Raw genomic sequence first — 57,671 nt, forward strand, 5'->3', positions numbered from 1 at the left:
GTATTCCTGTGCAAGTGGGAGGAGGAATTCGTTCACTTGTAACGGTGGAGAAGTTATTGTCAGTAGGTGTAGAAAAAGTGATTTTAGGAACAGCAGCTCTTTATGATAAGTCATTTTTAGAGGAAGCAGTTCGTCTATATAAAGAGAAAATCATTGTTGGAATTGATGCGAAAAATGGTTTCGTAGCAACGAGAGGTTGGCTTGATCTGTCTGAAATTTCTTACGTTAGTTTAGCGAAACAAATGGAAAGTTTAGGTGTTCAAACGATTGTGTTTACAGACATTTCGAAAGACGGGACGCTTACAGGTCCAAATTTTGAACAATTGGCGTTACTTCAAAAAAGTGTGGGCATTCGTCTCATTGCCTCTGGAGGAGTGGCATCTATTCAAGATGTGAAAAAGTTAAATGATATGAATATATATGGTGTCATAATTGGAAAGGCGCTTTACGAGAAAACGATTGATTTAGAAGAAGTGTTACAGGTAACGAAGTTATGTTAGCGAAACGAATTATTCCATGTCTAGATGTGAAAGAAGGGCGAGTCGTAAAGGGTGTAAATTTTATAGGATTACAAGATGTCGGTGATCCGGTTGAAATAGCTGAAGCATATAACGAGGCAGGGGCAGATGAAATCGTATTTTTAGATATTACAGCGACTCATGAAGGAAGAAAAACGATTATAGATGTTGTAGAAAAAACAGCAGCTAAAGTATTTATTCCTCTTACGGTTGGAGGGGGGATTTCAAGTGTGAAAGATATGTACAATTTACTAAGAGCTGGATCAGACAAAGTTTCAATAAACTCAGCGGCAGTGCGAAACCCGAAGCTAATAGAAGAAGGGGCAGAACACTTTGGATCACAATGTATTGTCGTGGCAATTGATGCTAGAAAAGTAGCAGAAGGTAAATGGAACGTATACGTCAACGGCGGAAGAGTTGACACAGGAATGGATGCCATAGAATGGGCGAAGCGTGTTGTTAAACTTGGGGCAGGTGAAATTTTGTTAACGAGTATGGATGCAGATGGAACGAAAAGCGGATACGACCTTCGTTTAACAGAAGAAATTTCAAAAAGTGTTTCCATTCCAGTCATCGCATCAGGGGGCTGTGGTCATACGGATCATATTATAGAAGTTTTTCAAAAGACAACAGTTGATGCAGCGTTAGCGGCATCCATATTTCATTATGGTGAGGCAACAGTGCAGAGTGTAAAGCGAAAATTAAGAGATGCAAATGTTGAGGTGCGGTTATGAAACCTAATTTTTCAAAAGGATTAATACCGGCAATTGTCATCGAAGAAGGTACGAAAGAAGTTTTAATGCTAGCTTATATGAATGAAGAAGCATATGAAAAAACGTTAGAGACGAAAAGAACATGGTTTTATTCTCGTTCGAGGCAGTCGTTATGGAGTAAGGGGGAAACATCAGGGAATGTTCAATATGTACAATCTTTATATTTAGATTGTGATCAAGATTCAATTGTTGTGAATGTGAAACAAGTAGGACCTGCTTGTCATACAGGAGAGAAGACATGTTTTCACTATCAAATTATATAGGGGGATACATATGGAAAATGCCTTTAAGTTGCTGTATAAAACAATTGAAGAACGAAAAGGAAGCCCACTTCCTGAATCGTATACAAATTATTTATTTTCAAAAGGAGAAGATAAAATTTTAAAGAAGATTGGTGAAGAGTGTGCTGAAGTAATTATCGCATGTAAAAATAATGATAAAGAAGAAGTAGTGAAAGAAATGGTTGATGTATTTTATCACTGTTTCGTTTTATTAGCTGAAAAAAATATTGCATTGGAAGATGTCATGCGAGAGGTGAAAGAACGAAATGGAAAGCTTTCGAGAGTTGGGGATAGAAGGGAAATAGATACATTATAAGGGGGAAGGTATATGAAAGTAGATTATCATCTTCACTTAGAAGAAGGACCGTATTCAATAGGATGGCTTGCTAAAATAAATGAAGCGTTGGAATGTTATGAACCGCTTCAAGAAAGACATTCTATTGATTGGCTTATGAAAACACAAGAGCGTTTGCAAAAGCGTGTGAAGGAAGGGCCATTTACAACAGAATGGATAGATCTATATTTAGAAGAAGCTGTGCGAAAAGGAATAAAAGAAGTGGGAATTGTTGATCATCTATATCGTTTTCATGAAGCAAAAGGATATTATGAAAAATATGTAGATATTAGTGATTCTAAGCTCGGTCGTATACAGAAAGAATGGTTAGATCAAGTAAGGGTAGTTTCACTGTATGATTTTACAAAGGCAATTGAAGAGGCGAAAGAACGATGGGGGAAAAGAGGTGTCACACTTAAACTTGGAATTGAAGCGGATTATTTTATTGGTTGTGAAGGAGAGTTAAAAGAATTATTAGCGCTAGGAGACTTTGATTATGTAATTGGTTCCGTTCATTTTCTAAATGGCTGGGGATTTGATAATCCAGATACGAAAGAATATTTTGAGGTGCATGACCTACGCGCATTATATGATATGTTTTTTAAAACAGTTGAGAGTGCGATTCGTACCGAGTTATTTGATATTATCGCTCATCTTGATAATATAAAGGTATTTAATTATCGATTGGATGAGAATGAACAGCTTTCTTATTATGAGGAAATTGCCTGTGCATTAGTAGAAACGAATACGGCAACAGAAATAAATGCAGGATTATACTATCGTTATCCTGTTCGTGAAATGTGCCCAAGTCCACTATATTTACAAGTATTAGCTAAGTATGGTGTTCCAATTACGATTTCTTCGGATGCTCATTACCCAAATGATTTAGGGAATTATGTACAAGAAAATGTACAAACATTACGAGCTCACGGTGTTACTCAGGTTGCAACATTTACGAAGCGAGCAAGAGTAATGAGGTCGCTTGAAGAAGAAGTAACAAATTCAAAATGAAACGCAATTTTTTGATGAAAACTGTCCTTTTTGTTCAAAATAAGAAAGAATGAAAAGGAGGGTAAGAAATGGCGAAACAACAAAATAAACAAAATGTACAAGGTGCACAGCAACAAGCTTATACTTCTGAAACGAATGCTGCATCTCAATCGGTTATTGAGGAGCAAATTAGCGATACGGTTGCAGAAGGAACTATTGATGTGAAGCTCGGAAAAGAATCGCAGGAAAAAGCGTAAGAAGAGGGGAGAGTTGCATCTCCTCTTTTTTTATGGAAAAGTGTCGATTTTCAAAACTATAATCAAATTCCTTGGTTTTTATATGTGGATTTCTTACAATGAAATATAAGAGATATCTTATTTTCTATAGAAGAGGTGTTAGTAGTGGCAAAAATATTAGTAGCGGGAAAAATTCCGGAAATTGGATTAGAACTATTAAAAGATCATGATGTAGAAATGTATGATAAAGAGGAGTTAATTTCTATAGATGAATTAACAGAGCGTGTAAAAGATAAAGATGCGTTGTTGAGTTTACTTTCGACAAAGGTGCCAAAAGAAGTTATTGATGCAGCGCCTCATTTAAAGATTATTGCAAATTATGGTGCTGGTTACGACAATATTGATTACACGTATGCGGGTGAAAAAGGAATTGCAGTAACGAATACACCGAAAGTATCAACGGAAGCGACTGCAGAATTAACATTTGCACTTCTTTTAGCAGCGGCGCGTAGAATTCCTGAAGGGGATACGTTATGTCGTACGACTGGATTTAACGGATGGGCACCGTTATTTTTCTTAGGACGAGAAGTCCACGGTAAGACAATCGGAATTATTGGTCTTGGAGAAATCGGGAAGGCTGTTGCAAAACGTGCGAAAGCATTTGGAATGGATGTTTTATATACAGGGCCAAATCGTAAGTTTGAAGCTGAAAGTGAACTGGGAGCAACGTATGTGACGTTGGAAAAATTATTACAAACAGCAGATTTTATTACAATTAACTGTGCTTATAATCCGAAATTACATCATATGATTGATGAAGAGCAGTTTAAAATGATGAAGAAAACAGCGTATATTGTAAATGCTTCACGTGGACCAATTATGAATGAAGCAGCACTTGCTCGTGCATTAAAAACGAATGAAATTGAAGGGGCAGCTCTTGATGTGTTTGAATTTGAACCGAATATTACAGAAGAACTAAAAGAATTAAAGAATGTAGTACTTGCTCCACACGTAGGGAATGCAACGTTTGAAACTCGTGATGCGATGGCTGAAATGGCTGTCAGAAATATTTTAGCTGTATTAAACGGCGAAGAGCCAGTAACACCTGTAAATCAAAAGGTATTAGTCACAAAATAAAAAGAAACCTTCCGGACTCGGAAGGTTTTCTTATTTTTCTTTATTCGCTTTTTTAGAAGGTCTTTGTCTAATGAATTGAGATAACATGTACAAAATATATAGTGGAATGGCAATGAATAAGAAAACAGAAAAATTGCCAAATCCTGTTTGATACATTGTAATAATGATTCCAACTAAAAATAGTGTAACAATGATGCTATATCGTGGAATTGGTACATCTTTTAAACTTGGGATACGAATGCGGCTCACCATTAAAAATGCGAACGTTACAAATACGGTAATAAGAACGATTTTTGGAATGGTATGTGAAAATAATGTTAAGAAAGCAACAAGCCCTCCCGCTGCTGTAATCGGTACTCCAGTGAAATATTTCATTGAAGTAGAAGATGGTGTTACATTAAATCGTGCTAAACGATATGCTCCGAAAAGAGGGAATAATCCCGCTATGTATAATCCGATGATTCCGTAGTTTGAGAAAGATGTGTAATACATTAAAACAGCAGGTGCTGCACCAAATGTTACGACATCTGCAAGCGAGTCGAGCTCTTTTCCCATTTGTGAATCAACACGTAATAAACGAGCAACACGACCATCAAGACTATCTAACATCATCCCGATAAGTACTAAAATAGCAGCTGATTTATAATATCCTAAAGATGCATAGCCGATTGATAAAAATCCGCTATATAAATTTCCGAGCGTAAATAAGTTTGGAATAGCTGCTCTATACAAAATCTGATCCCTTGCTTTCTGTAATAAATTCTTAATTAGTGTATGAAAGTTTACTTATTTTATCATACCATAAATTTATTCCTCATACGAAAGAAATTACCAATTTGTGAAAGATTTCATAGAAGGATGATTTAAAAATTAAGTGAAAATAAAAAGAGGAAGCAACTTGTATAAAGTTGCTTCCTTTACTATTCAAATTTCGTTGTCATCGTTCCAGTTTTATATTGATTATTAGGATCGAAACGTAATAAATCTCCATAAATTAATTTATCGGAGAGTTTTAATTCTGTTTTTGCTTTTTCAATATACGGCTGACATAACGTCATGTCAGCTTCTTCACCCGTACTTCTTTTGTAGCACATATTTTTTGTATAAACATACTCTTCAGAAACAAAGCTACCATCACGCATTACCATAAGCGGGTCTTTCTCTTTAATAAATAAGTCAGTTCCAAATTCAACGGATTTATTTGTTTTAATACCAAGTAAATGAAGGAGCGTTGGCTTAATATCAATTTGACCGGATACTTTAGAAACAACTTTTCCTTCTTGGCCAGGCACATGAATAATAAGAGGGACTCGTTGTAATTGCATAGAATCGAATGGTGTAATAGTATCTTTTCCTAGGAACTGTGCCATAGCTGCGTTATGGTTTTCGGAAATACCGTAATGATCACCATAGATGACAATAACGGAATTATCATACAATCCTTCTTCTTTTAATTGTTTAATAAATAATTTAAGAGCTTCATCTGTGTAACGAACAGTTGGGAAGTAGCGGTTTACAACACCACTTTCCGAGTTGAATTCATCAACATATTGGTCTTCCGGATTTAGAAGAAACGGAAAATGATTTGTTAATGTAATAAATTTTGTATAGAACGGTTGCGGTAAAGATTTTAACTTTGGAATAGATTGTTCAAAGAACTCTTTATCTTTTAATCCCCAACCGACAGACATTTGCTCCGTTCCTGCGTAATCATTTAAATTAAAATAACGATCATATCCAAGCGCAGGATACATTACATCCCGATTCCAAAACGTTTTATCGTTTGAATGGAAGACGGCAGAAGAATATCCGTATTTCTTTAATTGTTCTGGTGTCGCTGTGTATTCATTTGTTGCATGAGTAAAAAATACAGAACCACGATCTAGCGGATAAAGTGAGTTTTCAACGATAAATTCAGCATCAGAAGTTTTGCCTTGTCCAGTTTGATGATAGAAGTTATCGAAATAGAAACTATCCTTAATAAATTCATTTAAAAATGGTGTAATTTCTTTTCCATTTATTTTTTTATTAATAACAAAGTTTTGTGTAGATTCCATTGAAATTAAAATTACATTTTTACCTTTTGCAGCTCCAAATAAGTTTTTATCAACTTGCTTGTCTTTTGAGTCTGTATAGTTTTTGATTTCAGAAAATCCATCCCCACTTGCAAATACACGCTCAGCTGAAGACTTGGATTGAAGTGTAATATCAAATAGATGATATGTGTATAAACCTAAATTTTTCACGACAGTTTGACGGTCAAATGAGCGTGAGAACATTTGTGGTTTATAAATAACTGATACAACAATTTGTAGTGCTAATAAAGCTGTTACACCGCTAAAGAAAGTTCGCTTCTCTGAGCGGGAAAGTGGTGTTTTGTCGCCAAATGATGGGAATTTACGCGAAATAAACATTAAAATAATTGCATCTGCAAATAAAAGTAATGTTTTGTACGTAAAGAGTTCTTTTATACTTGTCCCTAAATCAGCCATATTGTTTGTTTGGAATAAAACCGGGAAAGTAACGAAATCGTTATAGAACCCATAAAACATTGCGTTTCCAAATAAAATAAATGACAGTATAAAACTGATTCCAATTATAATTCGGTTTCGGTGCTTAGATGCAAGTAAAGCTAAGCCGAAAAATAAAAGTAACGCAGCTAGTGGATTAATAAAAAGCATGAATTCTTCAAAGAAATTATCAATTTTAATATCAAATGCTAGCTTGTACACAATATATGTTTTAATCCATAGTAAAACGACTGCAACGAGTGCAAATCGCAGTTTTGGAAACAGATGTTGTAGCATAATATACTCCTCTCCTAAAAAGCATGACAGTTCTTGTGAGTCAGTTTGCTTAACGACTCATTTTATATATACGAACAGTCCTTTGTTATTATGATTATTATACTATGAGTATCATTATACGAAAATAAAAGAGAGTTGTGGGCTTTTTTATAATAATCGAGTAGAAAAAGAGTGGTGGGAGACAATAAAACAGAATTTCTATGTATGATAATTATCGTACGCAGAAAGAATCGCGTGATAATACGGAGGTTATAATGCGAAAATTATTATATTTTATAGCATGCAGTAGTGTTATACTTTTTACCTCACCGAGTGTGTCAATAGCTCAATATGATGCACCTCTTATGGAAGATGCACTTTATTCTGTTTTATTTCCAAAAATAAATAAAGCAATTGAAAAACAATATGGAAGTTTGAAACCGTATCAATGTCCTAAAATTATTAGTTTAAAGAAAGTGTATAGCGGTACATATTTATTTCAAGCAAGTATTGAAGTGACAAAGTATGAACGTGTTGCTGGGAAAATTTCTCCCCCATTTGAGAAGGTAACGATTACATTTAATAACGAAGAAGGCGAATGGGAAGTGACAAAGATTTCAGTAAAGCGCTTACCAAATGATACAAAATTAAACTGTAAAAAAACAATATAAAAAATTGTTTGACAAATAAAATGGTCCTTTGGTATTGTTAATAGCAACAATTAGATGTTTGAAAATTAAATAGACTTACCTCATCTACTCTCAAAGGTAGAGGCCGCGATAGGAAAGAGTAAGCTATGGGAGATTTCATGGAATCTGTGATCATAGGCTGAAAGGGACTATTGCCGAAATATAAGAATAACCATCTTATTCATATATTGGGACTACATTGAATAAATGTAGTACTGTCATAAGATTTATTTTATGGAGAGCTATTTGGAGATGTTGATGCGGTTTCTTATTTTGAGGAGATAACAACTCGTTTATTTTTTCAATATATATTTTTCCTAATAAGAAACGCGTGTGAACATTGTTCCGCGCGTTTTTTGTCTATCTAAAAGCGTGCTGCAATGAATAGAAGATTGGGGTTATGAGTTTTAGAGGAAATAAGGGAGGAATTTAAATGTATTTACACGGCACAAGCCGAATTAATGGGCAAGGACACTTAGAAATTGGAGGGTGCGATACGACGCAGCTAGCAAAGCAATACGGAACACCACTTTATGTATACGATGAAGAGTCTATTCGAGGAAAATGCCGAGCATTTCATCGTGCTTTTAAAGAAAGTGGTTTCTCTTATCAAGTAGCATATGCAAGCAAGGCGTTCTTGTGCATGGAGATGTGCCGAGTAGCTCGTGAAGAGAATATGTCATTAGACGTTGTTTCTGGAGGAGAATTATATACTGCGCTCCAAGCAGGATTTCCAGCATCACGTATTCATTTTCATGGAAATAATAAAACGGAAGAAGAGATAGTGATGGCTCTTCAGGCGAATATCGGTTGTTTTGTCGTAGATAATTTCTTTGAATTAGAAGTTTTACACGATTTAGCGATGCAACATGGAAAGTTTGTGAACATATTAATTCGTGTAACGCCTGGAGTAGAGGCGCACACACATGAATATATTACAACAGGCCAAGATGATTCGAAATTTGGATTTGGCGTTTCAAACGGTCAAGCGATGCAGGCAATTGGATTTGCTTTACAAAAATCCAATTATAATGTGCTAGGGATTCATTCGCATATCGGATCGCAAATATTTGAAACAGCTGGCTTTGTTCGAGCGATTGAAGTTCTTCGCCAATTTTTAGAAGAAGTGAGAGAGCAAACAAACTATGTAGTAAAAGTGTTAAATGTAGGCGGGGGATTTGGAATACGCTACACAGAGTCGGATACACCGTTAACTCTTGAGACATATGTGCGAGCTGTAACAAGTGCAGTGAGAGAACAATTTACTGTATGTGAATATCCATTGCCAGAAATATGGATTGAACCAGGCCGTAGCATTGTAGGTGATGCTGGGACAACAATTTATACAGTTGGATCTGTGAAAGATATTCCTGGTATTCGGAAATATGTATCAGTCGATGGTGGAATGACAGATAATTTAAGACCTGCTTTATATAGTGCGCGTTATGAAGCAATGTTAGCGAATCGAGGGAATGATGAGAATGAGGAACTCGTTTCGATTGCGGGGAAATGTTGTGAGAGCGGAGATATGTTGATTTGGGATATTCATTTACCGAAAGTCGCTTCTGCTGATTTACTAGCAGTTTCCTGTACAGGAGCCTACGGGTACTCGATGGCGAATAATTACAATCGGATTCGAAGACCAGCCGTTGTCTTTGCAAAAGGCGGAACATCGCAAGTAGTTGTGGAACGCGAAACATATGAAAATATTATTGGGAACGATCGCATACGTATTAAAGAGCTTGTTTAAATAGAAAAAGGAGTTGTTCGGATGGGCAATTCCTTTTTTGTAAAATAAAATAATTAAAATATATCGGAAAACTAGGATTGAAAAAAATCAGAATTGTGATAAAATACAAATACAAAGCTTATCAAGAGAAGCGGAGGGAACTGGCCCGAAGAAGCTCGGCAACCTGCTTATAGAAAGCAAGGTGCTAAATCCAGCAAAATGGAATCCATTTTGAAAGATAAGGTAAAATATATTACCGAACAGTCTTTTCGAAATGGGAAAGATTTTTTTTATGAATAAAAAGGGGGGCTGTTCGCGTGGGTGTACGGGAACATTTTGATGAAGTATCCGAGAAGATTGAAGCGATGCTTGCTGATATGAAATATGGCTCAATTACAATTGTTGTGCAAGATGGAAAAGTAATTCAGTTAGAGAAAAGTGAAAAAGTACGCTTAAAGTGAAAAGCGCTGACTAGAAAAACTAGAGGCGGTTTTAACCTATTTTCATTAGGTTAAAACCGTCTTTTTGCTTTTACAGGGGGAAAAAACATGTTGACGTATGAAACGTGGGAAGAAAATGTTGTTTCGTTTTCGGAAGAAGATGAAACAAAAGGCGCGTTATCAGTATTAAATTGGGCTTATGAAGAGTATAAAGATGAAATCGTCTACGCATGTAGCTTTGGGGTGGAAGGTATGGTATTGCTGCACCTTATAAACCAAGTAAATCCATCTGCTAAAGTTGTATTTTTGGATACAAATGTTCATTTTCAAGAAACATATGAATTAATTCAAAGAGTGAGGGAACGATTTCCTTCATTGAATATTATAGAAAAGCAGCCAGAACTTACACTTGATGAACAGGCGAAGTTGCATGGTGAAAAACTGTGGGAGAGCAATCCGAATCTTTGTTGTAAGATTAGAAAAATTTTACCTTTAGAAAAATCATTAGTCGTGGAAAAAGCATGGATATCGGGCTTAAGAAGGGAACAATCAGAAACACGTAAGCATACAAAGTTTATAAATCAAGATCATCGTTTTCAATCTATTAAAGTTTGTCCACTCATTCATTGGACGTGGAAAGAAGTTTGGCGATATGTATACAAACATAGCTTGCCGTATAACCCGTTGCATGATGTTGGCTATCCAAGTATTGGGTGTGAGAAATGTACTTTACCTGTAGGGGATGGTGGCGATTCAAGAGATGGTAGATGGGCTGGGAAAGTGAAAACCGAATGTGGTCTTCATTATCAATAAGATGAATCTTGAAATAAAGCTAAGAGGGGATATAGAAAATGAGCACAGTAAACGAATTAGTAAACCGTATAGATGAGACATATGATATATCACAAATTGAAAAAGAAATTAAATTAGACAACATTGCTTTAAGTGATTTAGAACTATTGGCGACAGGTGGATATAGCCCGCTTACTGGTTTTTTGGGGAAGGAAGATTATGATTCAGTCGTAGAAACGCTTCGTTTAGCAAATGGTAGTGTGTGGAGTATACCAATTACATTACCGGTAACAGAAGAAGTCGCAGAAAGCCTGAAGACCGGAGAGGAAGTAAAGCTTGTCAACAATGGAAATATATATGGTGCTATTCAAATAGAAGATATTTTCGTACCAGATAAAGAAAAAGAAGCGTTACTTGTATATAAAACAACGGATGAGGCTCATCCAGGAGTGAAAAAATTATATGAACGACCAAACGTTTACGTTGGAGGAACTATTATTCTAACAAAACGCTTTGAAAATAATCAATTTCCTTCTTATCATTTAGACCCAATTGAAACGAGAGAAGAATTTAAAAAACGTGGGTGGAAAACAGTAGTCGGATTTCAAACGAGAAACCCGGTACATCGTGCCCATGAGTATATTCAAAAATCTGCTCTTGAAATTGTAGATGGTCTCTTTTTAAATCCACTCGTTGGAGAAACGAAATCGGACGATATTCCTGCTGATGTAAGAATGGAAAGCTATGAAGTACTCCTTCAAAACTATTATCCGAAAAATCGTGTCTTTTTAAGTGTATTTCCTGCTGCAATGCGTTACGCAGGACCAAGAGAAGCGATATTTCATGCGTTAGTAAGAAAGAATTTTGGATGTACCCACTTTATTGTAGGACGTGATCATGCCGGAGTAGGAGATTATTACGGAACATACGAAGCGCAAGAAATCTTCACGAATTTTACGATAGAAGAGTTAGGCATTACACCACTATTCTTTGAACATAGTTTTTACTGCACGAAATGTGAAGCGATGGCTTCAACGAAAACATGCCCGCACGGAAAAGAAGATCATGTTATTTTATCAGGTACGAAAGTAAGAGAATTATTAAGAAACGGTGAGATTCCGCCAAGTACATTTAGTCGTAAAGAAGTAGTAGAAGTGCTAATTAAAGGTTTAAAAAAAGAAGTAGTAACAGAATAGGGAGAGAACGAGATGGATACGAATATTACTTGGCATACAGCTTCGGTTTCAAAAGATGAGAGAAGAGTGAAGAATGGACATCACAGTTTTGTAATTTGGTTTACTGGTTTATCAGCTTCGGGTAAATCTACAGTAGCGAATGCGGTCGCTCGTAAATTGTTTGAAAAGAATATTGGAAATTATGTGCTGGATGGGGATAACATTCGCCACGGTTTAAATAAAGACTTAGGATTTTCTGAAAGTGATCGCATGGAAAATATAAGACGTATTGGCGAAGTGGCAAAGTTATTTGTAGATCAAGGAACAGTTGTCCTTACAGCATTTATTTCACCATTTCGAGTAGACCGCAAACAAGTAAGAGATTTATTAGCGGCAGATGAATTTATTGAAATTTTTGTGAAGTGTCCGATTGAAGAGTGTGAGAAACGTGATCCGAAAGGGCTTTATAAAAAGGCAAGAAAAGGTGATATTAAGGATTTCACAGGTATTGATTCGCCTTATGAAGAGCCAGAGCAAGCAGAATTAATTGTAGAAACGCACAAATATTCTATTGAAGAATCTGCAGAACAAATCGTGAAGTACTTACAAGAGCGTAGTTTTATCCCGCTATTTGCCGGGAAGTAAAATTCCTACCTCAAAGTTCGGTTGGGGCAAGGAAGTTAGGTGGGGGTCGGGCTGCCCATAAAGACCCGATTGGTTAAGGCTAATAATCAGCGTGGGATGAATAAAACTCTACTGATTAAAGTTTCACTTTATATAGGGGGATTTAAAAATGAGTTATGAAAAAGTATGGGCTAACAATGAAAAACTAAATCAAACGGAGAAAAATAAATTAGAAAAAGATGGCTTAGAAATTTTTAATGATATTCCTTACTATGCGGAAAATGGATTTGAATCTATTCCGAAAGAAGAGTGGGATGCCTTTAAATGGGCAGGATTGTATTTACAACGTCCAAAAGAAGCTGGTTATTTTATGATGCGGGTAAATATTCCGTCAGGGATTATTACAAATGCGCAGGCAGAAGTACTTGCTTCTATCGCTGAGGATTATGGACGTGATGTAATAGATATTACTACCAGACAGGCGATTCAGTTTCACTGGTTAGAAATTCAGCAAATTCCAGATATTTTTAAAAGATTAGCAAGAGTTGGATTATCTTCAGCGGGGGCTTGTGGTGATATAACGCGGAATATTACAGGTAATCCGCTTGCTGGAATTGATGCAAATGAACTATTTGATACGACACATATTGTGAAAGAGGTATATGACTACTTCCAACATAATGAAGAGTTTTCTAACTTGCCACGTAAATTTAAAATGTCTATTAGTTCTAATATTTATAACTCAGCAAACGCAGAGATTAACTGTGTTGCATTTACACCTGCTATGAAAGAAATAGATGGTGAGAAAAAAGTTGGTTTTCATATAAAAGTAGGCGGAGGGTTATCAGCCCGTCCATATTTAGCTGATGAATTAGATGTGTTCGTTTTACCAGAAGAAGTGAAGGCAGTGGCGATTGCGATTGCTACTATATTCCGTGATTTTGGATATCGTGAGAAACGTCATTTAGCCCGTTTGAAATTTCTTGTTGCGGACTGGGGAGCAGAGAAATTTAAAGAGAAACTAATAGAGTATACAGGGCCTTTACAAAGTAAAGGGGAAAGTGCACTTAAAGGATGGAATGCAGGCTATTTTTATGGTGTTCAAGACCAAAAACAAGAGGGATTAAAATATGTAGGTTTTAATGTACCGGTAGGTCGTTTACATGCAGAAGAAATGTTTGAGATTGCAAGAATCGCAAAGCAATATGGAAATGGACAAATTCGTACATGTAATTCACAAAATTTTATTATTCCGAACGTTCCTCCGGAAAATGTAAAAGGATTACTTAGTGAACCGTTGTTTGAAGCGATATCTGCAAGCCCGAAATCATTTATTGGTCATGCGGTTTCATGTACTGGTATTGAATATTGTAATCTTGCACTAGTAGAAACGAAAGAAAGATTACGAAAAATTGCAGAATACTTAGATACACAAATTGCACTCGATGTTCCAGTTCGAATTCATATGGTAGGCTGCCCGAACTCATGTGGTCAACGGCAAATTGCTGACATTGGGTTACAAGGGGTGAAAATGAAAACGAAGGAAAAGGGAATTGTTGAAGCGTTTGAGATATACGTAGGTGGAACGTTGTTAGATGGAGGTGCCTACAATCAAAAGTTAAAAGGAAAAATAGATGGCGAGGATCTACCTGATGTACTCGCATCATTTATAAGTTATTTCAAAGAGAATAAATTACCAGCCGAAACATTTTATAATTTTGTAGGTCGTGTTGGTGTAGATACATTGCAAATAGCGTTAAATAACGTGTTAGAAGAAGTCATAGCGTCTTAGGGGGGCAATATGGATTTATATCGATTTGAAGCTGTATTAGTGAGTGATATTGTTCCGATTGTTGTTGTTGCTCAAAGTGAAGAACAGGCATTTAAGCTTGCGGAGATTGAGCTTGAAAAACATTTTTTACCGTTGCCAGAGGTAAAAGAGATTTCTTTGTTTGAAAAAAAGAAGATTCGAAAAGGTGCGGCATTTGTTATTCATGAGTAGAGATTAGTAATACGAAAAAATAAAAACTTCCATTCTTATATACGAATGGAAGTTTCATTTTAATAGTAGAAATGAGGAGAGATGATGGGGAAGATTTATATTGTTGGAGCGGGTCCTGGCGATCCAGATTTAATTACTGTTAAAGGGTTGAAATGTATTGAGAAGGCAGATGTTATTTTATACGATCGCCTTGTGAATAAAGAGCTGCTTTCACACGCAAAGCCTGACGCGGATTTAATTTATTGCGGGAAACTCCCGAATTATCACACGATGAAGCAAGAAACAATTAATACATTTCTTATTAAGTATGCGAAAAAAGGGAAAGTTGTAACGAGGCTTAAGGGCGGCGATCCATTTGTATTTGGTAGAGGGGGAGAAGAAGCGGAAGCATTAGCAAAGCAAGGTGTACCATTTGAAATCGTCCCAGGTATTTCGTCTGGAATAGCTGCACCTGCTTATGCTGGTATTCCAGTGACGCACCGTGATGCAAGTGCAAGTTTTGCTATTGTGACTGGGCATAGGAAAGAAGGTGCTGAAGAAGAAGTGAAATGGGAAAGTTTAGCGAAAGGTGTAGAGACTTTAGCGGTATATATGGGGGTTAGTAATTTGCCCTACATATGTGAGCAACTTATGAAGTATGGAAAAGATAAAAGTACGCCAGCTGCTATTATTGAGCAGGGGACGACGTCTATGCAGCGTACAGTTGTTGGGACATTAGGAACAATTGTAGATGTTGCGAAAAAAGAGCAAATTCAAAATCCGAGCATGATTGTAATTGGAGAAGTTGTCCGTTTTAGAGAAAAAATCCATTGGTTCGAGAAGCAAACAGAAAATGCTTATCAAGTAAGTGGAGTGTTGTAAAATGAAAGCCGTCTTATATATATGTCATGGAAGTCGTTTGAAGACAGCGAAAGAAGAGGCGATTCAATTTATTACATCGTGTATGAGTCGTATAGAAGCGAATATTCAAGAAGTTTGTTTTTTAGAGTTAGCGAATCCTTCTATTGAAGATGGTTTTCGTACATGTGTGAAGCGTGGGGCCACGGAGATTATTGCCATCCCTGTTTTTTTATTAGCGGCAGGTCATGTGAAGAAAGATATTCCATTTGAATTGGTAAAGCTCAAGAATCAATATCCGAATGTTAAAGTGACTTATGGTAATCCGTTTGGCGTATCAGAAACACTTATAAAATCAGTCTATAACGGAAGTGGTATTGAACAGGAAGGGAAGGCTGAAGTGACCCTTCTGCTCGTTGCAAGAGGAAGTAGTGATCCTGAAGTATTACAAGATATAAAATGGATCGCTTCTTTATTTCAAGCTGAGGAGAAAATTAAAAAAGTTGAGGTTTGTTATTTAGCGGCTGCAGAGCCGAAATTTGAGAGGAAATTGAAGGAAGTTGTAGAACTGGAAGTGGAGAACATCGTTGTGCTACCTTATTTGTTATTTACAGGTTTACTTATGAAACATATTGAGAAAGAAGTGCGCCAATATGCATTGGAAGAGATAAAAATCAGTCCATATTTAGGGAAGAATGAAGCGTTTCAAGATATGTTAATTCAGAAAACGACGGAGTTATTGAAGGGAGATCAGTATGTATCCACTTACAGTGCGAGTTAATGAGAAACGAGTTGTTGTTATTGGTGGGGGAAAAGTTGCAGGATTTAAAATTATTCCTTTACTCAAACAAGGTGCGGATATAATTGTAATAAGTCCAGAATTAGATGCGAATTTAGTAAAATTTGTGGAAGAAAAGAAAATTCGTTGGTATCAAAGAGAATATGAAAAAAGTGATATTAAAAATGCTTTTTTAGTTGTTGCAGCGAGTAGTGATTCAATATTAAATGAACAAGTTGCTGAAGATGCCGCAGAGAATCAATTAGTAAATGTTATTACAAATCCGGAAAGTGGTAATGTTCACTTTCCAGCAGCGATTCATCGTGGTTTGCTTAATATAGCAGTTTCTACTGGGGGAGCGAGCCCAAAGCTCGCAAAAAAAATTCGAGATGAGATTGCAAATAAATATGATGAGACATATGAATCGTATTTAGATTTTTTATATGAAGTAAGGGTGAAGTTAAAAGATTTACAGTTAGAAAAGAGAGATCGAAATATATTGCTCCAAGAAGTGTTGAAATCAGTATATGTGCAAAACGAGAGGGAAAGAGAAAGTTTTTTGCGAGAATTAGAGGGAAAGGTTTTAAAATAATAAAAGATAAAGTGCGCTTTACAAATATAAAAATATAATTTATAATCACAAGTAACTTCAATAGATGAAATCGATGAGCAAGAAGAGTACGTATATTTGATGCGTTCAGAGAGCTGGGGTTAGGTGGGAGCCCGGTACGATAAATTATACAGAATGGGCTTGCGAGAGGTATGTTGAACATTGTAGTAGGCAACCCGGGTTCCGCCGTTAAAAGGATAGAGTATCGGAATTATTCCTGTACTTGAACAAGTGGGATTTATCAATCCAATTGAGGTGGTACCACGATATTTACATTACATATATCGTCCTCTACATGCATATTTGCGTGTAGGGGACTTTTTTATTTTCTAAAGGAGGTGTGCGAGTATGAAATGAAAGTGTATAATTAACAAAAGTTTAAATATTCAGAAAAGGAGAATTTATGATGAAAGAAACACAGCAATGGACGTCGAAAATAGGCTTTGTACTCGCAGCAGCTGGAGCCGCAGTAGGTCTTGGTGCAATATGGAAATTCCCGTATGTTGCAGGTAATGGCGGGGGAGGCGCATTCTTCCTTGTATTTTTACTATTAACTGTATTTATAGGTATGCCTCTTCTAATAGCGGAGTTTGTTATTGGACGTAGCACGCAAAAAGAGGCGGTCACAGCTTATAAAGTACTAGTGCCAAAGAGCAAATTATATCCTTGGATTGGTCGTATGGGAGTTGTTACTTGTTTTAGTGTACTATCTTTTTATAGTGTTGTAGGTGGATGGATTTTACTTTATTTATATTATAGTGTCACAGGAAGTTTCTGGAATGGAGTAGCTGATTATGGACAATTGTTCGGTGAAACGATTTCAAATCCGTTAAGTGCGATTGGAGCGCAATTCATCTTTATGCTTTGTACGATTTTTGTTGTAAGTAAAGGTGTAGAGAAAGGTATAGAAAAGGCAAGTAAGTACATGATGCCGCTATTATTTATTTTATTTATTGCGATTATTGTTCGTGCGTTAACACTCGATGGTGCTTTTGCTGGAGTAGAGTTCTTCTTAAAACCAGATTTTTCAAAGCTTACAGCAGATACGATTTTATACGCGATGGGACAATCTTTCTTCTCACTAACAGTAGGTGCCTCAGTAATGGTCACGTATAGTTCGTATTTAAAGAAAGAGGAACATTTAGCGAAATCAGCAACATCTATTGTAAGTTTAACTGTTTTTGTTACAGTACTTGCAGGATTAGCAATTTTCCCAGCGATTTTCGCATTAGGAGTTAAACCAACTGAAGGACCAGGATTACTGTTTATCGTCCTTCCAGCAGTATTTGCAAAAATACCATTTGGTCAATTTTTCTTTATTATGTTTTTAATTTTATTCTTCTTTGCGACTTTAACATCAGCAATTTCAATGCTTGAAATTGTAGTAGCATCTGTTGCGAAAGGTAATGAGAAGAAGCGTCCGTCAGCATCACTATTAATCGGTATTCTTATTTTTGCAGTCGGTATTCCATCAGCTTTATCATTTGGGATTATGAGTGATGTGAAAATATTCGGGAAAACATTCTTTGATTTAGTTGACTTCTCGGTAAGTAACGTATTGCTGCCGTTAGGAGTACTAGCTATTTCATTATTTGTACCAAATAAAATGAGTAAAGAGTTATTGATGAAAGAATTAGAAGTGACGGAAACGAAGGGGAAAACGTTATTTAACATTTGGTTCTTCTTACTTCGCTATGTTATTCCGGTAACTGTAATAATTGTATTTTTAAATGCGATAGGTGTATTTAAAATGTTTGCATAAAAAAAGGCGGGGATCTCCCGTCTTTTTTTATGTGGATGTTGATGAGTGTAATAAACGATTATATGCTTTATAGGCTGTAGTGACTGCAAGGAATGAACCGATTAAAAATAATACTGAGCCGCCAAATGTAAATATCCGGCCAATATACGTCTCTCTAGCTTCTTCTATTTTTTGTTGTAATTGCGTATTCATATTGATCACCCCGTCAACTATAGGCATTTAGTTATAGTCTATGTAGAATGCCTATAGTGTGTGAAGTGTAAATAAAAAACCTCGGTAGGTACCGAGGTTTTTTATAATCCAATATAAGGAGATGGGTCGACTGCGTTTGTCTTGCCGACATTCCATTCTCCAAGATGAAGTTCGAAGTGTAAATGTTGTCCATATGATTGGCCCGTGTTCCCCATAAATCCAAGCTGATCGCCTTGTTTTACAGTTTGTCCATTCGATACAGAACGGCTATTCATATGAGCATATACTGTCGTATATGTTTTTCCGTTTATACGGTGAGATAAATACACTACGTTTCCGTAACTAGATGATAATTCTGAGCGAATAACAACGCCATCTGCAGCAGCGATAATTGGAACCGTTCCCGAAGCGGCGATGTCAATTCCTTTATGGTTATCTAAAGAACGTACACCAAATCCGGAAGTTTTTGATCCAGCTGCTGGTTTGATAAAGCCACCGATGTTTGTATCATGTGGTGTTGGAGCTGCTTGAGTTGCTTGAGCAGATTTAGTAGCTTGTTGTTTGCGAGCCTCTTCTGCCTGGCGAGCTTCTTCCGCTTTACGAGCTTCTTCGGCCCGTTTTTCTTCTTCAATTGCTTTTTGCACAGCTTGACGTTGATTTTCTAAAATGCCTTTGGATTCTTCTAATCCTTCAATCTCTGAATCTACTTTTGCTACTTTCGTATGTAGATCGTTAATAAGAGTCTGTTGCTGCTGTTGGTTATTTTGTAATTCTTGTTGTTTTTGTTCTAGTTTTTGCTCAGATTCTTTCAGTTGTTGTTCTTTTTTCTCAACAGCCTCTTTTTCTGTAGTTACAGCATTTTGATCAGATGTTTGTTTTTTTACAATATCTGTATCATTGTTTAATATTAAACTTACGGAGTACATATTATCAACAAGATCGGCAATATTTGAAGAATTTGTTAGTACCTCTGTAATGATATTTGTACGCGGTTTTTCTTGCATAGATTGTAATCGTTGTTTAATAACTTCCTGACGTGTATCTATGTTTGTTTGTAATTGTTCTATATGTTTCTTTTTGTCAGTAATTACTTGTTGTGTTTTGCTAATTTCTTTTTTTGTATCGTTTAATTCAGCCTCGTTTTTATTAATAGAAGTAGTTAATTCATCGATTTTCTTCTGTAATTCTTGAATTTCTTTTTCTATTTGTTCTTTCTCGACTGATTTATTTTGTAAGTCACTTTGTTTGCCTTCTAATTCAGATTGAATGTTAGATAGTTTATCTTGATTTGTTTCAGCGTATACGGGTGAAAGTAACGGGGAAGCAAAAATCGTTCCTGCTGCTAAAACACTAAACGCTGCAAATTTCTTTTTCATAGTTGTCTGACTCCTTTCCCTATGAATGTTATATATCATAAGAAGAAGAGTGTCTATCGTTGTAATCATAATGTAAAGAAAACTTTATAAAATTGCTAAGTTTTGTCGGAATTTATCATTTTTCAACTTTAATTGTCATAGTACTTACATTTTATTTATGTCTGTAATAAAGGTATATTTTGGGGTTTATCTGTAAAATACAGGAGGAAAGTAATAGTTTTTATGGGGTGAAATAGTACTTAGAAAGCTAATAAAACACTAGTAAGGAATCGTTCTCATGTGAGGTTTTCTGACATGGGTTTATTTTTTGTCAAGAAAATTATTTGCATTCGGGCAAAGTTATTTTGTTGTCAGATTTTAAATTTTGATTTATGATTTTTAACAGGGACAAAATGTAGTGAATTGTCGAATAATATGTAATACTCTTAATTTCTTAGTTTTATAGAGATAGAATGAGAGATAGAGTGACACATCGAAGAGGGGGTTACAACAAATATGAAAAGAATAGGACTTGCATGGCAAATATTAATAGGGCTTGCGCTTGGTATTGCGGTTGGGGCGATTTTCTTTGATAATCCAGCTGTTGTGAAGTACTTACAACCAATTGGTGATATTTTCATCCGATTAATTAAAATGATCGTTGTACCGATTGTTGTAGCAAGTATTGTTGTTGGGGTTGCTGGTGTTGGCGATGTTAAAAAACTAGGTCGACTAGGCGGAAAAACAATTCTTTACTTTGAAATTATTACAACAATTGCAATTATTGTTGGTCTATTAATAGCGAATATTTTCCAACCAGGAAAAGGCGTAAATATGGAGCAGTTAACAAAGACAGATATTTCGAAATATACACATACGACAGAGCAAGTACAAAGTCATTCATTTGCAGATACGTTTGTAAATATTGTTCCAACGAACATTATGAAGTCATTGGCTGACGGAGATATGCTTGCTATTATCTTCTTCTCTGTACTATTTGGTTTAGGTGTAGCAGCAATTGGTGAGAGAGGAAGACCAGTTCTTCAATTTTTCCAAGGTGTAGCTGATGCAATGTTTTATGTAACAAACCAAGTTATGAAATTTGCACCATTTGGTGTGTTTGCACTAATTGGTGTTACAGTTTCTACATTTGGTCTTGCTTCATTAATTCCATTAGGGAAATTACTAATTGTCGTATATGGAGCAATGATCTTCTTCGTCGTAGTTGTCTTAGGACTTACAGCGAAAATATTTGGAATTAACATTTTCCAATTCTTTAAGATTTTAAAAGACGAGCTGATCTTAGCGTATTCTACAGCAAGCTCAGAAACAGTTTTACCAAAAATCATGGAGAAAATGGAGAAATTCGGTTGTCCGAAAGCAATTACATCTTTCGTTATTCCGACAGGTTATTCATTTAACTTAGATGGATCAACTTTATATCAAGCAATTGCAGCTATTTTCTTGGCGCAAATGTACGGTATTGATTTATCTATTACACAACAAATTACATTATTACTTGTATTAATGGTTACATCAAAAGGTATCGCAGGTGTACCGGGCGTATCATTCGTTGTATTATTAGCGACACTTGGTACAGTAGGTATTCCACCTGAAGGTTTAGCGTTCATTGCTGGTATTGACCGTATTTTAGATATGGCTCGTACAGCAGTTAACGTTGTAGGAAACTCTTTAGCAGCTGTAGTTATGTCTAAGTGGGAAGGTCAATATGACGCTGAAAAAGGACAAGCTTATTTAAAAGAGATTTCTGAAAAGGGTCAAGCTGCTTAATTATAATATGAACAAGCTCTCACATAATATGTGGGGGCTTTTCTGTATATAGAAGAGGAGTAGACATAATGAAACGTAAATATGGTGACGGTTCTTCGTGGAAAAGACTAATAGAAAAGAGTTATACGGTTAAGCAAGTGGAAGAGGGAATGCTCGGAATACTGGATATAAAAAAGGTGAGAGAGCCTAGTTGTAAAGAATATGATGGTAAAGAAATTTGTATTGCAAGTGATGGGTATACGTGGGTTCAATATTTCATTAATGGAAAGAACTTTGCGATTACAGCTATGTTAGATGATAGGCACAATTTAGTGCAATATTATATTGATGTGACGAAAGAATATGAAATAGACGATCGTGGTTTACCGTATTTTGATGATTTATATTTAGATGTAGTATTATTACCCAGCGGTAAGGTGTATATATTAGATGAAGAAGAGCTAGAGGATGCTTATAAAAGTGGCGATGTCACGAAGGAAGAGTATGAGTTAGCTTGGTACACTACGAAATGGATATTAACAGCAATAAAAAATAGTGAATTTTATTGGATTTCAATATTGGAAGAAGAAATCGAAAAGTTAAAATAATTGTTGTATTCAAATTTTTGTATAATTACCAAAAAAATCTATACAAAAAATAATTGACTTTTGTTTTGTAAGCGAGTAAAGTTAGAGAAGAAATTATTATTAAAAAATAAATATGAAACCTTCTTATAAAGAGAGGCGGAGGGACTGGCCCTACGATGCCTCGGCAGCGGACTCGATTTCAGAGTGCTGTGCCAAATCCAGCAAGCATGTGCTTGGAAGATGAGAAGAGCGTTTCTTATAGATGTATAAGACCTCTTCTCATCGGAAGAGGTCTTTTGTTATTCATTAGAAAAAGGTTGAAACTAGGGAGAGATGGTACTTTGAAAGAAACGAGAGGAAATGGTTTAGCTTTATTACCACTTGGGATATTTTTGGCGCTATTTATTGGTTCTGGAATTATTACAGGTGATTTTTATAAATTGCCGATACTTGTAGCGATTTCAATTGCTGTAGGAGTCGCTTTAGTGATGAATCGTAAAGAAAGTTTTAATGTGAAAGTCGAGCGGTTCGCTAAAGGTGCAGGAAATCCGGATATTATGATTATGGTATTAATTTTTGTGCTTGCAGGTGCATTTTCTGAAACTGCTAAAGGAATGGGCGGAGTAGACTCAACTGTTAATTTAGCGTTAACTATTTTACCGCCAGGATTTATCGTAGCTGGAATCTTTGTTATTGGTGCATTTATTTCATTAGCAATGGGAACTTCAATGGGAACAATTGCAGCATTAGCGCCGATTGCTGTAGGTATTAGTGGTCAAACTGATATCTCAATTGCGCTTGCAATGGCTACTGTTGTTGGCGGAGCGATGTTTGGTGATAATTTATCATTTATTTCAGATACAACAATCGCAGCTGTTCGTTCACAAGGAACAGAAATGAAAGATAAGTTTAAAACGAATTTTTTAATTGTGTTACCAGCGGCTATTATTACAATTGTACTATTAGTAATAGTTACTTCAGGAAGTGACACGCAGATTAAAGCACATAGCTTTGATTGGATAAAGATTTTACCGTACGCAGGAGTACTTATTACAGCGCTACTTGGCTGGAATGTACTTATTGTATTAACTGGTGGAACTGTACTATCTGGTGTTATCGGCCTTATAGATAGAAGTTACACGTTAGAAAGTTTCTTTAAAAGTGTAACGACTGGAATGGGCGGTATGATGGAGTTAGTATTACTTGCTATATTAATTGGCGGTATGGTTGAATTAATCCAATATAATGGTGGTATTCAATATTTAATGAATGTATTAACACGTAATATTCGTTCGAAAAAAGGAGCGGAATTTGGTATTGCTGGTTTAGTGAGTATGACGAATATGTGTACAGCGAATAATACGATTTCAATTATCTTTACAGGCCCGCTTGCAAAAAATATTGCAGATCAATATGAAATAGACCCTCGTAAATCAGCGAGTGTATTAGATCTTTTCTCATGTTGTGTACAAGGATTAATTCCGTACGGTGCCCAAATGTTAACGGCAGCAGGATTTGCAGCGTTATCTCCGGTTGAATTGTTGCCATATGCATTTTATCCAATCTTAGTTGGAGTATGTGGGATTGTTTCTATTTTAATTGGATTTCCAAGATTTTCGAAAGTAGCTGAGAAAAAAGAGTATCATAAAACAGCTTAATTTAATATGAATGTTAGTAATTAAAAAAACGTGCAGAGAATAAACTCTGCACGTTTTTTTGCGTAAAGGGCTGAATATGACTCGGTCTTAAGTCTGAGTTAAAAACGGTTCTTAAGCTCGTTATGGAAAGATGAAAAAATAGTTAAGATAAGAGTATCAAATCGAAGGGAGGCAAGCACAAGATGAAACAATTTCTAGCGTTTATCGCAGCCGGTATTTTGGCCTTAATTGCTCTTGGTAGTCTTGCTGGTATTGTAGGATTCGCAATCGGAGCAGGAGTTGTATATTGGAGCTATAAATCATTTGTGCGAGCTAAATCATTTTTTGGAAAGTTAGCTTGGGGTATTGTTGGTTTAATCGGTTTATCCATTGCACTTTCTCATTCGCCAGCATTAATCGGTATCGCTGCTTTAGTGGTTTTATATTACGGATACCGTGAATGGAAAAAAGAAAAAGATGTAGTTGTTGAATCTGCTCCAGAAAGTTCTAAACCATATAGCAACTTTGAAGATGAGTGGAACAAATTAATGAAAAACTAAAACAATAAATCAAATTATAATTAAAGTAAAAGAGAGGAAGATTTATAATGAAACAATCTTTATTCGGACGTGTACGCGATGCAATTTTAGCTGATTTTCATAACGTGTTAGATGAGAAGGAAAGAAAAAATCCAATTGCGATGTTAAACCAATATTTACGTGATAGTGAGCGCGAAATAACAAAAATTGAGAAGTTAATTGAGCGTCATAAAACATTAAAATCTAACTTTGCTCGTGAGCTTGAGCAAGCACGTTATTTCGTTAATAAAAGATCAAAGCAAGCTATCATTGCTCAAGAAGCAGGTGAATTACAATTGCACGAACGTGCGTTAGAAGAGGTAGCTTATTATGAAGGGCAAGTAACGCGATTAGAAGAAATGTATGCAGGTGTTGTAGAGCAAATTGATGAGTTAGAGCGTCGTCTTTCTGAAATGAAAAATAAATTAAAAGAAATGCACGCAAAGCGTATGGAACTAATGGCACGTGAAAATATGGCACATGCAAATCGTCGTATGAATACTGCGATGCATAAAATGGATGAAAATAATCCGTTCTTACGATTTGAAGAAATTGAAGATCACATTCGTGACTTAGAAACTCGTATGAATGAAGAGCATGAGCGTGACACATTTGATATGAAAATTGCAAAACTTGAGCGTGAAATGAAAGAAAAGAATGATGTATCGTTAACGAAAGAGTTAACAAAATAATAGTAGTATATTATAAAACAGGCTTATGATATAGTGATAGGAGAAAAGGTGTTGGAAAGCAATGCCTTTTCTTCTATGTATATGTGACAAGAAGGGGGGAGCTGAAATGAAGAAACATTTTTCAAAGACACAATTAATGGGGATGCTCCTCATCATATTTGGATTCGGTCTTTTTCTTGATATGATACTTGGACATTTTGAACCAGGTGGTCTCATTTTTGCATTTATTATGCTTATGTTTGGAAGGCATTATCGTAAAAAGAATCGTTATGTACGGGGAAATGTATTTTTATTTGTTGGTGGTATCGTATTTTTATTCTTCTTATTTTCATCAGCAGCATTTGTTCTTGTCGTATTTGCTTGTTTAGCTTTAATTGGTTATCAATTGATTCAACAAGGGCATCAGCAAAAAGCGATGAAGGTTGAAATTAAAGAAAAAGGGATTATAGACGAAGAGAAGCAAATATATCGTACAGAACCATATTTGAAAAATATGTTTGTAGGCAATGTACGAATGATGGATCATATTTATGAACTTGAGGATATTAATGTTCAATACGGTGCTTGTGATGTGGAAATAGATTTAACTACTGCTATGATTCCAGAAGGGGAAACCGTAATTGTTATTCGGGGTGTCGTTGGTAATATTCGTTTATATGTGCCATATGATATTGAACTTTCTTTAAATCATTCTGTTATTGTCGGACGTGTGCTCTTGCCAGGTCATGAAGAGACGGGGTTTAACCGCAATGTTACATTTAGAACAGAGCAGTATAAAGAGGCTCCTCGTCGTATTAAAATTATTTCTTCGCTTGTCGTAGGCGACACGGAAGTGAGGAAAGTATAATGAAGAAACAAAAAAATATTTCGTGGATGTATATTCGTTATTCTATGTTGTCCTCAGTTAGTATCGCACTCATTTGTACAATTGTATATGTATGGAAAAGCGAGCAACAAGTGTATGATTTATTATGGAAGGAATCCATCGCTTCTGTTCCAATTGGCTTGTTTATTATGACTACAAGTTTACTTATCGGGGGAATTGTAGGATATGCAATCGGTTACTATATAGAGCAGCGTATACAAGGATTAAATACGTTTCTATTTGAAGTAGAGCGAGGGAATTTTCCGAGCGATGTTTCGTTTACTGCAGATGATGAATTTCATGAAGTGGAACGAAAAGTAATCGTTCTGGCTCGTCGATTAGAGGAGCAAGCTGGACTCTTTCAAAAAGTAACGAATGAACGAGCTCATTGGAATGAAGAGATGAGACAAGAAGCAATTTCTCAAGAAAGGCATCGTTTAGCAAGGGAGTTGCATGATTCAGTAAGTCAGCAACTTTTCGCAATGTCGATGATGATGTCAGCGATTAATGAACAAATAACTGAATTTCCAGATGTGACAAAAAAACAATTACAACTTGTTGAAAATATGGTTGTAAATGCTCAATCAGAAATGAGAGCATTGCTCCTTCATTTACGTCCTGTACAATTGGAAGGTAAGAAACTGACAGAAGGTATAGAGGAATTATTAACGGAATTATCGCGAAAACAACATATGAAAATTGAATGGCTTATTGAGCCAATAGAATTAAAAAAAGGTGTAGAAGATCATTTATTCCGTATTGTGCAAGAAGCGCTATCAAACACGTTGCGACACGCGAAGGCAAAGAAAACAGAAGTGCGCCTTCGAAAAATTGATCAATATGCGATTTTAAAAATCATTGATGACGGCGTTGGGTTTGAAGTAGGGGTTAATAAGGCAGGTTCATATGGCCTAAGATCGATGCAAGAGCGTGTTCATGAAATTGGTGGGACACTCAAGGTACTTAGTTTCCCGGCCAAAGGTACACAAATAGAAGTAAAAGTACCGATTATGATTGAGAGAGGGGGAGAAGTATGATAAAAGTATTGCTTGTCGATGATCATGAAATGGTTCGTATGGGTGTATCGGCATATTTATCTACACAGCCAGATATTGAAGTAGTAGGGGAAGCTGAGAATGGACGAAAAGGATCAGAATTAGCATTGCAATTAAGACCGGATATTATTTTAATGGACCTTGTTATGGATGAGATGGATGGTGTCGAAGCAACACGTGCTATTATTCAAGAATGGCCAGAAGCAAAAATTGTAGTTGTAACAAGCTTTTTAGATGACGAAAAATTGTACCCTGTTATTGAGGCTGGGGCGACCAGTTACTTATTAAAAACATCAAGAGCAAGTGATATTGCTGATGCTGTACGAGCTACTTATGATGGAGAAACAGTATTAGAGCCGAAAGTTACCGGGAAAATGATGTCCCGTATGCGTCAAAAGAAAGAGCAACCTTTGCATGATGACTTAACGGAAAGAGAGTTTGAGATTTTGTTATTAATTGCAGAGGGAAAAAGTAATCAAGAGATTGCGGACGAGTTATTTATTGCACTGAAAACGGTAAAGACACATGTGAGTAACATATTAAATAAATTGAATGTAAGTGATCGTACTCAGGCAGTTATTTATGCATTTAGGCATCAATTAACGAAGTGATAAAGTGAAGCTTTAATTGGCGGGGAATTCCTCGCTGATTATTGGCTCGCTACAATATAGATATGGCGTTAAAATCATTGAATGTTTTTATTGACGATAAATAATGTAAGCGTTATCATTAAGGTATTAACAGTACATACAAAGGGGAGAATGTATATGTTAGTTCAAACTATATTCGGAATGGATAAGTCTAAAAAATTAGGGGATTATGTGAACGCATTACAAGCGCTTTGTGAACAATATAATGTTGAAACAGATAAAATTGCGATTATTGAGGCAACAGAGGAATACTATTTATTTTTAGTAAAGCAAGAAGACTGCTATGATGTTGTTAAGGTAGAAACAGTTGATACGAATATTGAATATTATACGAAAGTGTATAAAATAAGCAGTTTTAATCATACTGCTTATCAAATGTAAAAAAACTCCCTTTCGGGAGTTTTTTTAGGATGCTTTTGCTTCGGTTATTAAGGGAACTTTTTTAGCACCGCTTAGTTTAGCGATAGTAAATCCGATAAGTGCTCCGGCTAATGCTGGCAATAGCCAGCCTATTCCTTCATTATATAAAGGAATAAATTCAAAGTTGGACGTGATAAACGAGACTGGAATACCGCCTTGTTTTAATCCATCAAATACGCTCACAACTGCTGCTCCGATTAAAGCACCTACATAAACAGAGCGATATCCACCGAAGTATTTATGAAGTAACGATAGTAGTACGAGTACAATCGCAATTGGATATACAACAAGTAGAATTGGAACAGAAATTGCGATAATTTTTGTTAAACCTAAGTTGGCAACTAATAATCCTAATGCGCAAATGATACTCGCGAACGTTTTGTATGAAAATGTAGTCAATAATGTTGAAAAATATTGGCTGCACGCAGATACGAGTCCAACGCATGTCGTTAAACAAGCGAGTGTAACGATAAGAGATAATAGGAGCAAACCGTATGGACCAAATAATTGTTGTACGATAACAGTAAGTAGCTTTCCACCATTCTGTGCGTATCCAAGGGAGACACTAGTTGTACCGAGCCAGCCAAGTGCACCATATACAAGTACGAGACCAGTAGCGGCAATAAGCCCTGCTTTTGCTGTTGCGATGGCAATAGATTTACGATCATTCACACCTTTAGAGCGAATTGCATTTACAACGATAATTCCGAATGCAAGCGCTGAAATGGTATCCATCGTTAAGTATCCTTCCATGAAGCCTTTGAAGATTGGAGAAGTTTGATACTCTTGCATTGCTGGTCCTGATTGCCCAAGTGGTGTAAATACACTTTTAACAAACAATAAGAAAATAGAGAGTAATAAAATAGGTGTTAATATATTTCCGATACGATCAACCAGTTTAGATGGATTCAAACTCAGCCAAAATACGATAGCAAAGAATATGATTGTATATACAAATAGCGCTAGGCTGCTAGAGCGAATTGTTTCTGGTAAGAAAGAACTAACACCCATTTCATAAGCGACATTCGCAACACGTGGGATGCCCATGGATGGACCAATGGCAATGTATACAACTACCGTAAAGAATATTCCGAATAATGGATGAACATGACTTGCAAGCTGCTGCATTCCATTTCCTGATAGAGAAATTGCGATAACAGTTAATAATGGTAAACCGACTCCTGTTAGTAAAAATCCAATCATTGCGGGCCAAAAATTTTCGCCTGCGTTTTGCCCAAGCATGGGAGGGAAAATTAAATTACCTGCCCCAAAAAATAAAGAAAATAGCATAAGACCCGTGAAAAAAATATGTTTTTTTGATACAGTGTTCATTGTTTTTCCTCCTTTTTTAAATGCATTTGTAAGAACACAAAAAACTCGTCCCTAAAGAAAGGGACGAGTTATATTTACCCGCGATACCACCCTAATTTACACATGTAGAAATAAATCTATATGTATACGGCTTTGCAACGTACAACATGATACGTGTTCCCTGTAACGGGGGACAGCCGGTAAGAACTTACTGTAACATTCGGTTCTACTTCTCAGAGATGATTTTCGGTTACGCACTGAACGTTGGCTTTCAGCAAATCGCCAACTCTCTGGGGAACAGTTCTATAACGTACTCGTTCTCGTCAATGAATTTTTATTCAAGTATTCTGACAGTATTGTTGCATTTTTTTTTTAGAAAGTCAATATATTTTTTGGAAGATATATTTATATACGGAAATATCGAAAGTGATATTCGTTGTTGCAAAGGGAATGATGAATTGTAAAACGGGAGTAAAAATTTGCGGAGAATTGTAAAATTTATAGAGAAAGTTGATATTTATAGGAGTAAAGAAGGGATTGTTTGAATTTACAGAGAATAATACAACAATCCACTTGCTGGAAAGAACAAACCAAAAGAGGTGACTGAAATGCTTGCGATGGGAGTATTATTTGGCATTATTGCTATAATTGGTTTTATGTGGTTATATTATTCGCGTTCATTTAAACAAGCAGAAGTTTTACTCTTTCAAAAAGGTAGTTTGTTGACAAATCAGTCTAGATATTTAGTATGTCCGAAGTGTGGAAGTGCACAGGCCAGAAGTGGAGGATATCAAGAGTGTTGCAAAATTAGATTATGAAAGAAAGGGAGCCTCACATTATTTTGTGAGGCTTCCTTCCTTACAATTTCATGGCGCTCCAAATTGTCCACCGATCTCTTTCAATAATAGGAGAGACGTTTTGTAATGCGGTCTGGATATGTTGTAGAAGTTGAGAAAGTTCATCATCTGTTAACTCGTATAGAATGGATCGACCTGTTCGAGGAGATAAATCTTGTAGCAGTGCTTCTACAGAATCATGTATTTTTCGTACTTCCCATTGTGTTTGTGTTGGAAGTACGTGAAGAGAATGTTGTTGTAATTCTTTCTGTATCGTGTTGGTTTTTGGTCGTCTTTTTGACTCTATTTCAATGAGTTTTGGAAATATAGAGAAAAAATATCCACGAATGTGTTCGGGACTTCCTGGAATTGTACAATCTTCAATCGTTCGATCTTGTAAAATAAGTACACCGTTTTTCTTTAATATACGAGAAGCTTCACGTAAAAATGTAGGAATGTCTTGTAAATGATGAATAACTGCGCGTGAAATAACTATGTCGAATGTTTCATTAGAACATGGGATATTATGTGCATCACCGTGGATGAATGAAATGTTTGGAAAGCCGTTACAATTTTCTTTTGCAGCTTGTAATATTTCTTTTGAAAAATCAAGCCCAACAACATTTTTGGCTCCCATAAGAGCAAGTTCTTTCGTATAAATCCCGCCACCGCAGCCAATATCAATTATTTGCTTGTTTTGTATGTCTGTAATGTTTTTTACCATTTCAGCCCAAGAAATATGAGCGTTTCTTGTTGCATATGTGTACTTATTATTTGCATCATGAAAATTAATGGACATGATAAAGACCTCCTTTCAATGATTAGTATAGCGTATTTAATAGGATGTCACGTTTTTGTTTTATGTATGAAGATTATAAGGATTTCTTATTGCAAAAGGAGGATTCATTTGAAAGGGAAATATGTATTATTGTTATTTGTTATGCTACTCGTATCTTGTGGTCAAACAGAACCAAAACAAGAACCAAAACAAGAACCAAAACAAGTAGAGGAGACGGTGAATGAAGTGAAAGAAACAATAGGGGTAATCGTTATACAAAAAAAACATAAAGAGAAAAAGTTGCAGGAATCAGAAGCGAAGTTAGTAATAGACATTTTGGATAAAGCTGAGAAACAAGAAATAACCGGAAGCTTCGGTGAACCTGAATATGAAATACAAATTAGTAGAGATGGGAAAAAAGAAACTTATTATGCATGGTTAAGGGGAGAAGATAGACGAGGATGGGTGCAATATAAGAAAGCTATGTATATGCTGAATGAAAAAGATACGGAAAAGCTTTTGGCTATATTTCCAAATGTTTCAGAACAAAAAGAAGATGAGGTGCAGGTAGGTCCTTTAACGGAAGTAACAAAAAAAGATTTGCAGATTACCGCGTTTCATATTAAAGCAGGCGATCAAAACGTGAATTATATGGTACGGTATACGATTTCACAATCACTATACAACAAGTTAGTGAAGGAACAAGAATATTATTTGCAACTTACTTTCCCAGAAAAAGTTCAAAAATTAATTGGAGCAAAAGAGAGTGAAATGATTTTAGGTGAAAAAGTAAAGGAAGGGTATAAGCAATATGAATTGCATGCTACTGTTCCGATAAAAGGTGCTTCAGAATCACAATTAAAATCATTAGAAACATATTACGAAAATTATAATTTGAAAATATTAAACAGTGAAAAAGAAAAAATAGGTGTGTTTCAAAATATAATTCAAATCGTTAAAGAGTATGGTGAAAAAATGAATTTACAAAGATAAAGTGAGATTTTAATTAGTGGGGGATACTCATTTCTCGTTGATTCCCACTTAACTTCGTTGTTCCAATTGAATTTTGAGGTAAGAGTCTTATTGGCTGTAACTGAATTGTAAATTCTATATAGCCTTTCCTAGGAAATGATAATAGAGAGGGGAGAAGAACCCCCTCTCTATTATTTTGCTTTTGCAGATGGCTCATTTATTGATTTTCGTGTAATAAGAAATGAAATCATAAGAGCGGAAAGAATGATAAGAGTGATAAGTAAGTGATTTGGCAACCAATCTAATAATAATACATAGCTCACTGTATAAAAAATAAGAGTTGAAGCTAAAAATGATAAAACACCTATTATGAGAGATTGTAAATTCATTCGTATGCACCTCCTTTATTTATATTTTTGGCTAAAAATGGATTAAATAAACATTATTTCTAACAATAGAAAAAAATATGTCATAATAGAAGAAAGAATAATTTTTAGTGGGTTTTTATGACTCGTTAAAGGGAGTTAAAGGAGAGGAAAATGAAAAATAATAAAAAAGGATTATGGGGAATTATTGTTGCAATAGGATTATTTTTACTGTCTAAGTTAAAGTGGGTATTTGCAATTTTTAAATTAGCAAAGTTTTCAACGGTATTTAGTATGTTTCTATCGCTTGGCGCATACGCAGTTCTATATGGTTGGAAATTTGGAGTGGCGCTTATTTATTTGTTGTTTGTTCATGAAATGGGCCATTTATGGGCTGCGAAAAGAAAGGGAATCCCAACATCGCCAGCAATCTTTATTCCGTTTATGGGGGCCCTTATTGGAATGAAAGAGATGCCGAAAAATGCGAAAGATGAAGCTTACATCGCCTATATGGGGCCGCTTTTCGGGCTTCTGTCATTTTTACCAGCGATTCCACTTTATATAATGACGCAAGAGCCGTTTTGGGCGCTTGTTATTTTGCTTGGAAGTATGATTAATTTCTTTAATTTAATTCCTGTTTCGCCGCTAGATGGTGGGCGAATTATTTCAGTTGTCAGTACTAAAATTTGGGGAGCAGGCCTTATTTTATTACTTGGCTATTCAATTTACTTTAAAAGTATTTTGGGAGGATTTATTGTTATTATCGGTTGTATGGAATTATACAGAGTGATAAAGAGAGATGAGCCGATTAAGGAATTAGGGCATAAAATTGATGGAATGAAAGAATATGTTGCTAGGCTTGAAGAGGAATTAAAAGAAACTCGAGCTGTACATCGGACTATATACATGATGCATCATGAGATGAATGCATTAAGACAAAGAGAACGGGAAAAAGAGTTACAAATAGGTGAACTTCAAAAAATGGAAGTGTTAGAGTATCTTTTACCGAAGTTTGAACCGTTAGATTATGTTCCATATGAAGATGAAAAAGATGAGTATACTATTCACATAAGAGAAGCATTTGAAGCGTCAGAAAAAAAATTAAATGAATGGAAAACAGAAAAGGAACAACAAGAAAACTATTATAAAGTGGATACAAAAACGAAATGGACAGTATTTGCTTGTTATATCGGATTAATAGCTATACTTGGTTATACAGCTTATGAAGGTTATATTGTTTTACAGGAGCATTTGCCAAGACGAAATGTGTAGAAAAATATTGTCGAAATGATAGGAAGAATTAATACAGGGATTATATTTCTACGAGAGAATGTTACAAGTATAGTCATACATTGTAATATCTTTAGTAGAGAAGGAGTTCTGTATATGAAGAAATTGTTAAGTGTATTCGGAATTATTATCGTAATGATCATTGCGAGTTATAGTCTTATGAAAGTGTTGTTACATTATGCGAATAAGCCTGCTGAGGTAAATACAATAGCTCAAGTAGAAGACGTGCAAGAAGAGACAAAAGTGCTAGATTTTATTCGAATGACACATGAAAGCTATAATAATTTCTTAAATTACGGTAAAGCAGAGAATTATACAGACGGGGATTGGAAGCAATTTAAGCAATGGTTTCAACAACAAGAACCATCTTTAAAAAATATACATACCGAAATAAAGAATGAAAAAATAAAACACGATGTAAATAGAAGCTATGAAATTGTAAAAAAAGGTGTGGAACTTCAAAATATTGAGTATGTAGTGTATGCCCACCGTGTATATCATGACTTGGATATTATCTTAAATAAATATAGAGGTGAAACGAATATCTGGGGGTATACGGAGTTTGGTGATGGGAAAGATAGAAAGATAATTGAACAAGCTATACAAACAAAATAATAAGCTAGCTAGAATTCTAGTTAGCTTATTTTCTTTTGTAAATGCAATGTTCATATATTATTCACAAAAACAACGTGTTAATAGTGATTAAAATCACAATCTGCATTATAAGATTCAGTTAAACTAAAAACAGTTAAGGAAATAGAGGAGTGGGATACAATGTTAAGTGCAAAAACAATTGAAATCGTAAAGTCAACAGTACCATTATTACAAGAAAAAGGCGTTGAAATTACAACGAGATTTTATCAAATTTTATTTTCAGAACATCCGGAGTTATTGAATATTTTTAACCATACGAATCAGAAAAAGGGAAGACAACAACAAGCGTTAGCGAATGCTGTTTATGCAGCTGCAACGTACATTGATAATTTAGAAGCAATTATTCCAGTTGTAAAACAAATTGGTCATAAGCATAGAAGTTTAGGTATTAAAGCTGAGCATTATCCGATTGTAGGTACATGTTTACTACGTGCCATTAAAGAAGTCGCAGGTGCACCTGATGAAGTTTTAAATGCATGGGGAGAAGCATATGGTGTCATTGCTGATGCATTTATTAGCATTGAAGCAGAGATGTATGAAGAAGCTGCACATAAAGAAGGTGGATGGAAAGACTTCCGCAACTTTGTGATTGTTAAAAAAGTGAAGGAAAGCGATGTTATTACGTCATTTTATTTGAAACCTGAAGATGGAGGGAAAGTTTCTTCATTCATCCCAGGTCAATATGTAACGGTTCAAATCAATATTGAAGGTGAGACATATACACATAATCGTCAATACAGTTTATCTGATGCACCTGGGAAAGAATATTATCGTATTAGTGTAAAGAAAGAAAAAGGTGTAGATACACCAGACGGTAAAGTGTCTAATTACTTACATGAACATGTAAAAGAAGGAGATGTTTTACCAGTAAGTGCACCAGCGGGAGATTTCGTGTTAAATATGGATTCAACATTACCAGTTGTACTAATTAGTGGTGGAGTAGGGATTACACCGATGATGAGTATGTTAAATACGTTAATTGAACAAGATTCAAAACGTAATGTATATTTTGTTCATGCAGCAATAAATAGTAATACACATGCAATGAAAGAACACGTTAAGGCAGTAGAAAATGAATATGAACAAGTTAAAGCATATACTTGTTATTCTGCACCGACTGAAAAAGATTTAGAAATGAAGAACTTTGATAAAGAAGGTTTCGTTGAAAGCGAATGGTTAAAAACTATTATTCCGACAACTGAAGCAGAATTTTATTTCTGTGGTCCAGTAGCATTTATGAAGCATATAAATGCTGCACTAACTGATTTAGGTGTGAAACAAGAGCATATTCATTATGAATTTTTCGGCCCAGCAACAAGCTTACAATAAGACGGATGAGAATAAACAAAAAAACGAGGTATTTATTTTACCTCGTTTTTTATTTGTTCTCGTAATAAACGGTTAACTGTTTCACGGCGTATGCCTATCAGTTGACCAATTTCAGTTTGTGTTAATATTTCATATATAGGAATGTCACCTAAATATAATGTGAACCATTCTTGTAAACGATGAAGACGTTCTTTTGGTGAGACGGTTGTCAATTGATCAATTCGTTGTTGCATCATTCTTAATTTCGATTGCAATTGCATAGCGATGTTGGCATATGATTCAGGATTTGCTTGAAGTCTCTCATACCATTCACTACTAGTAATTGGTTCCACTTCTGTTTTTATTAAAGCGATAGCTGTACCGTGATATTCTTTCGGTGAAATTAAAGAATGATGAGGTATCGTTTCACCTGGAACGATAATGTTGAATAAAAATGGTGTTCCGTCTTCTTCTAACCGAACTACTTTTAATAAGCCTGTTTTTATAAAGTATAAAGGACCGTCCTCGCCTTGACGGAATAGTACATCTCCTTTGTGTAGAATCAATGTTAGCCCCCCATTAATATGTTTCTATTTCTTCTATTTTAGCGTATATGTATATAGACAATATGCTATTTCAACAGCAATTTCATTGACGAAATGTATGCTATTACAGTAGTATACTATTTAGTGTGTAATAGTACTAGCAATGAATACGCTGTAGGGGGTTTAGTATATTGTTAGATGCGATGAGAATGACGGATATGAGAATTCCGGCGAATGCTATCATTCATGTAGAAGAGATGAAAGGTGGAGTCGTTTTATCCGTTGAAGTAGACGGCCAAATTATTTATACGATGGCTTATGATGAAGAAACAGATAGTTATGCTGAATTATATGATCGAAATGATAAGAGGGCGTGCCAAGTACATGAAGACTTTATGGGATGGTCACTTCTTCACTAAAAAAGATGTCAATATGACATCTTTTTTTATTAAATCGATAGAATATACAAAGAAATGAAATATAAGGATAAAATTTGTAATAATTGATTTTGCATTGTTAGCACTCTGTAACTGCAAGTGAACTATTTTTTCGCTATCATAAAGATAACAGTCGCAGTTATAGGAGTGGTCAACTTGAAGAAAGTACATATTTCAAATTATATGTTATTATGTGTTTGTTTAATTTTATTTGTTCTCCTCGGAGGATTTTTATATTCATGTGTATAAGAAAAACGCATTCTAAAAAGAATACGTTATAAAAGGGAAATAATGATTAATCTAGTTCCAAGAATAATTAACGTAATACGTAATAAATTAATTACGGCGTTACCACTTAGTTTTGTATTAATGTAAGCCCCGATTTTTCCGCCGATCCATGCACCAGGAATAAGGATTAATGCATAAATCCAGCTGACATTTCCAAGTGAGATGTGAGTTGCAGAACTTACAATTGCTGATAGAAATACGATGAACATTGAAGTTGCTACTGCAATATGTGCTGGGAATGCAAAAAGAAGCATCATTGCTGGAACAAGTAAGGCACCGCCACCAATTCCAAATAACCCAGATATAAACCCAACTATAAAGGCAATAAAGATAGCAAGAAACGGTGGGAATTGGTAGTGTACAGTATTTCCATCATTATCTGTAAAAGAACGCTTAATTACAGACGTATTTGAGAGGGAAAGAGGTTTTAATTTGTCTCGAAGCATAAGTAGAATTGAGACGAATATAAGGAAAACCCCAAAGTATAAAGAAAATGTGTCTTGGTTTAAAAATTTATTTGCCCATGATCCGATAATACCACCAGGGCCGCTTCCGATAAATAAAATAAGTCCACTTTTATAATCTACTCGTTTATGCTTCATATAAGTAAGGGTGGAAGATAGCCCTGTAAAAACGACTGTTACCATAGAAGTCCCTACTGCAAGTTGTGGTGATAAACTGTGTAATCCAATTAATAACGGAACAATAATAATTCCGCCTCCAAGCCCAACTAGGCTGCCGACTGTCCCGGCGATTAGTCCGATGAAAAGTAACATGATGTATTCCAAAATTGCCAACTCCTCTAAATAACTTATCCACCAATTATTATACACGCTTTTTAATGAGAAATAGGCTTGTTCACAAAAAAGTCGTCTTCCTAGAAAAATAAGGAAGACGACTTTTGATTAGAAAACAAAATCTAATAGGTAGTAAAATAGAGCAGCTAAAGAAGCTGAAATAGGAAGTGTAATAACCCATGTAATTAACATACGTTTTGCAGTTCCCCATTTTACCCCTTTCACACGGTGAGAAGCACCAACCCCTAAAATAGAAGAAGAGATAACGTGCGTCGTACTAACCGGTAAGTGAATGAATGTCGCACCGAAAATAACAAGTGATGATGATAAATCGGCAGCTACACCATTTACAGGACGAATTTTCATAATTTGTCCACCGACAGTTTTAATAATTTTCCAACCACCGACAGAAGTACCAAGCCCCATTGCGATAGCACAAGATAATTGTACCCAGAACGGAATATCGCTAGAAGTATGATAGTTATTAGCCATAAGAGCCATCGTAATGATTCCCATTGCTTTTTGTGCATCATTCGTACCGTGTGTATAGGCTTGTAATGCTGCAGTGAAAATCTGGAATATACGGAAGTTTTTGTTCGTTTTCGTTAAGTTAAAGTTTTTAAAGACCACTTTAAAAATACTGTATACGATATAACCAATAACGAAAGCGATAATTGGTGAAATGATTAAAGCTTCAAGAATTTTAATGAATCCTTTAAGGTTTAATGAGCTAATACCAGCAGCAGCAATGGCTGCACCTGCGATTGAGCCAATAATTGCATGCGAAGAACTACTTGGGATACCGTAGTACCAAGTAATTAAGTTCCATGCTATCGCCGCAAGTAAAGCAGCTAAAATTACAAGAGAACCATTTTGTAAAGCAAATGGGTCAACGATATCTTTTGTAATCGTTTTTGCTACACCTGTAAATGTCATTGCACCTAAAAAGTTCATAATAGCTGCCATAATAATTGCATGTCTAGGCTTTAGAGCTTTCGTTGAAACAGCCGTTGCAATAGCGTTTGCTGTATCGTGAAATCCATTGATAAAGTCAAAAGCTAAAGCGCAAATGACTACTAAAACGGTCAGTATCAAGAGTGTATCCATGATCAAACTCCTTACGCGTTCTTCATAATAATTGTTTCTAATACGTTTGCAACGCTTTGACAGCTATCAGCTACTTCTTCAAGCTCTTCGTAAATCTCTTTAAATTGAATAATCTTAATCGGATCTTTTTCACGAGAGAATAAGTGCTTAATCGCATGACGGCGAATATCATCACACTGTGATTCATAATCCTTAATCTTAATCGCATTTGTACGAATGTCGACTAATTTTTTGTTAGACATTAATTCAACAGAGTTTGCAATCTCAATCGCACATTGATTAATTGCTTCTACGAATTTAATCATGTATTCATCAGCTTCTGTAATAGAATACATTTCGAATAGACCAGCACTGTGATCTAATCCGTCTAATACATCATCCATACTCATTGCAAGTTGTAGGATGTCCTCACGCTCAATCGGAGTGATAAACGCTTTGTTTAACTCCATAATGATTTCGTGAATAAATGAGTCACCTTTTGACTCATATTCTTTCATGCGCATAGAAAACTCTTTTAAATCGCTAGCATTTTTAATTTTATACTCCACGAAAAATTGCGCGCCTTCTTTTAAATTTTCGGAAACATTCATTAACATTTCAGAAAATTTATCTTTTTTTGATTTAAAGACCATTATTGTTACCCCCACAAAAGTAATATATGTAAAATATATTGGCTAATCAATTCTAACAAAAAACTGTCGTTTTTTAAAACATTTTATCGAAAAGTTTACAAAAACTTAACATAACTCTCGTTGTTCTATTAATAATATTAATATCCAATAGTGAATATCTTACTTGTAGAATGTCCTTTTCTTGCAAAAAGTATGAATGTAAAAGAAAAGCTTTACACTATAGGAATGACTACGTTATTATAATAAATTTAAAAGGCGGTATATTCTTCCTTTTAAAAAGAAGAGTGTAAATAAATGAAGGAAGTGAACGAATGAAATTGAAGAACACTCATTTTAAAAAAATGCTTGAGTGGTTCAATAAGAGGAAGAAACTTCGTAATTTATTAATTGTATTGGGAAGTGTACTCGTTACTCTATTTATTGCTGTAAATATAATAATTTCCATTCAAGACATATCTGAATTAAAACAAGCTGTTCCACAACCGACTTTAATTTATGATGCAAATAATGAGGTCGCAACTAAATTAGCTTCTTCGAAAACAGAAGGCGTTAAAAGAAAAGATATTCCTGATATTATGGTTCAGGCAATTGTTGCAGTAGAAGATAAGGAATTTTTTAACCATCATGGTATTTATTATAGTGGAATTATAAGTGCGGTTTTTAAAAATATTACAGCAGGAGAAGTTGTAGCAGGGGGAAGTACAATTACACAGCAGCTTGCGAAGAATGTATTTCTGACACAAGATCGTACATTTTCTCGTAAAATAAAGGAATACTTTTTAACGAAAAAAATAGAACGTACTTATACAAAAGATGAAATTATTGAAATGTATATGAATCAAATTTATTTTGGGGAAGGTGCTTGGGGGATAAAGAGGGCAGCTAAATCTTATTTTGATAAAGAGGTAAAAGATTTATCAATTTCAGAAGCTGCAACGATCGCGGGCTTAATTAAAGCGCCGTCTGCGTATTCGCCTTATAAAAACTTTAATAAATCAATTGAACGACGTAATGTCGTATTAAGTTTAATGAAGGAACAAGGATATATTTCTGAAGAGCAATACAATAAAGAAAAAGAGTCAGGACTTGTATTAAAACGTGGGGTTGATGATAAATATAAAGGTAAATACTCCCAATATGTGGACTATATAGTTAGGGAAGCGATGGATAAGTATGAATTAACACAAAATGAAATTTTAGCAGGTGGTTATCGTATTTATACTGAGCTGGATCCGAAAAAACAACAAGCTGTAGAAGATGTTGTGAATAATGATAGTTATTTCAAAGATAGTGGCTCAGATCAACTTATGCAAACGGGTGTAGTCCTTATAAATCCCAAAACAGGCGGTGTTCCAGCTTTAGTTGGGGGGAGAGGACCATATCAGTTTTTACAATTTAATCATGCTACGCAATTAAAAAGACAGCCAGGTTCAACATTAAAGCCTCTAGCTGTATATGTACCCGCTTTAGAACAAGGGTATGAGGTATACGATATATTAAAGGATGAACCATTTCATATTAAAGAATATGAACCTAAAAATAGTGATCAGGCTTTTCATGGTAATGTGACAATGTATGAAGCGGTAGCAAAATCGTATAATGTTTCTGCTGTGTGGCTATTAGAACAAATAGGATTAGATAAAGGATTGAAATCTTTAGAGCGATTTGGTATTCCATTAGTACCAGAAGACCGTACGTATCCAATTGCTTTAGGTGGGATGCATGTAGGGACATCACCATTTGTAATGGCCCAAGCATATAGTACATTTGCTAATGATGGGGTTCAAGTAGAGGCTCATGCAATTAGAGAAGTTCAAAATGCTGAAGGGGAAATAATAGGGAAATGGTATAAGAAAGAGACACGAGTGACGAGTGAGAAAATCTCTCAAAAGATGACGTATTTATTAAAAGGTGTTGTAGAAAAGGGAACAGGTGGAAAAGCGAAAGTTAATAATGTTGATACAGCAGGAAAGACAGGGACGACTCAACTTGTAAATGGCCCGAGCGTAGGGGCAAAGGACTCGTGGTTTGTAGGATACACACCAGATTTAGTAGGTGCGATTTGGGTAGGATATGACAAAACAGATAGCGAGCATTATGTTCCGGGTGGTAGCCAAATTACAACGACGATGTTCCGGGATATCATGAAAAAAGCAAATGCAAACCCAGCCCAAAAAGCGTTCCAATTGTCGTTAATATCTGAGGCGGACTATAAAAAACAATTGCAAACAATTGAAGAAGAAAAGCGAAGAAAAGAAGAAGAAAAGAAAAGGCAAGAAGAAGAGCAACAAAGGAAAAAAGAACAGCAAGAGTGGTTTGATAAAGTGAAAGAGTGGATTCCATCATTATGGTAAAAAAAGAGGCGAATTTCATTATTCGCCTCTTTCTCGTGTGAAAAATAAAGTGAGCTCATAATGAGTGAGATAAATGCTACTATTCATTAAGAGTAATGTTCGTACTGCCAAAGGATTGAGAATCGTATGTGACGATTATTGTTCCTTTACTAATCGGTTCGTAAGGTAATTCTTCTTCATAACTACCATTATTTTCATTATGGATAGACAGCGTGATTTCATCAATTCCTTTATTTGTATACTGATCTTTAATCGTTTCAGCAATTTGAAGTAGAGTTTCGTAATTAGAAGCTTTCGTAATAAGCATTCCTTTTATAACTTTTTTTTCATTATTTGTGGAATTGGAATAAGGGATGTCGTTTTGTTTCGTATACAAAAGTTTGTATGGAACTGTTTTTCTCTCTGCGTTTGAAATAGTGGAGTATTTTAGAGTTAAAAAAAATCCTACACATAAAATAATGCATACCATAAGAGCAATCCAAATGCGTATCAGTGACATAACTCTCATTTTTCATCCCTCTTTCATATCTTTGACTTCATTATTTATCATACAAAATGAGGATTAAGATAGAGTAAATTTGAGGTAAAGAAACGTAAAGAAGGAGCACTTATCCTCCCAAATAAGTGCTCCTTTTTATATAAAGAGAGATTTAATACACAGTCAATTAAACATATCACTATAAATATGATTATTTGGCGAAAATTAGTAAATTCGGAAGACAGTTAGTACTGCAGTTGTTTCACCTGTGTTTGGAATAGAGATAGTATTTGCTGTAGGTTGTACAGAGATTGTTGTACCAGCTGTTAAAGTAATAATCGTTGAGAAAGAAACCGCACTACCGATAACGTTAGTTGAAAAATTACGACTAGGTGGTTGGCCGTTAAATGAAAGACCAAAACCAAATGGTGAAGAGCCTGGGAAGGTTGTAGATGCGGAGAAGTTAATATCGTATACGCCAGTTTCTAAAACAGTTAGAGTATCAGACCCGTTAAAGGAGAGGTTTGTTAATTCGAATGTTTCATTGAATTGTATATTGCTTCCTGGTGATACTGTTTGTGCATTTGTGTTACCTAAGACAGCTGTAGTTACAGGAATTGGAGTACCCGCTGGTCCTGTTGCGCCAGTAGCACCTGCTGGACCTTGAACGCCTTGCGCACCTTGCGCACCAGTAGCGCCTGCTGGACCTTGAGCGCCTTGAGCACCAGTAGCGCCCGCTGGACCTTGCGCACCTTGAGCACCGGTAGCGCCAGTAGCGCCTGCTGGACCTTGAATACCTTGCGCACCTTGAGGCCCAGTAGCACCTTGAGCCCCCGCTGGTCCCTGAGCACCTTGAGGTCCTTGAGCGCCCGCTGGCCCTTGAGGTCCAGTAGCCCCCGTAGCCCCTGTTGCACCAGTAGCACCTCCACCTAGGCAACCAGATCCATATTGAACTAAGATAGCTTGAATTTCTGAAATGAGCTTAACGAGTTTATCGATAGCACAGCAATCGATTTTGAATAACTTAGCGATATACAATAAATAATTAAGCAGGCTTTGTAGTTCAACGTATAATGCTCCGCATGAGAAAGGTTTTGTTTTTAAAATAGTTAATAGGTTAGCAATAATAGAATTTCCGATTTGTTTTTGTGCAGGAGACAAATCTAAGCAATTGAGGAATTTTTGTAGGTTATTTAGGACATCAATTAAGTTATTGATATTAACTTGGGAATGGTTTTGAAAGACAGCTTGAATAACTTGGCCGAGAGCTTGAAGAAGTCTAACAAATTCTTTAAGTTCGGACTTAGAGATGTTGATATAACTACAAGCTCTTACTTCGCAACAATCATTACCATAAAATACTTTCCCTTTATTTTTGTTGTTCATCTTTTCATTCCTTTCTTTCATAGAATAAATAGTCGTTACTATATATTGAAATGAAATTTAAGCTAAATTTGTGATGGACAAACTACCATTTCTAAAAAAATTAAGAAGTTTACCTATCTGATAAAAACCATTAAGAGATAGAGAAAAATCTATATGTTTTAAAGAGACGGGCGTAGTATAAAAACTCCCCTTAATTGTTAGAGTATGTCTAACAATTAAGGGGAGTTCACAAAACAGTCTTGTCACTTTATAGGTTAATTGCTTCACGATTTGTTTTAGGTAAAATCGGAATAGAAATAGTGAAGGTTGTACCGTCTGGAGTACTAGTCATTTTGAGCGTACCGTTATGATTTTGGATGATTTTTTTTGTTACTGACAAGCCTAGTCCTGTTCCCGAATCCTTCGTTGAGAAGAATGGATCAAAGATATATTCTTGAATAGCTGAAGGAATACCAATTCCATTATCTGTGAAAGTAATCCGAACGAAGTTATCTAGTCGATAACTAGTGATTTGAATAGAAAGAGGTTTTTCGCCTTGAGCATCGACAGCATTTTGAAATAGGTTTAAAAACACTTGAACAAGTTCATGTCGATCAATATTGACTAAAATATCATCTAATTCATTAGAGAAGTTATAATCAATTGAAATGTTATGCAAGGAGACTTCACTAGCTAGTAACTGTTGAATATAGTCACGTAAAAATGTATTGATCGGAAACGGTTCTCTTGTAAATTCCCGTGTTTTTGAAACAGCTAAAAATTTTGTAATAATATTATTTGCACGATCTAATTCAGGGATAAGCAAGTTTTTAAATAACTCTTGATTTGATGTAGAAACGCTTTCTTGTAAAAATTGTAAGTATCCTCGTACTGTTGTAAGAGGATTTCGTACTTCGTGTGCAATTCCAGCTGCGATTCGCCCTGCTAACGAAAACTTCTCTGCATCACGTTCTGTATTTAAATAATGAAAGACACTAATAACTCTAAAAATCTCACCGTTATAATCACGAATAATTCGGTTATTTATAATACCGTAATTTTTGTCTAAAACTTCTTCATTATATATCTCTGTTCCCGTTCTTAATGTTTCAATTGCTTTAATTTTTTCTTCCGGCAAGTTTAGTAATTGTTGAATTGGTTTTCCAATAATATCATTGCGTATTACACCGAAATCATCTGCGGCAACTTGATTACATAAAGTAATATTCCCTTTACTATCGACAAAGGTTACATGATGTGAAAAGGCATCAAAAATATGAACAAAGTGTTTTTCAAGTTGTTCAAATAAAAATAATGAATCACAAGTAAGTTGAAAATTAGCTTCTTTATTTTCTTTTGGTATTTCTTGAATGGAATGAGTTGTTCTGGTTTTCTTTATTCGTAAACCAATATGTGGATTTTTGTATGTGAAATGATGTGGTAATTGATTCACAAGTTCTTCATAAAAACGTACTTTATTTTCTAGTTCTTCAATTCGTTTTTCATGAGATACAGTAGCATCGTTTGGAAGCATAAATAAATAACCCCTCATTTTAAAAATTCTTCCATATAGTATATCATATTTTTATAAGGATACTCTTAAAGAAAGGGCTACATGATGCAAAGTGTTTGGAAAGTGAATAGAAGATGAAGTTAAAAAGGGAGGGATATATGTGCTGTTCATTGGAGTGACAGGATGGGGAGATCATAATTCTTTATACATAGATTCCTATGAAAATAGAAATAAATTACGAACATATAGCGAGTATTTTCCTATTGTGGAAGTGGATAGTTCATTTTACGCGATGCAACCTGCACGAAATTATATAAAATGGGCAATGGAAACGCCGAAAGATTTTTCTTTTGTCGTAAAAGCGTATCAAGGAATGACAGGGCATATGAAAGGTGAAATTCCTTTTTCTACGTTCGATGAGATGTTTGATGTGTATAAGCAGTCTATTCTTCCTTTATTAGAAGCTGATAAATTAAAAACAATTTTATTTCAATATCCACCATGGTTTGATTGCAAAAAGAAAAATGTAGATTTTCTTCGATATACGAAAGAAAAAATGGAAGGTTTACCATGTGCAATAGAATTTCGAAATCAAACATGGTTTTATCCAGAAATGAGAGATAAGACGTTACAGTTTCTAGAACAGGAGAAATGGGTTCATACAATTTGTGATGAACCACAGGCTGGGATAGGTTCTGTGCCACTCGTATTAGAGGTTACGAATTCAGACATGGCATTAATACGTTTTCACGGTCGAAATGTTCATGGTTGGCTTGATAAAGGGGAAAATTGGAGAGCGGTTCGCTGTTTATATCGCTACAACAATAAAGAACTGGAAGAATGGGTTGAACGACTAGAGCAATTAAAAAAGAAAACAAAGGATATATACGTACTGTTTAACAACAATTCAGGTGGGGATGCAGCAGATAATGCGAAACAGCTTATGAAAATGATGAACATTACATATGGTGAGCCGAAGCCGGAGCAATTAAATTTTTTTGAATGATAATAAACAAGAAAGGCACTGTACAAACAGGGGGAATGTACAGTGCCTTTCTATATGAAAAAGAGGGGTAACAATGTTACTGAGCGTTTGGTTGATTCATCAATTGTTGGCTTCATAATAAATGATAATGGTTATCATTATCATTGTCAATGGTTTTTCTAAAAATATATAAAAAACTTTGTATATTTTAAATAGAGATAAAAAAAGAACAGCATTAATGCTGTTCTTTTCCGTTGACGAATTGTTGTAAATCAAAAGGAGTTATCGCCTGGATAAATTCTTTTGAGATAAGTGTTTGAACGAGAGTGCTCTCAGAGATAGAAGCACCTGTTTTCTTTTCATAAGCTTGTTTTAATAAATCAAGTTTTTCAGCCGTTTCTTTTGGTAATTCAATTGTAAGTGTGTTCATAATTTCTCCCCCTTATTATTAGAGTACCACTACAGTATAGGAGAGACAAGAAAAGAGAATATGAAATATAAAAAAGGTTACCAAATTTTCAAATGGTAACCTTTTTTATGTATAAGAGTTATTAAGCAATACCGATATACTTTAAAGTTTTCGATGGAGTACTGTGATCAAAGAAGTGTTGTAAAAATGCAATATCAACACCTGATTTGTATGCACAATAACCCCAAGTTTTTCGAAGTGTATGTGAGCTAATCCCTTCTAATCCAACTTCTTTTGCAGCTTTGTTTAAAATGTACCATGCATGTTGTCTCGTAATAGATTTTGTTCCTTTTTGAGATTTTAACAATGGTTCATTACGTTTCCAAGTTTTACGTTCTTTCATGTAGTCTTCGATTGCGTGCTGTAAGTCTTCATTTACAGCAAACCATTTATGTTTCTTCACTTTTTCATTGTAAAATAAAATGGAATGGCGAACATTTTCATTTTCATCGATTACATCACTAACTTTTAATTGTAAGATTTCACTTACTTTTAAGCCAGAATTTACAGCTAATACGAATAATAAGCCATCACGTTTCGAAGATTGTAAAAGTATATTTTTGATAGTTTCTAATTGTTTTTCATTTTGAATAGGTTGTCCTGCTTGTTTCATTTCACGCACTCTCCTCTTTTATATGTGTAAAGGAAAGGATTAACTTGTTTCTTACTATAAAGGGAGAGTGTGAATTTCATGTGAACTCCTAGTGAAATTAAGACAAATTATTTGACTTCTTTTACTTTTTGTAAATTGAAATAGAATACAACACTATTAGTCGTATTATACACACCGTATTCGGCATGATGGAGGTCTAAAATGTTTTTTACAATAGATAATCCGAGACCGGTACCTCCAGTGTGACGGCTACGTGATGCATCTATACGATAGAAGCGATCCCAAATTTTTTCAAGACTTTCTTCAGGGATAGGGTTTCCTGTATTTTCGATTTCGACTTTTACGGTATCTTCTGCTTCTATAATAGAGACTTGTATTTTTTCTCCATCTGGCGTATAACGGATTGCATTACTTAGTAAGTTCACAACTACTTGCTCAATGCGACTGCGATTTGCTTTAACAAGTATAGAAGGGTCTGCATCGACATTCACTTGTAAATGTTTTTCTTCCATGCTAAATAATAATTTTGTATAGACTTGTTGCGTTAATTCACCGATTGAGAACGTCGTCATATCTAGTTTGTAAGTACCAGATTCTAACTTTGCTAATTCTAACATTTCAACAATCAGCCTGTTCATATTTTCTGTTTCTTCTAATATAACATCAGTATAATACGAAGTATCCTTACTAACGCCATCTTTAATTCCTTCTGCAAAACTTCTAATTACACTCAGTGGTGTTTTTAATTCGTGTGACACGCCAGAAATGAATTCTTTTCTTGTTTTCTCTAATTGACGTTCACGTTCAATATCTTGTTGTAACTTTGTATTAGCAACATTTAATCGATCAATTCGATCTTTTAAATTTACAGATAATGTATTGATACTGCCAGAAAGTCCGCCAATTTCATCGTCAGCTGTAACTGGTAATTTCTCACTAAAATCAAAATTAGCCATTTTTTTCGTAACACGATTCATTTTAATTAATGGTTTTACAATGATTTTTGAGTAGTAGAAGGATAACAAAATAATAACGAGAAACACGATGATTAAGGCATAGACATAATAATCTTTTAAAACGAGCATCGCTTCATTAACAGGCTGCAAAGATGCTATCGCAAAAGCGTATTCTGTAATCCTTCCATTTTCTATAATCGGTTTTACAAAGATACTATTTTTTATATTTTCTCCGCCATCTAATATGAAAGTACTTAATTGGTTCGAGTTAGAAGTGCCCTCTCTAATAATATCTGCAAAATATTGAACGGCTTGTAATGTTTCAATATCATTTGCAAGACGAACCTCAGCTTTTGATGGAAGCTGTAACTTAGTTATAACACCTGTAAAGACGATTCGAGTTGTAGATTTGTATCGGCTCGCAAGTCTATTCTTAGAAGGATTTCCATTAATTGATTGAAAATCCGAATAGAAATGTTCGTTTTGCCATTGATTATAATTCGTTCCTAATTTTTGTGGTGTGATTATATTATTCTCTTGTACGACTCCATCAACATTGATTATTACATCTTTTTTTAAACCTAAATTTTCGAATTTATTATATTCTTCTGGTGTTAAAAGATTATTGAGTGGAATGGAATACTGTTTATTATTGTTGGGATTGAATACATCGATATAGTAATTGTTATCACTTTTAATAATACCGTTAGAATCCAAAAACTGCATATCGGCATTTGTTTTATCATGAAATTCTTGTTTTAGTTTTCTAACCTTCTCATAACTTTTATCACTTTTATCATAATTATCTACGAATTTTTCAAAAGCAGTTTGGACTGTTTTTACTTTCTTATTAATATAAAATTTCTCTAAAAATAGAGATTGTCCTAGGAAAAAAAGTAGGAATATGATTGTAAATAAAGTGGATGTTAATAAAAATAGTTTAAAGACGATACTTCTGTTTTTCACTGCGTCACCTCTTATGAGAAATACTGTAAATGATTTCTTTATCCCGCTTTAACGGGCAATAAGACTCCCATTTCAAAATTCGGCGAATACAAGGGAGTTAGGCGGGAGATCAACTGCCCGTAAAATCCTGATTGGTTCAACTAATAATCAGTGGGGATGGAAAACCCCCCCCACTGATTAAAGTTTCACTTTATTATAACAAACGTTACAAGAAAGTAGAGGGGAGAAATCTGTCTCTTTATAAAATAGTTATTTATAAAAAGTCACATAAAAAGAACTTGCCAGACGTATGACAAGTTCTTTAGTGTATTATTGTTGAATTGCTGCATCTAAAGCGATTTCAATCATTTCGTTAAATGTAGTTTGACGCTCTTCAGATGTTGTTTCTTCGCCAGTGAAGATGTGATCGCTAACTGTTAATACAGATAATGCATTTACACCGTATTTCGCTGCTAATGTGTAAAGCGCAGTTGTTTCCATTTCTACTGCTAATACACCGTAATCTCCAAGTTTTTTAACCATGTCCATGCTTTCACGATAAAACACATCTGCTGTTAAAACGTTACCGACACGAACGTGTAATCCTTTTTCAGTTCCAGCATCGTAAGCTTTCTTTAAAAGATCAAAGTTTGCAGCTGGTGCAAAATCAAATCCTGGGAATGTTAAACGGTTCATATTAGAATCAGTACAAGCCGTCATTGCGATAATAACATCACGAACTTTTACATCTTTTTGAATTGCACCGCAAGTTCCAACGCGAATTAAATTTTTAACTCCGTAGCTTTGGATTAATTCGTTTACATAAATAGAAATAGAAGGAACACCCATACCTGTACCTTGAACAGATACACGTTTTCCTTTATAAGTTCCAGTGAAACCTAACATACCACGTACGTTATTATAGCAAGTAACGTCCTCTAGAAATGTTTCAGCGATATATTTTGCACGTAATGGATCACCAGGTAATAGAATAGATTCAGCGATTTCGCCTTGTTTTGCTTCGATATGTACACTCATGAAAAGTCCTCCTTATAATGTATTGATAGAAATCAATATCATTTGCATTATACACTACGAATCCTTTCAATTAAAATCTTTTTATTATTTGTAATATGTGCAAAATAGGAGGATTTCATAAATCATAATCTAGAATATATATCTTAAGAAGTTTTGTATGAATAGAGACAATAAAAATGGTAGGTGATGTTTTGAAAAATCTTGTCATTGGACTTATTGCGTTAGTACTTATTGTGGCAGGAGGATTTTACATAAAAAAATATCAAGAAAACGAAGAGACTGTAGGAGATGTTCAGGAAGTAAAGTGGGATGTTTCAAATGGAAAGGGAAATGAGAAAGTAGATATTGTATTTCAGTTGTTAAACAAAAAAAATAATGAAATTCGTGGTATAAATGATCAAATGCGGGCTGTGATTGTAGATGGACAGTTAAAAAACATACAACAAATTAAACCTACATTTGCAGGGAACGGGTCATATAAGTTATCTTCCAAAATAGCGAAAGACGAAGAATATACAATATTTTTATACGAAGATAAAAATAAGTCCGTAGAGTCATTCGCTAGGAAAGATTTTGGTAGAACGAAAGAGGAGAACAATAAGAAAAAAGTGAAATTTCCAATCGACAGTGTACTTACAAAAAAAATAGGAGAGTATGAAGTTTCTCTTTTATTTGGCGCATTACATCCGAATGAACCAGTTACGTTAACATTTCAGTTTCAAGCGAAAAAGGGTGAAAAATTGAAATTACATTCAGAGAGAGGAGAAGTAGAGTCACTCTATATCGTGGATGAAACGAAGGAGAACTTTTTATACGCTATGCCTGTAGATACGGATGAGCAATTACAATACCGGATTACATTTCCTGCCGAGGGCACGTATAAAATGTGGGGGAATTTCTATATAAATGGTAAGAAGTATGAAAAAGAATTTATTGTACAAGTTCAAAAAAGAAAAAACAGCTAAGAATTTAGCTGTTTTTTCTTTTTCCTATTAATTTTGTTACAGAGAGCATTGTAATTGGTAAAGAATGATTCTTCCTAAATGCTAAATATTTACCGCTCCATGCTGGTTTATATTTTTCTTTAAAATGTCGTAATCCGCTGAAACTATACGTATAACGAACGTTATTAAAGATTGCAGCAGCCACTCGTTCAGACCAGAAAGACTGTGTGGATAAACCAACATTTGAAAGTGGTGCCATACCAATATTAAAGGAGTGGTACTCATTTTCTTTTGCCCATTGGAATAAGTGGATGAAAATTGCGTCCATAATGCCGCTAGGCGCATCTGGATAATATCGCATTAAATCGACAGATAATGATCCGTTTTGATATACGGGCATGAATGTTGTGAATGCAATAATTTTTCCATCCGCATCAGATAATGTTGCGATAGGAGCGCGACTAATATATTCACGATCGAAGTATCCGAGTGAAAAACCTTTCTCTTTTTTTCCACCAAGCCATGCATCTGAAACTTTTCTTAACTCTTCATATAATTCGTCGGAGAAAGGTGGCTCATGAATAGAGAATGTATAGCCTTCTCTTTCAAAACGGTTGAAAGTAGCTCGCATGCCAGCACGTTTCTTTCCTGTTATTGTAAAGGTATTTAAATCAACAACAGCTTCTTCACCGAGCTTAAAGAAGTTATAACCAAAATCGTGATATAAACTCATCCATTTACTTTCAATTTGGTAGAATACACAAATGTATCCAAATCGATCAGCCTCAGCTAAAAACTCTTGCAATACAGTACGATAGGAGGAAGGGTCACCAATTGGATCACCTAGTACAATAAGTCGTTTTCCAGTTATTGAGAAGAGAATGAGTGCTTTTCCATCACTACTGAAAAAGAACTGTTTATCTCCTAAAAAACCTAAATGACTAAGTACATTTCCACCATGTTCATCTAAGAAGTTTTGTAATCTTTTATCATTAGCTGGTTGCCCGGGAAATTCATTTCGATAACGATTTGCAATGAGTGAACCAATTAGTAAAAAAGTAGGAACAAAAAAGGCAGCTGCTAATGCACTTCGTTTCACTTGTGTAATATTACGAACGACAAAATCAGGTTTGAAAGCTTCCTTTGCACCTGCAAATAAAATACCTAAGTTTTTATATAAATATAACGTTACAAGTAGGAATATAAAAACTTTTACGATATCGGAAAGTGAGACTTCCATTTTCTCACGTACAAACCTTTTACGAAGCATATACAATACAGCGAGTACGATTAATAAAATAAACGTTTCTTCAACATCAATTCCTTTTAGTGTATTAAAAATAGCCGCTCCAATTAAAGAAACAATCGTCATATAATAAGAACGTTTTGTTCCGTAATATATCCCCCGTGAAAGAATGAGTAGGAGAATACCGAATGTTAGCGATAAGCTAAAAGAAAATTGAATAAGGTGTTTTGGAGCTAGAATATGTAAGGCGTGTGCCCGATTTATACTTGTCGGTAGAATGGTTGATAAAATAACCATTAAGCCAGCAAATACTGTTAAAGCAGCAGATGCCCAAGAACCTAACTTTCCTAGAAAGTCACGCTGCAAGGTCCATATAACACCAGTTGTCTCTAATGCAGGCGCAATAAAAGGTTTATCTTCAAACTTTTTAATGGCTACTCCTGTCATTTCAAAAGCTGCAAAAATGAGACCAAGGCAGAATGGTAAGATGTAATAGACGAGACGATATAATAACATAGCAGGGAGTAAAACACCTGTATCGATGCCGTATTGCCCAAGCCCAGTTAAGAAGACAAGATCAAATGATCCAAGGCCACCAGGAACAAGACTAACGACACCAGCTAAAGCAGCAATGACATATACGCCTAAAAACTTTTGGAATTCGATTTCAATGCCAAATAATAGTAATATGACGTACATAACAATACCAGCAGATACCCATTCGACTAATGAAACTAATGAGTATAAAACAGTTGGGTTTTTCTCCTCTTCTTCTTGTTCCTCTGTTTGCGTCGCTTTTCTATTTTTTAATTTAGAAAATCCGATATATATAGGGACGAAAAGAGCGAAGAAGATAAGAACAGGCCATAGCCATGGTTTTTCATGCAAAATAAATCTCGTGTCTAATATTCCGATAAGACCAAGAAATGAAAGAATGGCTAATCCATTAATAAAGGCAGTTGTCATCCAAGCGATACTTTTAATAAGTTTTCCATTTTCTTTTATATATGGACGATAAAGCATTGTGCGTACGCCGGCTCCAACGAGACCACCAAACCCGATAAATCCATTTAAAGTATTAGCAATCCACGAGATACGGAAAATCTTTTGGACAGGAATATCAGCTTTTAAGTAACGAAGCATAACATAGTCATAAAAGAACATTGTTGATACAGCGAATGCACCAAGTGTAATTGCTAAAAAGACTCCTCCAGTTGGAATGTTTTTAATTGTATCAATCGCTTCTAAAAAAGAAATGCCCGCTAATTCTTTTTTTGCTTGAAAGAATACAATTGTTAATACAACAAATGGGAAGATAATTTTCCCGATTTGTAAGAAACGTTTCCATGAAAACGACATAAATACAACTCTCCTTGTGTAAGAAAACTGAGACAATAATATTATTATGACAAACTTCAAGAAAAATAAAAAGGTAAATTCCTGTATAGGGGAGCTATTTTTTATATAGGTATATTTAAAAGAATATTTTGTTTATCAGAAAATTAAGTTAGAATAAGATGAAAGAAGGGGGAGGGGAGTATATGATTATAAAAGGTTATGTAGGATATGAGTTAGAAAAAGCGAAACCTAATACATCAGAAGATTTTTTTAACAGATCTGAAGTGACATATATACTAAATGGTAAAGAGAGAACTTTTTCGGTTTTATACGTTCGATATTTTGAAGAAGTTTTACAAGAAATTACTCCTTTTGAAGGAAATCCAGTGTATAAAGTAGAAGAACAAAACATATATTTGCGCGATATTGTAGCGATATGTTGTTTAGTGAAAGATAAGGAGCTTCGTGTGCAAAAACGTTTGTATTTAAATAATATGGAAGAATTTCAACAATATTTTGATGAGGGAACGGTGTCGAAAGTACAAGAAATATTGGCTGAATTACATAAAAATAAAAGAGTAGAAATAGCGTGAAATGGCAAAGGAGAGAGAAAAAATGTCTAATTTGATGGTTGAAAATCAAACAGAACAAGTTTCTATATTTTTAGAAGATGCTATTCATTTAATAACCAATTATGTAAATTATCATACGTTACCTTCTTTATTAGAGGAAACACCAGCAGGGAATGAGCGATATTATAAAGGGTTATTAGCATCAATGAGACGACTTCTCGTTTTTTGCGAAGAAGGACAGGATGCATGTTTTGTTTTGTTGAATAGTCAGCCATTTCGAAAAACAGCAGCTGAAAAAATTTTATATAAGATTTACCATCAAGTAATTGCAGAGTTTTTTTCACCGAAGAGTGATCATTGGTATGAAAATAGTCGGTCTGCATATACAGGGAAAAATTCTATCGTTTTTCAACAAACACCACCTGCATCTTTAGAGCAAGTGATGAAGAGTTTAGAAGGTAAATTTCAATTGATGCGTGAAGAACTAGAATATTATGAGACGGATTATCAGACAAAGATGTTACACAAATATTGATTGAGGAAAAGAAGCTAAGGTGACTTAGCTTCTTTTCCTTTTGTACAGTTATATAAGGGATTTTCATTGAATATAGTTAAGTGGATAGCATTAGGGAGGTGCAACATGAATCAGCAAGGTGTATTTACAGATTACTTTCATGAAGTAGAAAATTGGTGTGAAAGTGTTCTTCACGTATTAGATAGCCGCGCAATGGAAGTGTATGATGTCCATATGCTTGCTTATAAAATTCAGACGTTATTAGAGCGTATGAAAGAGCATGAGTATGAAACAGATGCAGAGTTTATGTATGAAATAAGTGATGATGTAGAACATATTCAGCATCACTTGCAGGAAGTATTTATGCAAGAAGAAGAGGAATATGAATTATATGAAAGAGGGGATAGTGAACGAGCTGTCCCAATTGGAGGACATACACTCCCGCCATTACCTTATCCGTATAATGCATTAGAACCGTATATTTCTAAAGAAATTATGATGTTACATCATGATAAACATCATCGGAGTTACGTGGAAGGGTTAAATAAAGCAGAGAAGATGATGGAAGAAGCGAGAAAAACAAATAAATTTGATTTAATTAAGCATTGGGAAAGGGAAGCGGCTTTTCATGGGTCAGGTCATTACTTACACACGATATTTTGGAATAACATGAAAAAAGACGGTGGTGGAAGTCCAAGAGGAGCTTTTTCACAACAAATTGAACAAGATTTTGGGAGCTTTTTACGTTTCCAAAAACATTTTACAGAAGCAGCATCTAAAGTAGAAGGTTCAGGCTGGGCAATTCTCGTTTGGGTGCCCCGGTCTGGAAGGTTAGAAATTTTGCAAAGTACACTTCATCAATTATTTACACAATGGGATACGATACCACTCCTTGTACTAGATGTCTGGGAACATGCGTATTATTTACAATACCAAAATCGAAAAGATGAATATATTAAAAACTGGTGGAATGTTGTAAATTGGCCTGATGTAGAAAAAAGGTTTGAAACTGCGAAACAAATTGAATGGACACCATATTAGACGCAAATTCTCTGCGTCTTTTTTAATGGAAGCAGAAGGAAGATTTCGTTCATATTTTAAAAGGCCAAGCATACACTTGTACAAAAAGTGCCAAAAGGACGTGGGGGGAAATATGAGACGAATTTGTGTAATCATTACGCTTCTTATTATGTACGCAAGCGTTATGCCGATTCCTACATATGCAAAGATGAACAGCAATGTCAGTGCTCGAAATGCTGTATTAATGGAGCAACAGTCTGGTCGTGTATTATACGGAAAAGCAGAACATGAGCCTCAAAAAATTGCTAGTATAACAAAAATTATGACCGCCTTATTAGCTGCTGAATCAGGGAAGATGAAAGAAATGGTATCAGTTAGTAATGAAGCGGTGAGGGTGGAAGGGTCGGCAATCTATTTAAAGCCTGGACAAAAAGTGAAGTTAGAAGATTTAGTATACGGACTCATGCTTAGATCTGGTAATGACGCAGCGCAAGTAATTGCTGAAAGTGTGGGTGGGAGTATAGATGGATTCGTATATTTAATGAATCAAAAAGCGAAAGAAATTGGAATGAAAGATACGCACTTCTCAAACCCTCATGGCTTAGATGGAGATGGATCACATTATTCGTCGGCTTACGATATGGCATTATTAACGAAATATGCAATGGGAAACGAGACATTTAAGAAAATCTTTGGAACCAAAACATATAAATCAGATTCTTGGGATTACCCGTGGAAAAATAAACATAAGCTGGTAACGTCTTATTATGAATTTGCAACAGGAGGAAAAACAGGCTTTACGAAGAAAGCTGGGCGAACGCTTGTTACAACGGCATCAAAAGATGGACTAGATTTAATTGTCGTAACTTTGAGTGCCTCTAGTGATTGGGATGATCATATGAATTTGTTTGATAAAGGTTTTGAACGTTTCAAACAAACGAAAGTTTTAGGACAAGGAGCAATTGCTGAGATAAATGAAAAGAAGTATGCCAACCATGTTTATACGAAAAATAGTTTTTCGGTACCGTTAACTGAAGAAGAAAAAAAGAACGTAGTATTAAAAGTTGAACTAGATAAAAGTACAAAACTTACGGATGGAGTAAAGGTTGGGAAGACAGACATTTATGTTGGTAATGAAAAAGTTGGAGAACGGAATTTATTTTATAGTAAACGGAAGTTAGTAGCTACAACGGGACTTTACTGGAATAATGTGAAAGAAATTTTTTCTTACATGATAGGTGTTGGGAACGATGGTTAATCTCGTATGGGTAGCGATGGCTGTCATTGGGATTGTATACGCCATGATAAATGGAACGATGGAAGAAGTGAATAAAGCTGTATTTGACGGAGCAAAAGATGCGGTAACGATTTGTATAGGACTTATTAGTGTTTTAGTATTTTGGCTCGGTTTAATGAAAATTGCAGAGGAAGCCGGATTGTTAAAAAAATTAGTTACACTTTTTATGCCGATAGTAAAAAGGTTGTTTCCAGAAATACCAAAGGATCATCCGTCCATGGGATTTATTCTATCAAATATGATGGCAAACTTTTTTGGTCTAGGTAATGCAGCAACCCCTCTTGGTATTAAAGCGATGGAACAACTAAAAGAGTTAAATGGAGGAAAGGATTCGGCGAGCCGTTCTATGGTGACGTTTCTAGCATTAAATACATCAGCTATTACATTAATTCCTACGACAGTCATTTCAA

At 35.1% G+C, this 57,671-nt stretch carries 61 protein-coding genes, 3 riboswitches and 2 other annotated features (2 of these 66 cut by a window edge); of the genes, 42 read left to right on the plus strand and 19 right to left on the minus strand.

Annotation, left to right across the window (positions count from 1 at the left end; all coding sequences use genetic code 11):
* The 7 genes from hisA to ACTJJY_RS01130 all read left to right on the plus strand — a co-directional run.
* Positions 1-500: the 3' portion of a 1-(5-phosphoribosyl)-5-[(5-phosphoribosylamino)methylideneamino]imidazole-4-carboxamide isomerase gene (gene hisA / locus ACTJJY_RS01100; RefSeq protein WP_440604815.1), read on the plus strand. The gene continues 220 nt to the left of window position 1, outside the view; only the last 500 of its 720 coding nucleotides appear in the window; its start codon lies beyond the left edge, outside the window; its stop codon occupies positions 498-500.
* Positions 494-1,252 carry an imidazoleglycerol phosphate synthase cyclase subunit gene (gene hisF / locus ACTJJY_RS01105; RefSeq protein WP_440604816.1) on the plus strand — a complete coding sequence of 253 codons (759 nt, stop codon included), beginning with the start codon at positions 494-496 and terminating at the stop codon, positions 1,250-1,252. The genes hisA and hisF overlap by 7 nt, the downstream gene beginning before the upstream one ends.
* Positions 1,249-1,554, plus strand: coding sequence for a phosphoribosyl-AMP cyclohydrolase (gene hisI / locus ACTJJY_RS01110; RefSeq protein WP_440604817.1), 306 nt, complete (start codon positions 1,249-1,251; stop codon positions 1,552-1,554). The genes hisF and hisI overlap by 4 nt, the downstream gene beginning before the upstream one ends.
* Before the next feature lie 10 nt (positions 1,555-1,564).
* A complete protein-coding gene (gene hisE, locus ACTJJY_RS01115; protein WP_000426358.1) occupies positions 1,565-1,888 on the plus strand; it encodes a phosphoribosyl-ATP diphosphatase in 324 nt (107 codons plus the stop codon).
* A 12-nt stretch (positions 1,889-1,900) separates the two neighbouring features.
* Positions 1,901-2,917 carry a histidinol phosphate phosphatase domain-containing protein gene (locus ACTJJY_RS01120; RefSeq protein ID WP_000861838.1) on the plus strand — a complete coding sequence of 339 codons (1,017 nt, stop codon included), beginning with the start codon at positions 1,901-1,903 and terminating at the stop codon, positions 2,915-2,917.
* A gap of 68 nt (positions 2,918-2,985) precedes the next feature.
* Entirely contained in the window at positions 2,986-3,153 is a 168-nt protein-coding gene (locus tag ACTJJY_RS01125) for a YozQ family protein (protein WP_001118878.1), read from the plus strand.
* 144 nt (positions 3,154-3,297) lie between these two features.
* Positions 3,298-4,269, plus strand: a complete 972-nt coding sequence (locus ACTJJY_RS01130; RefSeq protein ID WP_440604818.1) for an NAD(P)-dependent oxidoreductase — start codon at positions 3,298-3,300, stop codon at positions 4,267-4,269.
* 30 nt (positions 4,270-4,299) lie between these two features.
* Here ACTJJY_RS01130 and pssA read toward each other — a convergent pair whose 3' ends face one another.
* Positions 4,300-5,001: a CDP-diacylglycerol--serine O-phosphatidyltransferase gene (pssA, locus tag ACTJJY_RS01135; protein ID WP_440604819.1), complete on the minus strand. Its 702-nt coding sequence runs from the start codon at positions 4,999-5,001 to the stop codon at positions 4,300-4,302.
* A gap of 188 nt (positions 5,002-5,189) precedes the next feature.
* Complete coding sequence (locus ACTJJY_RS01140) at positions 5,190-7,076, minus strand: LTA synthase family protein (RefSeq protein WP_440604820.1); 1,887 nt, start codon at positions 7,074-7,076, stop codon at positions 5,190-5,192.
* 254 nt (positions 7,077-7,330) lie between these two features.
* On the opposite strand from ACTJJY_RS01140, the gene ACTJJY_RS01145 reads away from it, so the two are divergent.
* From ACTJJY_RS01145 to ACTJJY_RS01200, 12 genes are all read left to right on the plus strand, one after another.
* Positions 7,331-7,726 carry a DUF3888 domain-containing protein gene (locus ACTJJY_RS01145; protein WP_440604821.1) on the plus strand — a complete coding sequence of 132 codons (396 nt, stop codon included), beginning with the start codon at positions 7,331-7,333 and terminating at the stop codon, positions 7,724-7,726.
* Between the two features lie 89 nt (positions 7,727-7,815).
* Positions 7,816-7,997, plus strand: a riboswitch (Lysine riboswitch).
* 180 nt (positions 7,998-8,177) lie between these two features.
* Positions 8,178-9,494 (plus strand): diaminopimelate decarboxylase, encoded by a 1,317-nt coding sequence (lysA, locus tag ACTJJY_RS01150; RefSeq protein ID WP_000280643.1) that lies wholly within the window; start codon positions 8,178-8,180, stop codon positions 9,492-9,494.
* Between the two features lie 115 nt (positions 9,495-9,609).
* Positions 9,610-9,718, plus strand: a riboswitch (SAM riboswitch).
* 72 nt (positions 9,719-9,790) lie between these two features.
* Positions 9,791-9,934 carry a YezD family protein gene (locus tag ACTJJY_RS01155; RefSeq protein WP_000538896.1) on the plus strand — a complete coding sequence of 48 codons (144 nt, stop codon included), beginning with the start codon at positions 9,791-9,793 and terminating at the stop codon, positions 9,932-9,934.
* A gap of 87 nt (positions 9,935-10,021) precedes the next feature.
* On the plus strand, positions 10,022-10,726 hold the full coding sequence (locus tag ACTJJY_RS01160) for a phosphoadenylyl-sulfate reductase (protein WP_000959018.1): 705 nt from the start codon (positions 10,022-10,024) through the stop codon (positions 10,724-10,726).
* 38 nt (positions 10,727-10,764) lie between these two features.
* A complete protein-coding gene (sat, locus tag ACTJJY_RS01165) occupies positions 10,765-11,901 on the plus strand; it encodes a sulfate adenylyltransferase (protein ID WP_053564911.1) in 1,137 nt (378 codons plus the stop codon).
* 12 nt (positions 11,902-11,913) lie between these two features.
* A complete protein-coding gene (gene cysC, locus ACTJJY_RS01170) occupies positions 11,914-12,525 on the plus strand; it encodes an adenylyl-sulfate kinase (RefSeq protein ID WP_440604822.1) in 612 nt (203 codons plus the stop codon).
* A gap of 148 nt (positions 12,526-12,673) precedes the next feature.
* Positions 12,674-14,296 carry a nitrite/sulfite reductase gene (locus ACTJJY_RS01175; protein WP_440604823.1) on the plus strand — a complete coding sequence of 541 codons (1,623 nt, stop codon included), beginning with the start codon at positions 12,674-12,676 and terminating at the stop codon, positions 14,294-14,296.
* Between the two features lie 9 nt (positions 14,297-14,305).
* Positions 14,306-14,506: a DUF3906 family protein gene (locus ACTJJY_RS01180; protein ID WP_000366918.1), complete on the plus strand. Its 201-nt coding sequence runs from the start codon at positions 14,306-14,308 to the stop codon at positions 14,504-14,506.
* An 84-nt stretch (positions 14,507-14,590) separates the two neighbouring features.
* Positions 14,591-15,367: a uroporphyrinogen-III C-methyltransferase gene (gene cobA, locus ACTJJY_RS01185; protein ID WP_440604824.1), complete on the plus strand. Its 777-nt coding sequence runs from the start codon at positions 14,591-14,593 to the stop codon at positions 15,365-15,367.
* Position 15,368: 1 nt separating this feature from the next.
* Positions 15,369-16,124: a sirohydrochlorin chelatase gene (locus tag ACTJJY_RS01190; RefSeq protein ID WP_213743710.1), complete on the plus strand. Its 756-nt coding sequence runs from the start codon at positions 15,369-15,371 to the stop codon at positions 16,122-16,124.
* The gene (locus ACTJJY_RS01195) at positions 16,099-16,713 is read left to right on the plus strand and encodes an NAD(P)-binding protein (protein ID WP_098033715.1); all 615 of its coding nucleotides are present in this window, start codon (positions 16,099-16,101) and stop codon (positions 16,711-16,713) included. The genes ACTJJY_RS01190 and ACTJJY_RS01195 overlap by 26 nt, the downstream gene beginning before the upstream one ends.
* 64 nt (positions 16,714-16,777) lie before the next feature.
* Positions 16,778-17,026: a binding site (T-box leader), on the plus strand.
* A 111-nt stretch (positions 17,027-17,137) separates the two neighbouring features.
* Positions 17,138-18,493 carry a sodium-dependent transporter gene (locus tag ACTJJY_RS01200; protein ID WP_440604825.1) on the plus strand — a complete coding sequence of 452 codons (1,356 nt, stop codon included), beginning with the start codon at positions 17,138-17,140 and terminating at the stop codon, positions 18,491-18,493.
* A 27-nt stretch (positions 18,494-18,520) separates the two neighbouring features.
* On the opposite strand, the gene ACTJJY_RS01205 is transcribed toward ACTJJY_RS01200, so the two are convergent.
* Both ACTJJY_RS01205 and ACTJJY_RS01210 read right to left on the minus strand, forming a co-directional pair.
* A complete protein-coding gene (locus tag ACTJJY_RS01205; RefSeq protein ID WP_001096002.1) occupies positions 18,521-18,685 on the minus strand; it encodes a hypothetical protein in 165 nt (54 codons plus the stop codon).
* Positions 18,686-18,786: 101 nt separating this feature from the next.
* Positions 18,787-20,061: a murein hydrolase activator EnvC family protein gene (locus ACTJJY_RS01210; protein WP_029441822.1), complete on the minus strand. Its 1,275-nt coding sequence runs from the start codon at positions 20,059-20,061 to the stop codon at positions 18,787-18,789.
* A 495-nt stretch (positions 20,062-20,556) separates the two neighbouring features.
* Between ACTJJY_RS01210 and gltP the strand changes: the two genes are divergently transcribed.
* From gltP to ACTJJY_RS01255, 9 genes are all read left to right on the plus strand, one after another.
* A complete protein-coding gene (gltP, locus tag ACTJJY_RS01215; protein ID WP_000821130.1) occupies positions 20,557-21,831 on the plus strand; it encodes a glutamate/aspartate:proton symporter GltP in 1,275 nt (424 codons plus the stop codon).
* Positions 21,832-21,899: 68 nt separating this feature from the next.
* On the plus strand, positions 21,900-22,418 hold the full coding sequence (locus ACTJJY_RS01220) for a DUF402 domain-containing protein (protein WP_440604826.1): 519 nt from the start codon (positions 21,900-21,902) through the stop codon (positions 22,416-22,418).
* A gap of 120 nt (positions 22,419-22,538) precedes the next feature.
* A riboswitch (SAM riboswitch) is annotated at positions 22,539-22,644 on the plus strand.
* Between the two features lie 94 nt (positions 22,645-22,738).
* On the plus strand, positions 22,739-24,055 hold the full coding sequence (locus tag ACTJJY_RS01225) for a Na+/H+ antiporter NhaC family protein (protein ID WP_440604827.1): 1,317 nt from the start codon (positions 22,739-22,741) through the stop codon (positions 24,053-24,055).
* 182 nt (positions 24,056-24,237) lie between these two features.
* Complete coding sequence (locus ACTJJY_RS01230; protein ID WP_000808640.1) at positions 24,238-24,594, plus strand: lmo0954 family membrane protein; 357 nt, start codon at positions 24,238-24,240, stop codon at positions 24,592-24,594.
* Positions 24,595-24,641: 47 nt separating this feature from the next.
* Positions 24,642-25,304, plus strand: coding sequence for a PspA/IM30 family protein (locus tag ACTJJY_RS01235; RefSeq protein WP_000814127.1), 663 nt, complete (start codon positions 24,642-24,644; stop codon positions 25,302-25,304).
* Positions 25,305-25,410: 106 nt separating this feature from the next.
* The gene (liaF, locus tag ACTJJY_RS01240) at positions 25,411-26,151 is read left to right on the plus strand and encodes a cell wall-active antibiotics response protein LiaF (protein ID WP_000716094.1); all 741 of its coding nucleotides are present in this window, start codon (positions 25,411-25,413) and stop codon (positions 26,149-26,151) included.
* Positions 26,151-27,206, plus strand: coding sequence for a sensor histidine kinase (locus ACTJJY_RS01245; RefSeq protein ID WP_000744326.1), 1,056 nt, complete (start codon positions 26,151-26,153; stop codon positions 27,204-27,206). The genes liaF and ACTJJY_RS01245 overlap by 1 nt, the downstream gene beginning before the upstream one ends.
* Positions 27,203-27,835, plus strand: a complete 633-nt coding sequence (locus tag ACTJJY_RS01250; protein WP_000598707.1) for a response regulator — start codon at positions 27,203-27,205, stop codon at positions 27,833-27,835. The genes ACTJJY_RS01245 and ACTJJY_RS01250 overlap by 4 nt, the downstream gene beginning before the upstream one ends.
* An 81-nt stretch (positions 27,836-27,916) precedes the next feature.
* Positions 27,917-28,255, plus strand: coding sequence for a DUF3922 domain-containing protein (locus ACTJJY_RS01255; protein ID WP_440604828.1), 339 nt, complete (start codon positions 27,917-27,919; stop codon positions 28,253-28,255).
* Between the two features lie 24 nt (positions 28,256-28,279).
* On the opposite strand, the gene brnQ3 is transcribed toward ACTJJY_RS01255, so the two are convergent.
* Positions 28,280-29,626: a branched-chain amino acid transport system II carrier protein BrnQ3 gene (gene brnQ3 / locus ACTJJY_RS01260; protein ID WP_440604829.1), complete on the minus strand. Its 1,347-nt coding sequence runs from the start codon at positions 29,624-29,626 to the stop codon at positions 28,280-28,282.
* Between the two features lie 56 nt (positions 29,627-29,682).
* Positions 29,683-29,941, minus strand: a binding site (T-box leader).
* A 272-nt stretch (positions 29,942-30,213) separates the two neighbouring features.
* Here brnQ3 and ACTJJY_RS01265 point away from each other — a divergent pair.
* Positions 30,214-30,423 (plus strand): hypothetical protein, encoded by a 210-nt coding sequence (locus tag ACTJJY_RS01265; RefSeq protein WP_000880630.1) that lies wholly within the window; start codon positions 30,214-30,216, stop codon positions 30,421-30,423.
* A 40-nt stretch (positions 30,424-30,463) separates the two neighbouring features.
* Here ACTJJY_RS01265 and ACTJJY_RS01270 read toward each other — a convergent pair whose 3' ends face one another.
* Complete coding sequence (locus tag ACTJJY_RS01270) at positions 30,464-31,240, minus strand: class I SAM-dependent methyltransferase (protein ID WP_440604830.1); 777 nt, start codon at positions 31,238-31,240, stop codon at positions 30,464-30,466.
* A gap of 108 nt (positions 31,241-31,348) precedes the next feature.
* Between ACTJJY_RS01270 and ACTJJY_RS01275 the strand changes: the two genes are divergently transcribed.
* Complete coding sequence (locus ACTJJY_RS01275; RefSeq protein WP_440604831.1) at positions 31,349-32,212, plus strand: hypothetical protein; 864 nt, start codon at positions 31,349-31,351, stop codon at positions 32,210-32,212.
* A gap of 170 nt (positions 32,213-32,382) precedes the next feature.
* Here ACTJJY_RS01275 and ACTJJY_RS01280 read toward each other — a convergent pair whose 3' ends face one another.
* Positions 32,383-32,580, minus strand: a complete 198-nt coding sequence (locus tag ACTJJY_RS01280; RefSeq protein WP_098613031.1) for a hypothetical protein — start codon at positions 32,578-32,580, stop codon at positions 32,383-32,385.
* A gap of 150 nt (positions 32,581-32,730) precedes the next feature.
* Here ACTJJY_RS01280 and ACTJJY_RS01285 point away from each other — a divergent pair, with 150 nt between their 5' ends.
* The 3 genes from ACTJJY_RS01285 to hmpA all read left to right on the plus strand — a co-directional run bounded on the left by ACTJJY_RS01285 (position 32,731) and on the right by hmpA (position 35,829).
* Complete coding sequence (locus ACTJJY_RS01285) at positions 32,731-33,828, plus strand: site-2 protease family protein (protein ID WP_440604832.1); 1,098 nt, start codon at positions 32,731-32,733, stop codon at positions 33,826-33,828.
* A gap of 114 nt (positions 33,829-33,942) precedes the next feature.
* The gene (locus ACTJJY_RS01290; RefSeq protein ID WP_440604833.1) at positions 33,943-34,461 is read left to right on the plus strand and encodes a hypothetical protein; all 519 of its coding nucleotides are present in this window, start codon (positions 33,943-33,945) and stop codon (positions 34,459-34,461) included.
* A gap of 159 nt (positions 34,462-34,620) precedes the next feature.
* Positions 34,621-35,829 carry an NO-inducible flavohemoprotein gene (gene hmpA, locus ACTJJY_RS01295; protein ID WP_000947339.1) on the plus strand — a complete coding sequence of 403 codons (1,209 nt, stop codon included), beginning with the start codon at positions 34,621-34,623 and terminating at the stop codon, positions 35,827-35,829.
* A gap of 32 nt (positions 35,830-35,861) precedes the next feature.
* Here hmpA and ACTJJY_RS01300 read toward each other — a convergent pair whose 3' ends face one another.
* Positions 35,862-36,374, minus strand: coding sequence for a Crp/Fnr family transcriptional regulator (locus ACTJJY_RS01300; RefSeq protein WP_000600585.1), 513 nt, complete (start codon positions 36,372-36,374; stop codon positions 35,862-35,864).
* Positions 36,375-36,544: 170 nt separating this feature from the next.
* Between ACTJJY_RS01300 and ACTJJY_RS01305 the strand changes: the two genes are divergently transcribed.
* On the plus strand, positions 36,545-36,772 hold the full coding sequence (locus ACTJJY_RS01305) for a hypothetical protein (protein WP_000883009.1): 228 nt from the start codon (positions 36,545-36,547) through the stop codon (positions 36,770-36,772).
* A gap of 293 nt (positions 36,773-37,065) precedes the next feature.
* Here the strand turns inward: ACTJJY_RS01305 and ACTJJY_RS01310 are convergent, their stop codons facing one another.
* The 3 genes from ACTJJY_RS01310 to ACTJJY_RS01320 all read right to left on the minus strand — a co-directional run bounded on the left by ACTJJY_RS01310 (position 37,066) and on the right by ACTJJY_RS01320 (position 39,614).
* Entirely contained in the window at positions 37,066-37,866 is an 801-nt protein-coding gene (locus ACTJJY_RS01310) for a sulfite exporter TauE/SafE family protein (RefSeq protein ID WP_053564902.1), read from the minus strand.
* Between the two features lie 117 nt (positions 37,867-37,983).
* On the minus strand, positions 37,984-38,982 hold the full coding sequence (locus ACTJJY_RS01315) for an anion permease (RefSeq protein ID WP_440604834.1): 999 nt from the start codon (positions 38,980-38,982) through the stop codon (positions 37,984-37,986).
* Positions 38,983-38,993: 11 nt separating this feature from the next.
* Positions 38,994-39,614, minus strand: a complete 621-nt coding sequence (locus ACTJJY_RS01320) for a DUF47 domain-containing protein (RefSeq protein WP_000231447.1) — start codon at positions 39,612-39,614, stop codon at positions 38,994-38,996.
* Positions 39,615-39,925: 311 nt separating this feature from the next.
* On the opposite strand from ACTJJY_RS01320, the gene ACTJJY_RS01325 reads away from it, so the two are divergent.
* Positions 39,926-41,968: a transglycosylase domain-containing protein gene (locus ACTJJY_RS01325; RefSeq protein ID WP_440604835.1), complete on the plus strand. Its 2,043-nt coding sequence runs from the start codon at positions 39,926-39,928 to the stop codon at positions 41,966-41,968.
* A gap of 79 nt (positions 41,969-42,047) precedes the next feature.
* Here ACTJJY_RS01325 and ACTJJY_RS01330 read toward each other — a convergent pair whose 3' ends face one another.
* The 3 genes from ACTJJY_RS01330 to ACTJJY_RS01340 form a co-directional block, all read right to left on the minus strand.
* Positions 42,048-42,476, minus strand: a complete 429-nt coding sequence (locus tag ACTJJY_RS01330; RefSeq protein ID WP_440604836.1) for a hypothetical protein — start codon at positions 42,474-42,476, stop codon at positions 42,048-42,050.
* Between the two features lie 195 nt (positions 42,477-42,671).
* Positions 42,672-43,832, minus strand: coding sequence for a Gly-Xaa-Xaa repeat protein (locus tag ACTJJY_RS01335; RefSeq protein ID WP_440604837.1), 1,161 nt, complete (start codon positions 43,830-43,832; stop codon positions 42,672-42,674).
* A 247-nt stretch (positions 43,833-44,079) separates the two neighbouring features.
* Positions 44,080-45,345, minus strand: coding sequence for an ATP-binding protein (locus ACTJJY_RS01340; RefSeq protein ID WP_440604838.1), 1,266 nt, complete (start codon positions 45,343-45,345; stop codon positions 44,080-44,082).
* A 139-nt stretch (positions 45,346-45,484) separates the two neighbouring features.
* Here ACTJJY_RS01340 and ACTJJY_RS01345 point away from each other — a divergent pair, with 139 nt between their 5' ends.
* On the plus strand, positions 45,485-46,330 hold the full coding sequence (locus ACTJJY_RS01345; RefSeq protein WP_000897364.1) for a DUF72 domain-containing protein: 846 nt from the start codon (positions 45,485-45,487) through the stop codon (positions 46,328-46,330).
* 214 nt (positions 46,331-46,544) lie between these two features.
* Here ACTJJY_RS01345 and ACTJJY_RS01350 read toward each other — a convergent pair whose 3' ends face one another.
* The 4 genes from ACTJJY_RS01350 to deoD all read right to left on the minus strand — a co-directional run bounded on the left by ACTJJY_RS01350 (position 46,545) and on the right by deoD (position 50,330).
* Positions 46,545-46,739, minus strand: a complete 195-nt coding sequence (locus tag ACTJJY_RS01350) for a DUF3924 domain-containing protein (protein WP_001094860.1) — start codon at positions 46,737-46,739, stop codon at positions 46,545-46,547.
* A gap of 121 nt (positions 46,740-46,860) precedes the next feature.
* Positions 46,861-47,391 (minus strand): tyrosine-type recombinase/integrase, encoded by a 531-nt coding sequence (locus ACTJJY_RS01355; RefSeq protein ID WP_000806236.1) that lies wholly within the window; start codon positions 47,389-47,391, stop codon positions 46,861-46,863.
* A 107-nt stretch (positions 47,392-47,498) separates the two neighbouring features.
* Positions 47,499-49,313 (minus strand): sensor histidine kinase, encoded by a 1,815-nt coding sequence (locus ACTJJY_RS01360; protein WP_440604839.1) that lies wholly within the window; start codon positions 49,311-49,313, stop codon positions 47,499-47,501.
* A 309-nt stretch (positions 49,314-49,622) separates the two neighbouring features.
* Entirely contained in the window at positions 49,623-50,330 is a 708-nt protein-coding gene (gene deoD / locus ACTJJY_RS01365; protein ID WP_000110707.1) for a purine-nucleoside phosphorylase, read from the minus strand.
* Between the two features lie 176 nt (positions 50,331-50,506).
* On the opposite strand from deoD, the gene ACTJJY_RS01370 reads away from it, so the two are divergent.
* The gene (locus tag ACTJJY_RS01370) at positions 50,507-51,295 is read left to right on the plus strand and encodes a hypothetical protein (protein ID WP_440604840.1); all 789 of its coding nucleotides are present in this window, start codon (positions 50,507-50,509) and stop codon (positions 51,293-51,295) included.
* A gap of 4 nt (positions 51,296-51,299) precedes the next feature.
* On the opposite strand, the gene mprF is transcribed toward ACTJJY_RS01370, so the two are convergent.
* A complete protein-coding gene (gene mprF / locus ACTJJY_RS01375) occupies positions 51,300-53,879 on the minus strand; it encodes a bifunctional lysylphosphatidylglycerol flippase/synthetase MprF (RefSeq protein WP_000010848.1) in 2,580 nt (859 codons plus the stop codon).
* Positions 53,880-54,061: 182 nt separating this feature from the next.
* Here mprF and ACTJJY_RS01380 point away from each other — a divergent pair, with 182 nt between their 5' ends.
* From ACTJJY_RS01380 to spmA, 5 genes are all read left to right on the plus strand, one after another.
* The gene (locus ACTJJY_RS01380; RefSeq protein ID WP_440604841.1) at positions 54,062-54,451 is read left to right on the plus strand and encodes a hypothetical protein; all 390 of its coding nucleotides are present in this window, start codon (positions 54,062-54,064) and stop codon (positions 54,449-54,451) included.
* Between the two features lie 22 nt (positions 54,452-54,473).
* Positions 54,474-54,965 (plus strand): YpuI family protein, encoded by a 492-nt coding sequence (locus ACTJJY_RS01385; RefSeq protein ID WP_440604842.1) that lies wholly within the window; start codon positions 54,474-54,476, stop codon positions 54,963-54,965.
* Between the two features lie 105 nt (positions 54,966-55,070).
* On the plus strand, positions 55,071-55,985 hold the full coding sequence (locus ACTJJY_RS01390; RefSeq protein ID WP_001075739.1) for a superoxide dismutase: 915 nt from the start codon (positions 55,071-55,073) through the stop codon (positions 55,983-55,985).
* A gap of 112 nt (positions 55,986-56,097) precedes the next feature.
* Complete coding sequence (dacB, locus tag ACTJJY_RS01395) at positions 56,098-57,222, plus strand: D-alanyl-D-alanine carboxypeptidase DacB (RefSeq protein WP_440604843.1); 1,125 nt, start codon at positions 56,098-56,100, stop codon at positions 57,220-57,222.
* A protein-coding gene (spmA, locus tag ACTJJY_RS01400) for a spore maturation protein SpmA (protein ID WP_000247811.1) crosses the window boundary here: on the plus strand, positions 57,215-57,671 show its 5' portion. The gene runs 140 nt beyond the window's last position; the window shows 457 of its 597 coding nt (coding positions 1-457); it begins with the start codon at positions 57,215-57,217; its stop codon lies off the right edge, out of view. The genes dacB and spmA overlap by 8 nt, the downstream gene beginning before the upstream one ends.

It is taken from the genome of Bacillus sp. 22475, assembly GCF_052044835.1.
GTDB lineage: Bacteria > Bacillota > Bacilli > Bacillales > Bacillaceae_G > Bacillus_A > Bacillus_A cereus.

Excerpts from the sequence above, each read along its gene's own strand:
- ACTJJY_RS01280 (WP_098613031.1), bottom strand. The coding sequence starts at position 32,580 with ATGAATTTACAATCTCTCATAATAGGTGTTTTATCATTTTTAGCTTCA.
- ACTJJY_RS01290 (WP_440604833.1), top strand. The coding sequence starts at position 33,943 with ATGAAGAAATTGTTAAGTGTATTCGGAATTATTATCGTAATGATCATT.
- ACTJJY_RS01270 (WP_440604830.1), bottom strand. The coding sequence starts at position 31,240 with ATGTCCATTAATTTTCATGATGCAAATAATAAGTACACATATGCAACA.
- ACTJJY_RS01235 (WP_000814127.1), top strand. The coding sequence starts at position 24,642 with ATGAAACAATCTTTATTCGGACGTGTACGCGATGCAATTTTAGCTGAT.
- brnQ3 (WP_440604829.1), bottom strand. The coding sequence starts at position 29,626 with ATGAACACTGTATCAAAAAAACATATTTTTTTCACGGGTCTTATGCTA.
- ACTJJY_RS01370 (WP_440604840.1), top strand. The coding sequence starts at position 50,507 with ATGGTAGGTGATGTTTTGAAAAATCTTGTCATTGGACTTATTGCGTTA.
- gltP (WP_000821130.1), top strand. The coding sequence starts at position 20,557 with ATGAAAAGAATAGGACTTGCATGGCAAATATTAATAGGGCTTGCGCTT.
- hisF (WP_440604816.1), top strand. The coding sequence starts at position 494 with ATGTTAGCGAAACGAATTATTCCATGTCTAGATGTGAAAGAAGGGCGA.
- cysC (WP_440604822.1), top strand. The coding sequence starts at position 11,914 with ATGGATACGAATATTACTTGGCATACAGCTTCGGTTTCAAAAGATGAG.
- ACTJJY_RS01230 (WP_000808640.1), top strand. The coding sequence starts at position 24,238 with ATGAAACAATTTCTAGCGTTTATCGCAGCCGGTATTTTGGCCTTAATT.
- ACTJJY_RS01200 (WP_440604825.1), top strand. The coding sequence starts at position 17,138 with ATGAAAGAAACACAGCAATGGACGTCGAAAATAGGCTTTGTACTCGCA.
- hisE (WP_000426358.1), top strand. The coding sequence starts at position 1,565 with ATGGAAAATGCCTTTAAGTTGCTGTATAAAACAATTGAAGAACGAAAA.
- ACTJJY_RS01120 (WP_000861838.1), top strand. The coding sequence starts at position 1,901 with ATGAAAGTAGATTATCATCTTCACTTAGAAGAAGGACCGTATTCAATA.
- ACTJJY_RS01210 (WP_029441822.1), bottom strand. The coding sequence starts at position 20,061 with ATGAAAAAGAAATTTGCAGCGTTTAGTGTTTTAGCAGCAGGAACGATT.
- ACTJJY_RS01220 (WP_440604826.1), top strand. The coding sequence starts at position 21,900 with ATGAAACGTAAATATGGTGACGGTTCTTCGTGGAAAAGACTAATAGAA.
- cobA (WP_440604824.1), top strand. The coding sequence starts at position 14,591 with ATGGGGAAGATTTATATTGTTGGAGCGGGTCCTGGCGATCCAGATTTA.
- ACTJJY_RS01250 (WP_000598707.1), top strand. The coding sequence starts at position 27,203 with ATGATAAAAGTATTGCTTGTCGATGATCATGAAATGGTTCGTATGGGT.
- dacB (WP_440604843.1), top strand. The coding sequence starts at position 56,098 with ATGAGACGAATTTGTGTAATCATTACGCTTCTTATTATGTACGCAAGC.
- ACTJJY_RS01140 (WP_440604820.1), bottom strand. The coding sequence starts at position 7,076 with ATGCTACAACATCTGTTTCCAAAACTGCGATTTGCACTCGTTGCAGTC.
- ACTJJY_RS01385 (WP_440604842.1), top strand. The coding sequence starts at position 54,474 with ATGTCTAATTTGATGGTTGAAAATCAAACAGAACAAGTTTCTATATTT.
- ACTJJY_RS01315 (WP_440604834.1), bottom strand. The coding sequence starts at position 38,982 with ATGGATACACTCTTGATACTGACCGTTTTAGTAGTCATTTGCGCTTTA.
- ACTJJY_RS01190 (WP_213743710.1), top strand. The coding sequence starts at position 15,369 with ATGAAAGCCGTCTTATATATATGTCATGGAAGTCGTTTGAAGACAGCG.
- ACTJJY_RS01325 (WP_440604835.1), top strand. The coding sequence starts at position 39,926 with ATGAAATTGAAGAACACTCATTTTAAAAAAATGCTTGAGTGGTTCAAT.
- ACTJJY_RS01125 (WP_001118878.1), top strand. The coding sequence starts at position 2,986 with ATGGCGAAACAACAAAATAAACAAAATGTACAAGGTGCACAGCAACAA.
- sat (WP_053564911.1), top strand. The coding sequence starts at position 10,765 with ATGAGCACAGTAAACGAATTAGTAAACCGTATAGATGAGACATATGAT.
- liaF (WP_000716094.1), top strand. The coding sequence starts at position 25,411 with ATGAAGAAACATTTTTCAAAGACACAATTAATGGGGATGCTCCTCATC.
- ACTJJY_RS01390 (WP_001075739.1), top strand. The coding sequence starts at position 55,071 with ATGAATCAGCAAGGTGTATTTACAGATTACTTTCATGAAGTAGAAAAT.
- ACTJJY_RS01380 (WP_440604841.1), top strand. The coding sequence starts at position 54,062 with ATGATTATAAAAGGTTATGTAGGATATGAGTTAGAAAAAGCGAAACCT.
- ACTJJY_RS01245 (WP_000744326.1), top strand. The coding sequence starts at position 26,151 with ATGAAGAAACAAAAAAATATTTCGTGGATGTATATTCGTTATTCTATG.
- ACTJJY_RS01350 (WP_001094860.1), bottom strand. The coding sequence starts at position 46,739 with ATGAACACACTTACAATTGAATTACCAAAAGAAACGGCTGAAAAACTT.
- ACTJJY_RS01340 (WP_440604838.1), bottom strand. The coding sequence starts at position 45,345 with ATGCTTCCAAACGATGCTACTGTATCTCATGAAAAACGAATTGAAGAA.
- ACTJJY_RS01285 (WP_440604832.1), top strand. The coding sequence starts at position 32,731 with ATGAAAAATAATAAAAAAGGATTATGGGGAATTATTGTTGCAATAGGA.
- ACTJJY_RS01265 (WP_000880630.1), top strand. The coding sequence starts at position 30,214 with ATGCTTGCGATGGGAGTATTATTTGGCATTATTGCTATAATTGGTTTT.
- ACTJJY_RS01205 (WP_001096002.1), bottom strand. The coding sequence starts at position 18,685 with ATGAATACGCAATTACAACAAAAAATAGAAGAAGCTAGAGAGACGTAT.
- hisI (WP_440604817.1), top strand. The coding sequence starts at position 1,249 with ATGAAACCTAATTTTTCAAAAGGATTAATACCGGCAATTGTCATCGAA.
- ACTJJY_RS01335 (WP_440604837.1), bottom strand. The coding sequence starts at position 43,832 with ATGAACAACAAAAATAAAGGGAAAGTATTTTATGGTAATGATTGTTGC.
- ACTJJY_RS01160 (WP_000959018.1), top strand. The coding sequence starts at position 10,022 with ATGTTGACGTATGAAACGTGGGAAGAAAATGTTGTTTCGTTTTCGGAA.
- ACTJJY_RS01145 (WP_440604821.1), top strand. The coding sequence starts at position 7,331 with ATGCGAAAATTATTATATTTTATAGCATGCAGTAGTGTTATACTTTTT.
- lysA (WP_000280643.1), top strand. The coding sequence starts at position 8,178 with ATGTATTTACACGGCACAAGCCGAATTAATGGGCAAGGACACTTAGAA.
- ACTJJY_RS01320 (WP_000231447.1), bottom strand. The coding sequence starts at position 39,614 with ATGGTCTTTAAATCAAAAAAAGATAAATTTTCTGAAATGTTAATGAAT.
- ACTJJY_RS01175 (WP_440604823.1), top strand. The coding sequence starts at position 12,674 with ATGAGTTATGAAAAAGTATGGGCTAACAATGAAAAACTAAATCAAACG.
- ACTJJY_RS01195 (WP_098033715.1), top strand. The coding sequence starts at position 16,099 with ATGTATCCACTTACAGTGCGAGTTAATGAGAAACGAGTTGTTGTTATT.
- mprF (WP_000010848.1), bottom strand. The coding sequence starts at position 53,879 with ATGTCGTTTTCATGGAAACGTTTCTTACAAATCGGGAAAATTATCTTC.
- hmpA (WP_000947339.1), top strand. The coding sequence starts at position 34,621 with ATGTTAAGTGCAAAAACAATTGAAATCGTAAAGTCAACAGTACCATTA.
- ACTJJY_RS01180 (WP_000366918.1), top strand. The coding sequence starts at position 14,306 with ATGGATTTATATCGATTTGAAGCTGTATTAGTGAGTGATATTGTTCCG.
- ACTJJY_RS01330 (WP_440604836.1), bottom strand. The coding sequence starts at position 42,476 with ATGAGAGTTATGTCACTGATACGCATTTGGATTGCTCTTATGGTATGC.
- deoD (WP_000110707.1), bottom strand. The coding sequence starts at position 50,330 with ATGAGTGTACATATCGAAGCAAAACAAGGCGAAATCGCTGAATCTATT.
- ACTJJY_RS01355 (WP_000806236.1), bottom strand. The coding sequence starts at position 47,391 with ATGAAACAAGCAGGACAACCTATTCAAAATGAAAAACAATTAGAAACT.
- ACTJJY_RS01255 (WP_440604828.1), top strand. The coding sequence starts at position 27,917 with ATGTTTTTATTGACGATAAATAATGTAAGCGTTATCATTAAGGTATTA.